The sequence below is a fragment of the Streptomyces sp. NBC_01707 genome (genome assembly GCF_041438805.1).
In the GTDB taxonomy this organism is placed as follows: Bacteria; Actinomycetota; Actinomycetes; order Streptomycetales; family Streptomycetaceae; genus Streptomyces.
This window is the reverse complement of the sequence record NZ_CP109190.1, coordinates 9,467,255-9,524,925: the sequence shown is the minus strand read 5'-3', so window position 1 is coordinate 9,524,925 and position 57,671 is coordinate 9,467,255. Positions and strand designations below refer to the sequence as shown.

The following is a 57,671-nucleotide window of genomic DNA, read 5'->3' as shown; positions in this document are numbered from 1 at the left end:
CGCGTTATTGTAGACCACATCGAGCCCGCCATAGGCCGCCACGGCGCCTTCGACGAGCCGCTGCGCCTGTTGCGGGTCGGTGAGGTCGATCGGCGCGATGCCCGTCATCTCACCACCTGCGCGACGGACGAGTTCGACAGTCTCCTCGTTGGCATCGACCTGGATGTCGCACCCGACGACCTTTGCGCCTTCTCTCGCAAAAATCAGCGAGGCGACACGGCCCATACCTCCTCCGGTGCCAGTGATCAGCACTACTTTCTGTTCGAGCGTTCCCATGGAAATTCTCCTATCAGTGAATTCTCCGGTGGCTCTGTCATTGCAATCCGCGGGCGGTTCTCCGGGCGCACCCTGTGCGCGGTGTGCCCGGAGGACCAGTCGACCACCGAGGCCTAGACCAGAGCCTCCCGCCAAGGCCCCGAGTGAGTCGCCGGGCAGCGCTACTCGAGGCTGGGGGTCTCGCCACGGAGCTCATCCAGGAACACACCGAAGTTCCCTTCCGACCAGTGCTCGACGGACTGTCCCTGCACCACGCGGTCGATGGAGATTCCGCTGAGGTGGACCTCCCGGCCTGACGCGGGGATCCCGAAGATCGTCCCTGTGTGAACGCCTCCGAAGCTCCAACGCGTGACGACCTTGTCGCCTTCGACGATCTGGTCCAGCACAGTCATCTTGAATCCGTTGAGCCCAGCCTTGATCTCGAGGTCTCCCTTGATCCAGTCCTCGCGGCTCTCCGGGCCGTTGAACCCGTGGAGCACCAGGTCCTTCGAGATGTACCGATCGAAGGCAGCGGCCAGGTCCCCGTTGTAGCTGTTGTAGTACGCCGAGGTGACCTGCAACGGCGACAGGTAGTGGTGCTGCGAGGACGAGTGTCCGGACGCCGCACCGTGCGATCCCTGACCCTGCGCCGCGGCCGGGACGGCCGCAGCGGCCAGGGTGGCGGCGACGGCAAGGCCGGTCATGGCGCCGTTCACCCTCTTGCGCCGTACAGGCGCGGAGCCCGGGGTGAGGACGGCCGCGGCCTCGCGGGCCTTCTTGGAGATCATGGGGCAACTCCTGTCGAACGCGGTCGGTGACTTCCGACCGGAATTTCCTTGACTCGTCAAGCATGCATCCGAGCCTGACAGGCGTCAAGCGCTTCATGATCGGTTCCGCGCAGCCACCTGCAGTCGTGTCCGGCATGACAGACTTCGGGTTCGTGACACGTCGCCGAGCGGCAGGCCGTGTGGCGGCGAGCGAAGACCCTGGGTGCCCGGATCGGCTCACCAGTCCATGCGCCGGTACGGCAGAGGCGGCGAGCTCGACAGAGAGCGCAAACGATCAAGACCAGGGCGACTGAGGCCGAACGGAGCGACGCCGGAGTGACCGACGGAACACAGGCAGAGGCGGGAACCTCGCCGGCGCGCGGGAAGTACGCCCCCGTGCAACTGGACGAGAGCGAGATTCTTCGGCGGGGTCTCGACACCTTCGCCGAACTCGGTTATGCCGCAACGACGGTGAGGGAGCTGGCGCGGCGGCTCGACGCCAGTCACAACTTCATCAACGATCGCTACGGGTCGAAGGAGAACTTCTGGCGCGCTGCGGTGGACTTCGCGCTGCGGGACGCCCAGCCCGCGCTCAACCAGTTGCTGGCGGAGTGCCACGACGATGACGAACGGCTGAGGAAGGTAGTCGTTCAGCTCTATCGTCTGGCCGCGAACGCCTCGGGATTGAATCGGTTGATGTCGGATGAGTCAACTCGCGACTCCAGCCGCTTGGACTATCTCCACCAACGGTTCGTCAAGCCGTTCTGGGACAGCATCGAGCCGACTGTCAACAGCCTCATGGCGGCCGGACGCATTCCACGTGTACCGGCGCACATCCTGTACTTCGCCGTCACCGGTCCCGCGCTGGCCCTGGCACAGGACCCGATCGCCGACCGGCTGAACCCCGCCGCCTCACCGACGGCGGAGCAGGACAGAAGCAGCATGGCCGACGCGCTCTCCGGTCTTGTTCTTCACGGCCTGCTGACAAGGCCGGGCTGAACCGTTCTATCGCTGATGCCGGGTGGGGGGTGTTCCTCGCGATCCTGAACGACAAGGCTGAGAGTGCCGGACGGGAAGTGATGGCCGTGGACCCCTGCAACACCTCCCGGCGGTGTCCCGAATGCGGGCACACCGCCAAGATGACCCTGCCGAACTGGCGGCGCTCCGGGTGGCGTTCGACGTCGATGGCGGAGAGGAGTCGGCTCTTGGCTGGGAGGCAGTCCATGCCTTCGAGGCAGAACACAAAGTCGTGCTGCCCGAGCCGTATCGGACCTTCGTCGCTGAGATAACGGACGGTTCGTACTCCGGGCCGCCCGAATACGGACTGCTGCCGGTTGCCGATTTGCCCAACGACTGGGCCGATGACGAGCAGGAACGCGACCTGAGCAACCCGTTCCCGCTGGCGGCATCATGGATGTGGGAGGAAGACTCGGACCAGTTCGAGGATGCCGACGAGATCCTTGAGCAGGTCTACAACCACGGCTCGATCGTGCTCGGCACCGACGGATGCGCGATGAACTGGCATCTCATCGTGACCGGACCTCACCGAGGACACATCTGGCTGATCACTGACGTCGGCGCTGCCCCCTTCGGCGAGCAGTTCGGGTACACCACCGCTGAACCTGGCTTTGCCGGCTGGGTCCGGCACTGGGCCGCGAACGAGCCCTGGCATGACGCTGCGTAACTCTCCGCGAGTCGTCGAGGCTGGCCCTGCGGCGTCCCCCAGTCGGTGCGGGCGGGTTCGGTGGCAGACTCCTTGAGGAAAGAAGGAGTTGCCATGGGGTTCGGCTTCCGGGTCGGTGTGCCGGGAATGAGTGTGCGGGTCTCGACACCAGGTGTACGTACGTCGGTCGGTCCCCGCGCGGCACGCATCAGCGTCGGCTGCGGCGGTACCCGCGTCTCGTCCGGCCTCGGCCCCTTCTACGCCTCCAGCTCGCTGCGCGGCGCAGGCAGCCGACGCGGTACGAGTACCCGCCGCACGGCCTCGCGCCCCAGGGCCGTGGCGCCTTCGGCGGCGCAGCTCGACCGGGAACGTCGGCAGGCGGACCGGGCACAGCAGGATGCTCAGCGGGATGCAGCTATTGCCCAGTTGACGGAGCTTCGCCGGCAGATGACCAGCGTGCATCTGCAGTCCTTCCCGATGGCGCGCCAGCCCGTCGTGCTTGGGCCTCCCCCGCTGGGCCTGCCCTGGGCGCAAGCTGAGGCTCAGGCGTTCCATCTGCAGCAAGTGGGCCGTTTCGCCCGCGCCGAACGCAGCGCGGCCAAGTCCCGTGCGGCTCTGGAGGCGCCCTCCTTCCTGTCCGCCGAACAGGCACGTCTGCATGCCGCGCACGCATCGCTGTGCGCCGAGGCGGAACACTGGTGGCAGGCGCTCGTAGCGAACGACGAGGAGACCGTCTGCGAGGCAGTGAACACCGCGTTCTCCGACGATCCGGTTTGCATGGCCCCGGACAGACGCCGCGTGCAGACAGCCGTGATTGGCCACGCCGAGTCTGAGGACCCCGTCGTTCTGCCGAGGGAAGCGACAGAACTCGACAGCTTCCGGGAGCGCCATTCCGGCCAGAGCTACTCGTCCGGGGGGTGGCTGGGCGGCTGCGGACACCAACTCACCACCAAGCTCTACACCGACCGCTCCTGTTCCCTGTCAAGTTCTGCGTGTTGAACTGCCGTTTGCCTGTGCCACTGGCCCAAGGTCCAGCTCCTCCCCTCCTGTCCACGGTCGCGCTGAGCTACTCGAGAATCCGAAGACGTGGTCTACAGCTGGCGAAGGCGAGCGAGGATGTACAGCCGCGACGGCGTCGCCAGCGCCTGGAGCGATGGCGCTTCGCGGCGGCTTGGGGAGCACCAGCCGGAGCAACGAGTTCGTCCCATCCGCGGGTGTTGACAGTGCTCGTGATGTCGGCCCGATGCTGGCCTCACGAGCAGTGGAGTGGTGCTGCGGCGCTCGGGGCTCAAGCGCGGGGCTGCATGTACTCGAAGACAGAGCCGTCCGGGTGGCGGGCGACGGTCCTGGTGCCGTTGGGTACTTCGTTGGGTGCTTCGAGGATCTCGGCGCCGGCTGGCGAGGGTGTCGAGAACGGGGGTCAGGGATTCGACGATGACGGTCGCGTTCTGCGAGACGTACTTCTCCAGCGGGCCGGAGTGGAGCAGGAAGGGGCCTACCAGTGCCAACTCCGTTCGCGGTAGGGGAATCGGCGGACTTCCGCGGCCCCGGGCAGGTCCTGGTGGAGAGGGACCGCGTCTTCGAGGTTCTCTACTTCCACGTTTGCGATCATTGCTCGGATGTTGCTGCTCACGGAGACCTTCCTTGCTCAGTTGCCGGTGAAGGCGGGTAGTCGGTGTAGCCCTCGGTGTGACCGGCGTAGTAGGTGTCCCGGTCGCCGTCGGCCAGCGGGTGGCCCTGCGCGAAGCGCTCGACCAGGTCGGGGTTGGCGATGAAGGGGGCGCCGAAGGAGACCGCGTTGACGATCCCGTGGTCGAGGATCTCGTTGCCGAGGGCCTGGGTGAAGCCGAGGTTGGCGACGATGTTGCCCTGGTAGTGGGCGCGGTACCGGGAGAAGAGGGCGATGCGCTCCTCGATGGTGCCGGGGGTGCCCAGGAGGTGCAGGTAGGCCAGGTTGCTGTCGTTGAGCTTCTTGAGCAGCTGGTCGTAGTCGGCGAGTGTCTCCTCGTCCGCGGTGAACGTGGTTCCGTTGGCCCAGCCCGGGGACATCTTCACGCTGATGCGGTCGCTGCCCCACACGTCACCGACGACGTCAAGGATGTCGAGGAGGAACTGGGCCCGCTTCTCGCTGCTGCCTCCGTAGGCGTCGGTGCGCTGGTTGAGACGTGGGTTGAGGAACTGCGGGATCAAGTGGGACTGATGGGCGTGGATTTCCACGCCGTCGAAGCCGGCGCGGCGGGCGTTCTCGGCCGCCTGACGGTAGTCGGCGATGGTGGCCGCGATCTCAGCGGCGGCGTAGGCGCGCGGGGTGACGGTGTCCTTCGGGCCGGAGGGGGTGAAGGACTTCTCGCCGGGGTTGATGGCCGAGGGTCCGGCGGGCAGGCGGCCGCCGAGGTGGTCGGGGTGCTAGGCCGCGCCGAGATGGCCGAACTGGGAGACGATCCGCCCGCCGGCCTCGTGGACGGCTTCGGTGACCTTCACCCAGCCGGCGGTCTGCGTGTCGCTGTAGATGCCGGGCGCGTGGATGAAACCGATCGCGTCGGCGTTGACCCAGGTTCCCTCGGTGACGATCAGGCCGGCGCCGGCGCGCTGTGCGTAGTAGGTCGCGTGCAGGTCGGTGGGGGCCAGCTCGGCGTTCTGGGCGCGGGCGCGGGTCATGGGAGCCATGACGACGCTGTTGGGGAGCTCCAGCGCGCCGAGACGGACGGGCTGCAGCAGGGGCTGGGTGGTGGTCATGAGCAACTTCCTTGTGCTGAGGGGGGTGGATGAGGAGGAGAGCGAGGAATGGGCGAGGGCCCGGCTCAGTCCTGTTCGAGGGCGTGGAGGCCGGAGAGTGGGCCGCCGAGCTGCATGAGGCGTCCGCCCTCGCGCAAGGAGCCGAGGTCGACGGGGGCGAAGCCGAAGGCGGCGGTGAGGCCCTTGACGGTGGTCTTGGCGTCGGCGTCGTCACCGGCGAGGAACAGCACCTGGCGTCCGGCCTGGTGGCGCGGGTCGGCTGCGATGTACTGGCCGTAGAGGGTGTTGAACGCCTTGACGACGCGAGCTCCGGGCAGCAGTGAGGCGACGTGTTCGCTCCCGGTCAGCTCGCCCAGGTCGGCGATCTTCGTGTGCGGGGGCGGGGAGGCGAAGGCTGTCCCTCCGCCTCCCTGGTCGCCGACGCCGGACGGCACAGCGAAGCCATGCAGAGCGCGTACGCCGAAGGCGTCGAGGGTTACCTCACCGGCTTCGCCGCCGAGTTCCTGCGCGAAGCCGAGGAGAAGGGCCACGAGTTCGACCCGGCCGAGGCCCGCCACAAGGCCATCCGCCTGCTCAGCGAAATGGTCGGCGCGCTGATGCTCGCCCGCGCCGTATGCCACGTCCAGCCCGAACTCTCCGACGAGATCCTGCACACCGGCCACCCGATTCCGCCAGCCCCTATGGCGTGTATCGAAAGTATTTTCTAGGAGATCGTCAGGCTGCCCGGCTACGGTGCGGGCATGGTGAATTTCGTGCTGGTTGCAGGTGCACGGCTCGGGGCGTGGGCGTGGGGCGAGGTGGTGCCGCATCTGCGCGCGGCTGGCCACGGCGTCTATCCGTTGACGCTGTCCGGTCTTGCTGACAAGCAGGGTGTACCGGCGGGGCAAGCGACGCACGTCCAGGACATCGTTGCCGAGGTAGAACGCCAGGGTCTGCGTGACGTAGTCCTGGTGGGTCACAGCTACTCGGGCATCCCGGTGGGTCAGGCCGCGGAGCGGATCGGTGACCGACTGGCCCGCGTGGTATTCGTCGACTCAAGTGTTCCAACTGACGGCGAGTCGTTTGTCTCCGCCTGGCCGGACGGCGGGGCGGCAGTGGAGGCATCGATCGCCGAGAACGGAGGGTTTTGGCCGCTCGCACCAGCCGCTCATTACGACGGCGAAGGTCTCACCCATGAGCAGATCGCACGCCTCGTGCGTGGCTCGACGCCTCACCCAGGTGCCACGCTGACCGAGCCCGCTGTGCTGGCGGGGCCGCTCGGTGAACTTCCGGCGACATACATCCTGTGCGTGATGCCGGGGACCGAGCCTGACGACGCCGAGCCCGACGAAGATGTGACCGAGCTGCTGAACAGCAAGCGCTGGCGGCTGGTCAAGATGGACACCGGCCATTGGCCGATGTTCTCCCAGCCGCGCGCGCTGGCGCAGATTCTCCTCAATGCTGCCGTGGAGTGAGAGCACCCGCCGTTGGTGGACGGTGTGACCGGCCGCTACTTCGAGGACAACCAGGAGGCACGGGCCGTCCAGGGCGACGAGGCGCCGTCCGGAGGCTTCGCGACCCACGCGCTCGATCCGGAGTCGGCGGACCGGCTCTGGGAGTACGCCACCGAGGCCTTCCGGCTCTGACTGTCCGCGAATGCTGCGCCCGCAGCGGGCTTCGGCGCAGCATTCGCGACTTCGACGGATCCACCCCCCGCAGTCGTTGAACGTTCACCGCATGCGCGGCCGGTGCCGCGTCAGTCGGGTTGCAGGACGAAGTCGTACTCGGCGTGTAGGTAGGGCTCTTCGAGAGTGCTTCCGTCGGGTGCGACTCCTGCCGGTCGCTCGGTGAACCGCACGACCAGCGCGTCCTTCGTACCGAAGACCACGTCGCTGTCGAGATACTCGCTGCCCTCCTGGAACAGGTGGGTGATCAGCCGCTGGTACCCCGGCTCCTCGATGAGGAAATGGACGTGAGCGGGACGGAAGTAGCTGATGTCGGTCCTGCGCATCAGGTCACCCACTGGGCCGTCCATCGGGATGGCGTACCCGCGTGGCGCGATGGTGCGGATGCAGTAGGTGCCGTCCTCCCGGGTCCGGTACTTCGCCCGCAGGCGGGCTTCGTCGATGTCGGGCATCTGGGACTCGTAGGTGCCGTCGGCATCGGCCTGCCATGCGTCGAGTACGGCGTGAGCAACGGGTTCGCCCTCAATGTCGGTGACCTTGCCGGTGAAGAACAGCGGTGTTCCCGGAATGCCGTCCGACATGTCGAAGCCGTACGACGCTGCGGGCGACCCGTCGATGTGGAACGGCCCCAGCACGGTGGCGGGGGTCGCCTGCGGCGAGTACCTGTTGTTCAGCTGCACCACGAGCATGCTCAGTCCGAGCACGTCGGAGGTAAGAATGAGTTCCTGACGCTTCTCACTGCTTATCCGGCCGGCCGCGGTCAGCCATTCGATCGCGGCCATCCATTCGTCTTCGGTCAGCTGCACGTCCCGGGCAAACGCGTGCAGGTGCCGGACCAACGCGGTCATCAACTCCGCCAGACGCGGCGAGTGGGCGGTGGCCCAGCGCTGAACGGCAAGGTCGGTGATGTTGTCCTCGTCGACAAACATGGTTGCTCCTCGGTATGCCTTGCGGATGTGGTGACGACCGTTGTGCTGCCGGTTGCCGCCGGGCGGCTGGTGGGCGTACCCGGCGGCCGAGCTCCATGCGCGCGCCCTCGTCGTCGATCGGGTCCGACCCGTGGTCGCAACGCTGATCAGCGAGCGCCGGGCAACGGGCCCGCGCGGCTGAGGCGGGCCGGGGTCGGCCTCACGGCCGAGCACCGCCTCTTCCTCGGCCTGACCCTCCGACGGCCGGACGTCGATGCCGTGTCGTGCGCGGTGCGGGGGCACGCTCTCGGCCTGCTGCCGGATGGAGGCGGCGTCAGCCGGTGCGGCCTTCTCCCAACGGATCGAGGGTGAAGGGGTCCGGCGCAACGGAGGTGTTGTTGAGGTCGACCGAGAGGAAGACGTCACGCGCGACCGGGTGGCGAAGTTCCTCGGCGAGCTGCCCGATCAGTCCGGCGGCGCGGGCCAGCAGCGCGAACCCGCGAAGCAGCGGCAGTGGCAGGCCGAGATCGGCGAGCGCGGCGCCGCAGACGCCCGCCCCGTTGAGCGGCAGCGTCTTGCCCAGCACGTCCGGATGGACCCGGCCGATGGCGGCGAACAGCGACAGGTGCGGACCGAACAGACCCTCCTCCGTCGCGATCTGCATCAGTCTCGGCGTCCGGGGATCGCCCGCCTTGTGGACGTGGTGTCCCAGCCCGGGCACGAATTTCGCGGCTGCGCGCTGCTCCTGCACCGTGCGCAATGCCACCTCGTCCCAGCCCGCTTCGTCGGACGGCACAGCGCCGCGGAGCGACTCCAGCACGTCGTGCAGGAATCGGCCGGTGTCCTCGGTGACGCCGAGGAATCGCGAGCCGCCGCCGAGCAGGCCGGCGGCGAGGGCGCCCTGGATGGAGTCCGGCGCGGACAGGTACGTCAGCCGGGTGACGATGGCAGTGGGGGTGAACCCGTGGTCGGCCAGCGCGGCGAGCACCGCCTCGAAGACCCGTGTCTCTCCGGGGCTCGGCCGCCGCTGCGTGGCCAGCCAGAACGCCAGTTCACCGAAGCCCACCGAACCCATGATGTCCTCGGCCAGGTCATGACCGAGCAGGGTGATGGTCTTCAGGTCGGACGCGCCCAGGGCAGTGCGATACACGGGGCGGGTGTGCGGCTCAGTCACGGTTTGCCTCCTCGGGCTCGGACAACCACTTGCGGAGCGCGTCGCCGTGTTCGTCGAGCTCCGGCGGCGGCAGCCGATAGGTGGCCGGCGTGGCGGAGAAGCGGATCGGGTGACGTGTCGTGGGTACCGCGCGCTCCCCCTCTCCGACGGTGACGATCGGTTCCAGCTCGAACCGCTCGGCCATGGCGAACCCACCGTCGATGGTGTTGATCGGCCCGCTCGGCACGCCGGCGTCGACCAGCAGCTCGAACCATTCGTTGGCACCGCGTGCGGCCAGCTGTTCGACCAGGAGCGGCCGGAGCTGCTCGCGGTTGGCCGTGCGGTCCGCATTGCGGGCGAAGCGCGAGTCGTCGGCGACCTCGGGGATGCCGAGTACCTCGCACAGCTTGCGGAACTGCCCGTCGTTGGCGGCGGTCACGATGAGGTCGTTGTCCGCGGTGGGCAGTGGTTCGTACGGGAACACGCTGGGGTGGGCGTTGCCCATCCGGTACGGCACGGTTCCGCCTGCGACGAAGGCCGAGCTGTGGTTTACCAGTCCGGTGAGCGCCGAGGACAGCAGGTTCACCTCGACGAGCTGGCCGTCGCCGGTCGCGTCGCGGTGGCGCAGCGCTGCCAGGATGCCGATCGTGGCGTGGTTGCCGGCCATCACGTCGAACACGGAGATCCCGGCCCGGAAGGGCGGCCCGTCCGGATCGCCCGTCAGGCTCATCAAGCCCGAGATGGCCTGCACCATGAGGTCGTAACCGGGCACGTGGCGACCCGAACCTGAGCCGAACCCCGTGATCGACGTGTAGATCACGCCAGGGTTGTCGCGGTGGACCGCCTCGAAGTCCAGCCCGTACTTCGCCAGCCCGCCGGGTTTGAAGTTCTCGATCACCACGTCCGCGCGGCGCGCCAGTTCACGCGCGATGGCGGCGTCGGCCTCGTCACGGAGGTCCAGTGCGATCGAGCGCTTCCCACGGTTGATCCCGAGGTAGTAGGTCGAGACCTCACCCCGTACAGGAGGCATCCAGGTCCGGGTGTCGTCACCGTGGCGCCCCTCGACCTTGACGACGTCGGCCCCCAGGTCCGCCAGCAGCATGGTGGCGTACGGCCCGGCAAGGATCCGCGAGAAATCCGCCACCAGCACTCCGGACAGTGGCCCCGCGACACCCGAGCGAGCGGAAGTGACGCTCTCTGACATCGACCTTGCCTCTTTCTGTCCGATCAACGGACAAGTGTCCGCTGATGTGATTCTGAGTCGCGGACAGCGTGGACGTCAAGGTTTCCGGACCGCGCCCGTCGGCCGGATCACGTGCGGCGCGGACTCGAGCCGTGCGAAGTCCACGCTGATTTCGCCCGCGGCCTGCAGGAGAAGCGGCAGATAGTCGTTGAGCAGGACCTCCACCGAGGTCTCGGCAGCATGCGCGTTCACATTGACACTCGCGATGACGCGCCCGGATCCGTCGCGCAGTGGCGCGGCCACCGATCGGATACCCCTCGCGAGCTGCTCGTCGGTCATCGCCCAGCCCCGCGCGCGGACCTCCCGCAGCCCCGCCTCCCATTCCGCACGGTCCGGCTGCCACACCGGGGCCAGGCCCGAGCGGCTCGGCTCGGCCAGGATCCGGGCCACCTCGTCCGACGGCAGCGCAGCCAGCAGGACCTTGCCCAAAGACGTCTGGAGCGCCGGGAATCTGGTCCCGATCTGCACAGCGAGCGCGACGATCTTCGGCACGGACACCCGGGAAACGTAAACGATGTCCGAGCCGTCGAGCTGCGCGATCGAACAGGACTCATTCGTACGCTCGACCAGCCACTCCAGGTGCGGCCGCGCCACGTCCCACAGCCCCATCGAGCGGACGTAGGCGACGCCGAGGTCGAGCACCCGGGGGGTGAGCGCAAACCCACCGGCCTGCTGCCGTACGTATCCCAGCTCGGCCAGGGTGAGCAGGATCCGGCGGGCGGTCGGCCTGGCCAGCCCCGTCGCGTTCGACATGTCGGTCAGCGACATCACCGGCTGCCGGGGCTGGAACGCGGTGATCACCTCCAGTCCTCGGGCCAGCGCCTCGATGAAATCGGGCCCTGTTCCTTCGCGGGGCATGGGGTCTCCTCTTGGTGTGCTGTGGTCGTGATGACCAGGAAGTGGCAACGATCGTCCGTTCTGCGGACAGCCTGAGGGTGGCACTTTACGCAGCAGATTGCGTCCTGGCACGCAGGAGCCCGCCGATCGGCGGCCTACCCCGACCGTGGTGCGGACATCTCGAACCAGATCTCGCCATGCCCGGATCGAGATCAGGGTATTGACATCCTGATTTGGCTAATTCATCATCACTCGGCAGCGATTGACCGTCATACGGACGTCGGTCCGAAAATGTGGATGGACTCCTGCAACGTAATCGTCGCCCGGCCCCTCCAGCACATCGGGAATCCGCACACGCCGGTTCCCGAGTGCCGGATCGGCTGACGGCGTCGTCCCTTAGGCATGGCGCAGAACGGCGATTCCTACCGGCTCCGCAGCAGGCACCTCATCCGGGCCGACGCGGCGAACAGCAAGGGATCACGCTCCACCCCGTGATCCGGCTCCGCCGGCCTCTCGCCGCCCCGAACCGACAGCACGAAGGAGATCAGTGATGAGTCGATCCACCGAATTCCCGCCGGGACGGTCCATCGTCTTCCGCAACGGCACGGTGCTGCCCATGGACCGTGTGCGTCGGGTGCTCACCGACACGGATGTCCTCGTGGTCGACGACCGGATCGCCGCAGTCGGTCCGCAGCTCGCGGTTCCGGACGGGACGGTCGCGATCGACGCCTCCGAGGGCATCGTGATGCCTGGCATGATCGACACGCACCGCCACATGTGGCAGACGGCGATGCGCGGCTACGGCGCCGACTGGACACTCACCCAGTACTTCGTCTGGTACTACCTCGAGCATGGCAGGGCTTTCCGGCCGGCGGACGTGCACGCCGGGAACCTCCTGGCCGCCGTGGAGGCACTCGACGCCGGGGTGACCACCGTCGTCGACTGGTCGCACGGGCTCCAGACCGTCGATCACGCGGACGCCGCGGTCGACGCGCTGCAGTCTGTGCCCGGACGGTTCGTCCTCGCCTACGGCAATATCCAACAGGCTCCGTCGGAGTGGACCGCGGCACCGGAGTTCCGCGATTTCGTGCGGCGCCGCATCACCGGCGACGACATGCTCGGCTTCCAGATCGCCTTCGACGTCACGGGCGACCCGGCGTTCCCCGAAAAGCCCGCCTTCGAGGTGGCGCGCGAACTGGGCGTCGCCGTCACCACGCACGCCGGGGTCTGGGGCGCCACCAACGACGACGGCATCCGGCTGATGCACGAGCACGGTTTCATGACACCGGAGACGGTCTACGTGCACGCCTCCACGCTGTCCGCCGACTCCTACCACCGCATCGCGGCGACAGGTGGTTCGATCTCGGTGTCCACGGAGAGCGAGCAGAGCGCCGGGCAGGGCTACCCGACGACCTGGGCGCTCCGGTCCCACGACATCCCCGTCTCACTCTCGATGGACACCAACGTCTGGTGGAGCGGGGACCTGTTCTCCGCCATGCGCACCACGCTGGGTGCCGACCGGGCGCGCGAGCATCTGGAGGCCCACACCAAGGGCGAGACCGTCACGCACTGCGCCCTGCGCGCCGATCAGGTGGTGGAATGGGCCACGCTCGGTGGCGCCAAGGCACTCGGCCGCGAGCACGACCTGGGCAGCATCGAGGCGGGCAAGAAGGCCGACCTCGTCCTGCTCAAGAATGACCACTCGCCGGTCTCGTTCCCGGTGCTCAACCCGTACGGCCACGTGGCGTTCCAGGCACAGCGCGGCGACGTGCACACCGTGGTGGTCAACGGACGGGTGGTCAAGCACGAGCATCGCCTGCTCGGCGTCGACCTGGCCGCGGTACGGCGCGAGGTCGAGCAGACCGTCGAACACCTGCGGTCGACCATGGGCGAGGAGGAGTGGCGCAAGGGCATGAATCCGGACGTCCCCGCGTCGAAGATCCTCGACAACCCTTACACCTATACCGACTACCGCAGCACCGCGACACACAGCGGGTGAGACCGAGCCCAGGAACGGGTGACGTCCAGGCGTACTTCGGCGGCAGGGACTCCGAGGACGCCGTGAAGTGGGAAGACCGCACATCCCCGTACAGCTCGGGCTGTTGTCGACATGGAAGGTCACTCCGATGAGCGTGGGACTTCTGCTGCTGCGGGTGTTGCTCGCCGCTCTGCTGTTCGGCCACGCGACACAGAAGCTGCTCGGCTGGTTCGGAGGAGCGGGTCTTTCCGGCACCGGCGCCGTCTTCGAGCAGTGGGGGTTCCGCCCCGGCCCGCGGATGGCGCTGGCAGCCGGCCTGGCGGAGCTCGCGGGCGCGCTTCTGATCGCCGCCGGGCTGCTGACGCCCGGCGGCTGCGCGGTCGTCGTCGGCACGATGACGGTGGCCACCGTCGCGACAGCGGGCAACGGCTTCTGGGCACAGCGAGGTGGCTGCGAGCTTCCGTTCTGGTACGGCGCCGTAGCCACGGTGCTCGGATTCACCGGACCGGGCCCCTGGTCGCTCGACGCCGCTCTCGGTCTGAACCGGCTGTCCGGCCATGCCTGGGGGTCGACCGCGCTTGCCCTCGGGCTGCTGGCCTCGGCCATTCCCCTCGCTTCCCGCGCTCGAGTGCTGCGCGAGGGGCGGAGGACCACAGCGCAGAGGGACGGCGGCACAGTGGCCTGATCGCTGTCGAAGTGGTCTGACAGATCCTTCACCTCTGAACGTCTCTCAACCGGATGGAACAGTCCCGACTCCGGCGACGTCGCCGCCCACACCACGCTCATCCTCCCCACGCAGCTCATTCGGGCGGCGAAGGTGCCGCTCGGCTCACTCGGCCTGATGCACGGGGCCGACCTGGACAGACCGGTCGGGGAACGGTCGGTGGGGCAGCGCCGTCGGCTGGCGCTGCCCCTGTTGGTGGCCCGCCCGCCCCACCTGCTGCTGCTGCTGCTCGACGAGCCCACGAACCACCTCTCTCCCCCCCCGCTTGTGTGACGAACTGGAGGAGGCACTCGGCACCGGACCAGGTGCCATCGTGATCGTCAGCCACGACCGCTGGCTGCGCCGACGGTGGCAGGGCCGCGAGGTTCGACTCGCCCCCGGGCCCGACCGGCTGACGAGCGACATCAAAACCCGCTGACCCGGCAGGCGCCGCAGGCGCTCTCCGGTTCTGGGCAGCCACCCATAGCCAGACGGCGGCATGCCGGCTTCCTGGATCCCGCATAGAGTCCTGCGAAAGATGCCGAAGGCACGGGAAACGTCGTCAGAAAGGCCGTCTGCGACGGCCCCCTCCCAGTGCCTCTCCCTCGGGTTCGGCGGCCGCGCGAGCTCGAACCACTCGCCACCCACATGCGCGGCGGCACGGCACCAGGAACAGGAACAGGACCAGATCTCCTCTTCCCACGCAGTCCGCGGCACCGGCCATCGCCACGTCGCGGTCCACACACAGTCCACGAACGGATCCTCACACGCCTGTGTCCGCGGCCACCGGCCCTCTGACCTCCCGCGAGTTACCAAACGCCCTTGCCAGGACAAAACGCTCTTTGAGAGTTGGTCATTGAGATCCTTTCTCGGAACGGTTCGTGCTCACCGACGAAACCTGGCCCGCCCGCATGATGCGCACCTTGTGCTCGCCGCAGTTCCGGCACGTCAGCCGGGACAGCGGCGACGGAACGTGCACCCCGTCGGCCTTGTAGATGATGAAGTCGTGTCCTGCGGCGTCCGTGTGGTGCTCAATCTCGTAGGCCTGCTCCCAGCCGTATCCGCAGCGCATACAGGCAAAGGCATAGGCCTCGTGTGCGATGCGGATCCCTGCTATCTCGCTCATGTGAGCTCCTCTGGGTGTGTTGAGCGCGGTGTGCGGAGGCTGGTCCGTCACGTTCACTAGACCCGACAGCTGAGGTGTTTGTGACAGCAGCCGTCCTGAGCCGAGGATTTGGCTGAGCTTCATATCGGTGCGAGGCCACCGAGATGTTCGCGCGGGGAGTCCGACCGCCGCAGGCGGCTGGGCGGCTGGAGGACGCCTCCGGGCCGAGGGGCGTGCCGGACAGGCGCGCCGGGGTGATCCAGGCTCCGGACGAGAAGCCGATGCCGGGCCGGTAACGCCGGAGCGGAAGGGCCGCAACAAGCCCCGTCGACAGAACCGGCAGTAGGCGTCGTCGTGGAGCCCACGGCAGATCACGAACCGGTTGCCCCCGGACTTCCGATGATGAGTCCATGCGCATCTCGCACGAGGCGATCCACCAGGCGCTTTACGTCCAGGGGCGCGACGTGCTCAAGCGTGAGCTGGTCGCCTGCCTCCGAACCGGGCCTGCGCTGCGCGTCCCACGTGCTCGAACGCGGCAACGTCCCGGTGGTCACGTCACACCCGAGGTGATGAACTGCGAACGGCCGGCGGCGGCCGCGGATCGCGCGGTGTGTGGATCTTGCACTGGCACGCCTCCCTCCATCACGGCCGACATCGTCCACCTGGCTGCGGGCCTCGCAGTACTCGCCGCCACCTGCACGGCCGTGCCCGTGCTGAGCACCGGAGTCATCGCGGCGCTCCTGATCACCAAACCCTTGTCGCTGCCTGGCGTGGTGCTGCCTGGCCGTCCTGACACCGGTCGGCTCCCGCGCCGCGCACCGGGGTGGCCGGCACGCAGCCTGAGGTGCGGCCGCTCCAACACCGACATCGGCCGCGTGGGGTATCCCGGTTTCACCGCTCCGACGAATCGACTCCCCGCTTCACCAGGTTTCAAAGCCTTGTTCGCGCAGCTGTTGGAAATCCCCTCAGTCGTCCATCGGCCAGAGCCCCGGAAAGGCCATGGTTGGCGAAGGTTTCGTTGCGCGGGCGCAGGCCCGATACAAGCTGTCTCGGCTGCGCGGTCGTCGTCACGCAGGTTCGTGGAGCAGGTGAGGGTGCCACAGAGCCAGTCGAGTTGGCTGCTTGACATAGGAGCATCAAGGAGACCCGGTGACGGTGCACCCGTTCATCGAGGCGGAGAAGCAGAGCGGCCACAACGCCAAGTGCGCGTGTGAACTGCTGAAGGTCTCCCGAACCGCCTTCCACGCCCGCCGAACCGGAAAACCCGGTCCACGGGCGGTCCGTGATGCCGAACTGACCGGCCATTTCGCCGCGGTCCACCAGCACTCGCGCGGCACCTACGGAGCCCCCCGCATCCATTTGCAGCGACTGCACAGCAGCCTCGGCTACCGCAGGCCCGCCGGCTACGAGACCGCACTCGCAGCCTGACCACCACACCAAGCGTGTCCGTCAAAGCGGAACAAGCGTCAGGTCGGTCGTGGCCCCTCGGCAGCTGTTCCTACCGGCACTCCACGCCGCAGAAGGGCGCGTGTGGACTCATCGATCACGTGTCCTCCCGTGTGATCCGGCATCAGGCTCAGTCGGGTCGGGAGCCTTCGTTGTTCTCCGCCGGGCCCCCTCGTCACCCTGGCGGGGACACAGACCCCCGGCGCAGAGCCGAGAGCCACTGCGAAGCGGAAGCGCGAATCCAGGAACGCGGCGATCTTGCTTGCGTTGAATACCCACATCACCTTGTGGATGCCTTCCTTCGAGGCGGCGATCGTCAGGAACGTGGTGGGCTCGCCATCGCGGTAGATCATCACGCCTGCACGTCCGTTGGCGTCGACAGGCCTGGCGTCCGCGCCCCGCCAGAAGCGCGGATAGGCGGTCGCCAGGTTGGCCACGCATGCACGGCCCAACACGGGTATACGAGCGACCCCCCGGATACCGTTGCCGTCGGACAGACTGACTACATCGGGGGTGAGGAGGGCTTCCAACGAGGCCACGTCCCCCGTTTGAGCTGCTGAGACGAAGGTGTTCAGCAGGTGTCGGTGTTCTTCCGCGTCCACGCTCTCCCGCTGCTCGGCCGACAGATGCTTGCGAGCGCGGCTCACGATCTTCCGCACGTTGACGAGGGTGAGTTGAAGGATTTCAGCGATCTCGGGATAGGTGTAATCGAACGCCTCGCGCAGTACGTATGCGGCACGTTCAGTGGGACTCAACTTCTCCAACACCAGCAGCAGAGCCAGCTCCAGAGCTTCTGCACGCTGCGCGCCCACCTCGGGGTCGGAGCTTGTGTCGATGGGCTCAGGCAGCCATGGTCCTATATAGGTTTCCCGACGCACCCGCGCAGACTGCGCAACGTTGATGGCCAAGCGGGTCGTCGTACTCGCGAGGAAGGCCACCGGACTGACCACCACGGAGCGGTCGGTCCTCTGCCAGCGCAGCCACGCTTCCTGGACGACGTCTTCAGCCTCGACCGCGCTGCCGAGCACGCGGTAGGCGATTCCGAGGAGACGTGTCCGGTGCTGCACAAAGACAGCAACAGCCTCTTCAAGGGAATTCGTTGTGGGGGATGGCTCGAAATGCATGATCGTGCGGTATCCGTTCCTCCGGTTGTGGCTGTTCAGGAGTGTGACCACGCAGCGACCGCGTGGTCGCGGACCGCTCCGGCAACTGGTGTCCCAGGTCGCGCTCCTGGCGACCGCGGTACCGCAGGGTGTTAGGCGCTGCTTGGCTTGTTTCGGAGCGGCAGGAGCTGTGATCACTGATGGTCATGGGGCTGCCCGGATCGAGTCCGCCCCACGAACGGGATTGACCCGTTCCTGTGACAGGACCGGGGCAGCGGGGTGCTGCCGGTCGTCGTCAAGGTGGCAGGTAGCAGGCACAACACAGTGCTTTCGTGTGCTTACGGCCCGACCAACGGATCAAATCACATCTCTGAGTACAAGGTTCATATGAGTAGCAGGCCGCGCATAGTCACCAGCCCAAGACCATGGAATCGCTCCCAACAATGCCATTAAAGCATTGACACAATGTTGATCAGTGGTGGGGTCACTCCGCGTCCCAACACGGGCCGAATGAGCCCCGCGGCAACGCCTTCCCGCCACCGACAGCCACTCACCCCCGGAGAGCGGACGCATCACAACAATGCGTGTCACCGCAACACGGATACGGGTGACACGGTGCAAGCAGACCGCGGCCTCCAGTCCACCGGAAGGGGGAACGGCACAGAGCCGGATGATCGTAGGGAACGGAGCGGCCACCGCTCGGCCTTCCGGGAGCTGTCGCCCGCGTCGAGGTAGACGTCGCGACAAGGCCGTGGCCCGAAAGACGGGCCACGAGCCAGGTCGTGGGGGGACTCAGTCCGGCCTTGCCGGCCAGGTCGCTGAGATAGAGCAGCTGCGCAGAAACGGATGCCTCTCCCTGAGGGCTGTCCCGTAATCCATGGCGGGCGCACGACGACAGCTACGGCACCTCGCCGCGTTGTCGGAACGCCCGAATACACCCAGTATGAGGATGTTCGTCCGCCTTACGATGCACCGCATCTGACGCCGCGCGCTGATCCACCAGGGATTACGGGACAGCCCTTAGAGGGCACCGAGGGCGTAGAACTCGCGGCCCTGCAGGCCCGGACGCTGTCGCTCGACACGGGTCTCGAACTGACTGTGGAGCCGATCGAGTGTGCTCCATCGTTTGATCAGCGGCATGTCCTCGCTCACCGGGAGCATACGGCGGACCGGCAGGGGCCCACTCCCCCGCCGGCCAAGAACCCGGCCGTCTGTAGCAGCCGTGCGGACAGTCTCTTCACGTCTGACTACGTGGTCTTCGCTCATCCTGGTGATTCCCTGTCCCAGGCCTGCCCGGCAGAGAAAAGTCATCTCTGCCCACTCGTTCATCATCGGGTTGGGTGGCTCCAAGCGCACGCGTCGGCACGTGCCTCCCCGTCAGTAGCTGTCGGGCTCTCGCCTGAGCGCTGCGGATTACCGCTCGTGATGAACGCGTCCCGTGGGTGCTGAACGGAGGCGAGCGAGACGAGGTCCCGGCCGAACAGAGCAGCGGTGAGCCAGACGGTGAGAACGCGGACTTTGCGCTCCCAGGTGGGAACGGCCAGGACGTGATACCCCCGGTGCATCAGCCAGGCGGGAAGTCCCCTGATGACGATGCTCTTGTACTGGAAGATGCCCCGCCCCAGCCCCAGCGTCGCCACTACTCCCAGACTGCTGTGGCGGTAGTTTCGGATTCTGCCACCGTGCAGGTCGGCTGCAATGTTCTTTGCCAGGCGCTTGCCCTGCCGTACGGCGTGCTGGGCATTCGGCACCGTGTGCGCCCCCATTACGGACGAAGCAAGGTCGGGAACGGCCGCATCGTCTCCGGCCGCCCACACACCCAGTACGGGCTCGCTGTCGGTGCCCACGCGAAGATCGGGACGGACCACGAGCAGGCCTCGCTCGTCGACCGGCAGATCCGTGTGGTTGTGCACGACAGGGTTCGAGGCGTTGCCGGCGGTCCAGACGATCAGCGCCGAATCGAACTCCTCTCCGCTGGAGAGCACAACGTGCCCGTCCTCGGCAGAGAGGAGCTGCGTGTTCAGGTGGATATGCGCACCACGGCGCTCCAAAGAGCGCACCACCCAGGCACCGGGCTTGTCTCCCACCTCGGGCAGGATGCGGCCCCGGGCCTCAACCAGGTGGAACGACAGGTCGCCGAAGCTCAGTTCCGGGTAGGACTTGAGCATCGCAGTCGCCAGCGACAGTAGCTCGCCGAAGCCCTCGACGCCTGAGAACCCGCCGCCCACGAACGTGACGGTGAGCAGCTTTCGCCGCTCGGCACCAGGCGGCAGCGACGTTGCCTGGTCGAATGCGGTCATCAGCCGGTCACGAATGGCCACCGCCTCCTCCACGTGCTTCAGGCCGATCGCCTGCTGCGCCAGACCAGGTATGGGGAAGGTGCGGGTCACGGCGCCGGCAGTGACTACGAGAGTGTCGTAACGGAGTTCGTAGTCGGCTCCGCTCACGGGTCGGACGGTCACGGTCCGACCCGCGTTGCTGATCTCGGTCACCCTCCCCGCGATCAGCCTGGTGCGGCGCAGGTGCCGCCGCATCGACACAGCGGCGTGACGTGCCTCGACCGATCCAGCCGTCACCTCCGGAAGGAAGGGCTGGTAGGTCATGTAAGGACGCGGGTCGACAACCGTGACCCGCGCCTCGCCCCTACGCAGCGTCTTCTCAAGGCCCCATGCAGTGTAGAAACCCGCGTAGCCGCCACCGACAATCACAATCTCACGCATGATTTCCTCTGTTCGTTGTTCGACACCACATAGACCGGGCGTGGCAGGACGGTGTGACATGCCATAGCGGCGGAGCGCCGCACTCGCGACACCCGCTCAGCCAACGGGCTACCGGCAACCGGGCGGCGCCAGGAGCACACACGCACACGCTGCGCCGCGCAGCCTGACGCCCGTTTCCTACCGGTTGCCGGGTGCGCGGCGATCGATTTACGGCAGGCGGTGGACCGACCGGTCGTAAACAGCATCCGTGGTCAGCGGATGAAATGACACTGTCACCCAACGTCTGTCCACCAGCGGACGTGCGCGTGTGTGACGAAGAAGAGCTTTGGTACGCTGATCACAGCGTTCCGGACGCCATCTGCACGATCCCCGTGAAGGCGTCCCAAAAGCGTTGACATCCACGGCCCGAATCAAGATCCGCTCCGCTCCCGGCCTTCCTGCCTGCAGGAATGCCCTTGACGTCGGCGGGTTCCCGCCGTGAAACCGCTTCGGCTTTGGCAGAATCCGGGAGAACCGGCGGAGCGATGGTCATCGTCACATGCACAGGCCGACTCGGGATATCAGTGATCTGCACGACTCCGGCATGCAATGAATGGAACATCATGAAGATCGTAGTTATCGGCGGGACCGGACTCATCGGCTCGAAGGTGATCGTCAAGCTCAAAGCGCACGGCCACGATGCGGTAGCCGCGTCTCCGAACACCGGCGTCAACACCATTACCGGCGAAGGCCTGTCCGAAGCGCTGCACGGCGCGGACGTGGTGGTCGACGTGACGAATTCACCGTCGTACGAAGACCAGGCAGTCATGGACTTCTTCACCACATCGACGGCGCACCTGATCGCCGCGGAGAAGGAAACGGGCGTCAACCATCACGTCGCCCTCTCCATCGTCGGTGTCGAGCGCCCTTCGGACGGAGGCTATTTCAAGGCCAAAGCCGCGCAGGAACAGCTGATCCGGGACTCGGGACTTCCGTACTCCATTGTCCATGCGACGCAATTTTTCGAGTTCCTCGGTGGCATCGCCGACACCGCGACCGACGGAGACACCGTCACGCTCCCGCCCGTGTCGTTCCAGCCGGTCGCTGCCGACGACGTCGCGGCCGCCGTCGCACGGGCGGCAGTCGGCGCTCCTGTGAACGGCATCGTCGACATCGCCGGACCCGAGATCGGCCGCTTCGACGAGATCATCGGCCGAGCCCTTCAGAGCCGCAACGACCACCGAAAGGTCGTCGCAGACCCGGCCGCTCCGTACTACGGAGCCCACGTGAGCGAGCGATCCCTCATCCCCGACGGGGACTCCCCCCGTGGCGAAATCACCCTCGCTGCCTGGCTCGAAGCCTCCGCCAAGTAGCCCGAGCCGCGATGTGAAGTTGCAGCACTTCCGTGATCGCCCGCCGTGAGTGCCGCACGCATGCGACCTCGGGTTCACCACTGGGTCGTTGAGCGCGCCGTCGCTCGGTTCCACCGATTCCGACGCATCCGCGTCCGCGTCCGCGTCCGACGGGACGACGCGACGCATCCGCCAGGTGTTCCTCGGCCTCGCCACCCGCCTCATCACCCACCGACACGTCCAACGCCTGTGTCAGGACATCCGGTCCAACGCCTGTGTCAGGACGTCCTATACGAGAGAGATCGGCTGACGAGAGATCGCCAAGTACCGATCTGTGAGGGCTGAGAGTCCCCGTTCCGATGACCCGGTGCTTCCACGGACCGGGCCAGCAGAAGTCCGGCGAGGCCGACGTAGACGGCCACGACCAGCGCAATGACGGCTACGACGGCGAGCGTCACCCGGCGTCGTGGACGTGACGCAAGCCCTGATCGTCGGGGCCGGTCCGGCGCGGAAAAATGAACATGCGCCGACAGGACGCCCTGGCCGCTGCAGAAGACCGGGGCCGCACTAGGGGAGAGCCGCACCAAGCGTTGCGGCGGACGCCCAGCCCAGCCCTCCTGTGTAGCTGGGGCTCAGCTGCTGCCGGTCGGAGGTGGGCAGACCGGCCGGCGGCGCCGCCGTGCGGCCGGCGTTGCGGCTCTTCTCGCCGGCGCCGTCGGCCCTCTTGACGTACACGTCCGCGATGCGTGCTGGGTCCAACCGGGGCTTCGGGCTCGGAGTTCGCGGATGGTGTGTGCGGCGGGGGCGTCGGGGCGTACCGGGGCCGGGCCGCCGTTGCGGCACCCGATCGGCGTGCGCACGGCGCCGACGACGTACGCGTTCGTCACTTCAGGCCCTTTGCGACGGTCAGCCCGGCGTCGGTCTTGGTGATGATCTCCTCGACGCCGACGCCCGGTGCGCACTCGACCAGCACCAGGCCCCCGTCGGTGATGTCGAGGACGCCGAGGTCGGTGATGATCCGGTTCACGCAACGCTTCCCGGTCAGCGGTAGCAAGCACTCGGTGAGGATCTTCGGTGAGCCGTCCTTGGCGGTGTGCGTCATCACGACGATAACCGTACGGGCGCCGTGCACCAGGTCCATGGCACCGCCGATCCCCGTGACCATCTTCCCGGGGATCGCCCAGTTCGCCAGGTCCCCCTGCTCGGAGACCTGCATCGCACCCAGCACCGCCACGTCGATGTGGTCGCCGCGGATCATCGAGAAGGAAAGCGCCGAGTCGAAGAACGAGGCGCCGGGCAGCACCGTCACGGTCTCCTTACCCGCGTTGATCAGGTCGGGGTCGACCTGATCCTCGGTGGGATACGGGCCGGTGCCCAGGATCCCGTTCTCCGACTCCAGGACCACTTCCACGTCCTCGGGCAGATGGTTGGGGATCAGTGTCGGCAGCCCGATGCCGAGATTGACGTACTGGCCGTCCTCCAGCTCCCGCGCTGCCCGGGCGGCCATCTCTGCACGACTCCAGGCCATCAGATGCTCACCGGTCCTCGCGCCGCAGGCACGGACACCGTGCGCTGCTCGATCTTCTTGTCCGCCGCCTGTTCCGGCGTGAGGGCCACCACCCGCTGCACGAAGATCCCCGGCAGATGCACCGCATCCGGATCGATCGCGCCCGGTTCCACCAGCTCCTCCACCTCAGCGACCGTCACCCTTCCCGCCATCGCGGCCAACGGGTTGAAGTTGCGGGCCGACTTACCGAACACCAAGTTGCCGTGCCGGTCCCCCTTCGCCGCCCTTACCAGCGCGAAGTCGGTCCGGATTGCGTACTCCAGCACATACGCGACCCCGTCGAAGGTCCGCACTTCCTTGGCCGGCGAGGCCAACGCCACCCCGCCCGAGCCGTCATACCGCCAAGGCAGCCCGCCTTCCGCGACCTGCGTGCCCACCCCGGCCGGGGTGTAGAAGGCGGGAATACCCGCACCGCCGGCCCGCAGCCGCTCGGCCAGCGTGCCCTGGGGGATCATCTCCACCTCCAGCTCCCCGGCCAGATACTGCCGCGCGAACTCCTTGTTCGCCCCGACATACGAGCCCGTCACCCGCCCGATCCGGCCCACCGCAAGCAGCACCGCCAGGCCCGACTCCATCGCCCCGCAGTTGTTCGAGACGACCGACAGCCCCGACACCCCCCGCTCGAACAGCGCCTGGATCAACACGTTCGGCACACCACTCAACCCGAACCCGCCCACCGCCAACGACGCACCCTCCGACACATCCGACACCGCCTCCAAGGCCGTGGCGACCACTTTGTCCATCTCTCTTTACTCTGCCTCTCACCCATGCGGACCCATCGGACGCTGTTTCCGTGACGCAATATCAAGAATTCGGCCTGACTCCGCAATGTTTTTGTGGGCGTTGCTGGAATTGCGGGAGCGGCTCCGCTGCCGACATGCCCGCCTCATCCGCTTGTCACCTGACGCATACCTGTCCCCACGGTCCAACGCCTGGGCATCCGGCGGCATCCCGCAGATGAGTGATATCGCACGCGATCCTCACGCCGCTCTGCCGGTGCGCGTCGCGCGGACAAGGTATTTCCACGCCGATTCCCGTTATCACTCACGGATTTTGTTGACGCACCTCATTCGAGTGCCGACGCTTTCCTCCATGAACAGAGGAGCTGCAGGACCGAGGAAATTCTCATGAAGACATTCGTGCACCGGGGACAGATCACCAAGGTGGTCTTCGGCAGCGGTACGCGCAGCCGTATCCCCGAAGAGGCCGAGGCTCTCGGAAGCCGTCGAGTGCTCCTCCTGTGCACACCTGGTCAAGCGGACCAGGCAGCAAAGATGCGCGACCTGCTGGGTGCGGCAGCCGTGGGAACGTTCGCCGAAGCGGCCCCGCACACCCCTGTCGACGTCACGCAGAAGGCGCTCGCGTACGCCAGATCCGTGGGAGCGGACTGCGTACTCGCCATCGGCGGTGGATCGACCATCGGCCTCGGCAAGGCGATCGCCGTGCGGACCGGTCTTCCGCAGCTGGCGCTGCCCACCACCTACGCCGGCTCGGAGATGACGCCGATTCTCGGAGAGACCGAAGGCCGCAGGAAGACGACCAGGCGGCTGCCCGAAGTGCTGCTCAAGACGGTGGTGTACGACGTCGACCTGACGCTCACGTTTCCGGCGGCGATATCGGTGGTCAGCGGCATCAACGCGATGGCGCACGCCGTGGAGGCCCTCTACGCACAGGACCGGGACCCGGTCGCCTTCCTGATGGCCGGTGAGGCGCTCGATTCCCTCACCCGGTCCCTTCCGGTCATCGCGCGGCGTCCGGACGACGGCGAGGCGCGGGCGGATGCGTTGTACGGTGCGTGGCTGGCGGGCACGTGTCTCGGCACGGTGGGCATGGCCCTGCACCACAAGGTGTGCCACGTGCTGGGCGGCACGTTCGGCCTTCCGCACGCCGAAACCCACGCGGTCGTCCTGCCGCACGTGGTCGCCTACAACGGGCCGGCGGCCCCCGAGGCGATGGCACGCATCGCGCAGGCGCTGCCGGGGGCCGACGCCGCGAGCGGTCTCTTCGACTTCGCAGGGCGGCTCGGCGCGCCCAGGGCACTGCGGGACCTCGGCATGCCGGAATCGGGGATCGATCAGGCAGCCGAACTCATCGTGAGGGACGGCTACTGGAATCCGCGACCAGTGGATCGGACCGCTGTCCGCGCCCTCCTGACCCGCGCCTGGGCCGGGGAAACGCAATAGATGTTCACGCGGCAACGAACATCCCCATTCCCACTCCATCATCGACCACGCAACCACCACAGGAGCGCACCATGCGTGATCTGACCATCGACACCATCACCGAGGCTGTGATCTCGACCATGCGGGACACCAAGGACTCCCGCGTCGCCGAGATCGCGGAATCGTTGGTGCGGCACGTCCATGCATTCGTCCGTGAGGTGCAACTGACGGAGGAGGAGTGGGCCCGGGGAGTGGACTTCCTGACTCGCACCGGGCAGACGTGCACGCCGACGCGCCAGGAATTCATCCTGCTGTCCGACGTGCTGGGCGTCACCATTCTGGTCGATGCCCTGAGCAATCAACGCCCCGCCGAAGCCACGCAGAACAGCGTCCTGGGCCCCTTCTTCAGGGGCGACAGGCCGCAGCACCTCGATGGCGCCGACATCTCCGGTGGTCTGCCCGGCACCTCGCTGTTCTTCGAGGGACGGGTCGTGAACCGTGAGGGAGCGCCGGTGGCCGGCGCGGCGGTGGACGTCTGGCACAGTGACGCGGAGGGCCATTACGACGTGGACGTACCCGACCGGGTCGACCCGGCCATGCGCGCGCTGTTTTGGACCGACGAGACGGGAAACTTCAGTTTCCGCTCCATTCGCCCGTCCAGCTACCCGATACCCGGTGACGGCCCGGTCGGCGAACTCATGAGCGCTACCAACAGGTCGCTCATGCGTCCCGCCCACGTGCACCTGCTGATCGAGGCTCCGGGATTCCAGCGTGTGACCACCATGCTGTTCCCGTCGGACGACCCGCACCTGGACGCGGATCCGGTGTTCGGGGTCAAGGATTCGCTCGTCGAGTCATTTGAAACGTTCGAGGCTGACGCCGGGCCCCGCCGTGGGCTGACAGACGAGCCGTACACCGTGCTGCGTCACACCTTCGTCCTCGAACCCCGGCCCGCGGACTGAACTCGACGGCCGGCGCACACACCGTCGGGAGGCGGTCATCCATGAGGAGCAGTGATCCCGGTGAAACGGGTGGTGTCGTGCCCTGGTTGCCCAGCCATGTCATACCCCGACCGAGACTGGTCCGCAGAATCCATCAGTCGCTGGACCAGTACCCGGTGCTCGTCGTGGCGGCTTCGGCGGGGTCGGGCAAGACGACCGCCGTAGTCCAGGCCGCTCAGGAGTTGCCCAGCCCCGTCGCCTGGGTATCGCTCACCGGGATGACCGGTGACGTCGATCCCGGTGCCGATGATTCCGGCACCGACTGGCCGACGCTGGCGCGCCTTCTCGGGGCAGCCGTACAGCCCCATGTGCCGGCCGCGGCGACCGCGCTGACCGACGCACTGGCGCGAGAGCTTCCGGCGTCGGAGGTCGGCGCCCTGCTCGCCAGGATGCTCGCCGGCACGGAACTGGTGCTGGTGCTCGACCGCGTGGAGACGATCGGCGGGGACGCCGGTTCGGCGGGGCTGCTGGCCGCACTGGTCGGGCGTCTGCCGGAAGGGTCGCGGCTGGTACTGGTCACCCGGGTGGATCTGCCCAAAGGCCTCGGAGGTCTCGGCGATGTCCATCACGTCGCCTTCCTCGAGGACAGGGACCTGGCCTTCGACGCGGCGGAGGCCGCCGAGGCGCTGCGGGGCATCGGCCGAGACGACGACCCGTGCCAACTGGTCGATGCGATGGGCGGTTGGGTCACCGGCATCTTGTACGACTGGTGGGCCGTCGACCCCGCCGCCTCCGCCGTACAGCACGAGCGCCTCGCGGCCGAACTGCTGGCCCAGCTCACTCCCGCGGAGGCGTCGCTGCTCGTCCGCACGAGCCTGCTCGATGACGGCGTGACAGCCGAGCGGGCGAATGCCCTCGGACTGGCATCGCCGGACCGGACGATGGCCGCCCTCCGCGGCCGACGGCTGCCGCTCGTCTGGTCCCCCGACGGCAACCGTATGGTCGCCCTGCCGCGATTCCGCCTCTGCCTCCTGCGCGAGATCGGACGCATGGACGACAACAGCCTGCGTACGTTGCGTGGGGCGTATGCCACGTTGCTCCAGGCCAGGGGGCGCCACGAGGACGCCGTGGCCGAGCTGCTCATGAGTGGCGACACCGACACCGCCCGGCACGCCGCAGAACGTGCCTTGCCCGATGTACTGGGCCGACTCGACCTGGCGACCGCCGAGAGCTGGCTCGACCGCCTGCGCCCGGCGCCCCGACCGCTCACACCGACCCTGGCCACGGCGGTGCTCCGAGTCGCCTTCGGGCTCGAACAGTGCTGGCGAGGCGTCCAGTTGGCCGACCACCACGGTCGTGCGTGGTGGAGCGCGGTCGCCGAACAACCGGGCGGCGCAGAGGACTTGGCCCTGCTGGTGTGGTGCTTCTGGCACGTGGGGAGGATCGACGGGGCGCGCGAGATCCTGCGCGTCATGTCTCCCGGGCGCCATCGCGACATCGCCGCGGCTCTACTGGCTCTGGCGGACAACGGCACACCCCAGCTCGCCCCCGACCTTCTCGACCGTGTCCCGGGACCTCTTGAGGCTGTGGTGATGCCCCTCGCATACAGGGCTGGGAGGCTGCGGGAACTGCAGGACGGCTCCTTCGGCCCATGGCGAAGAGCAACGGGCGTGTCATGGACGGTCGCCGCCCTCCGCGCCGAGGGACGCATATCCCAGGCCGAGCAGGCGTACGCGGCGGTCGGAGACGGAGCACGGCCGGTCTTGCTGGTGGCGATCGAGGCCGCGGAACTGATGGCGGAACTCGGACGCCGGGACGAGGCGTGGGCCGCGCTGCTGGCCGGGCGGGAGAGGATCGCATCGACCGGTTCCTGCGTCTACGAGATCCTCAGTCTGCTCCTTGAGGCAAAACTGGCCCTTCGCCTGGATCGCGACGTGCAGCGGGCGGCTCGAGCCCTCGCCGAGGCGGAGCGCAGAGGATGTGCGCGCTATGCGTTCACCTCGGAACTGGCGGGCGTCTGGCGAGGCCTGATGTTGCTGTTGGCCGGTCGCGACCATGACGCCGTGCCCCACCTCACCACCGCGGTCTCCGCAATGCGTACGAGCGGTAGATGTCTGGAACTTCCCACGGTGGCCGTGTACTTGAGCGAGTCGTTGTGGCGCACCGGCGATGAGGACGGCGCGGATGCCGCTGCCGACCTGGCTCTGGAGGTCGCGACAGCCCAGGGCCACCGCAATCTGCTGTTGCAGGCTCTGGAGGACGTGCCCTCCGTCGCCGCGCGCCGAGCCGACGCGGAACCCACGCACTCCTCACGCTGGCACGAGCTCTTGGCCGCGCTCTCGACCGCGAGACCGGTGACCGAGTGCGCCGTACCCCGACTGACGCTCGAGGACCTCGGCCCGGTGCGGCTGGTCGTCGACGGACGGGAGGTCCACCCGCGTCTGGCCAAGAGCGTCGAGTTGCTCGCCTACCTGCTGTCCCGGCCTGCGGCGAGCGCCAGGCGTCAGGCCCTTCTGAAGGCACTCTTCCCTGGACGGAGCGACGCCACGGGGCGCAGCTACCTTCGGCAGGCCGTCTACCGGCTGCGCGAGGTGCTCCCCGACGGGCTGGCGCTCCTTCAGGATGGTGACGTGTACACGCTGACGCCGCCGTCCGCGGTGGTGAGCGCGTCAGGGACCCTGCAGCGGCTGCTGGCGGAAGCCGCACGGCAGGACGGCGAGCGCCGGTGGGACACACTTCAGTGCGCCCTGGCCATCGCCGAACGCGGCTGCTACTTCGACTCCCTCTCGACATACTGGCTCGACACCAGGCGCGCCGAACTCGAGGCCGCCCTCCTGCAGGCCCGCGTGGACGCGGCGACCGTGGCGCTCCACCTCGGCCACGTCCGGGAGGCCCGTCGGCTCGCACGTGTCGTGCTGGACAGCGATCCCTACCGGGAACAGGCCTGGCGGCTCGCCCTGTGCGCTGCGGAAGCGGCCGGCTCGGACGATGAACTGCTCGACTTGTACCGAGGCTACCTGCGCGTCATGAAGGAGCTCGGAGTGCTGCCGTCCGCGGAGCTGAGACGCCTGGTCGACCGACTGCGTCGATGAGTTGACGACCGTGTGAACGCCCAGCGCCGTCCGGTGCAGGACAAGATTTCCCTCACATTAACAGCCGGAGTTGCACGCTTCACCCCAGGCACCAGGGCCCAGCCCCAATTTCACGGAGGTCCTCCGATGATTGGAACCGTTGATATGACAGTCGATTTCCGAGCCGCGATGAGCCGGCTCGCCACGGGTGTCAGCGTGATCACCACCCGCTCCGGAGGCACGCCAATCGGCATGACGGCGAGCGCCGTGTCCGCCCTGTCTCTGGATCCGCTCCAGCTGCTCGTGTGTATCGGCAACCACCTGTACACGCGGACCGCGATCGCGGAGCACGGTCGCTTCGCCGTCAATATCCTCGGCGAGGACAGCGAGCCCCTGGCGCGGAACTTCGCCGTTTCCAAACCGGACAAGTTCGCGGGCGTCGAGATCTGCGACGACCACGGTGTGCCGGTGTTGAAGGACGCTATAGCGGCCGTCGTGTGCGACGTCGCCGAGGCGCTCCCTGGCGGCGATCACACCATCTTCGTGGGTGATGTCCGCTATTGCGCACACAGCGGGGACGTCCGACCGCTGCTCTACTTCGCGGGAGGTTTCGGCTCGCTCAGGCCCTAGTCCTGGTGGCAGCGGTCCGGAGAAAACCGCTGCGCGAACCTGACCGGCCCACTACTCCCCCGATGTCCGGCTCCGGCTCTTGCGAGGCGAGCCCTGGCCATCGGGGGCTCCGCTCGTCCCGACGACTCCACGGAAGGTGCCGTGACCAACTCCGTGCCGACCTTCAAGTTGCACCCTCCGGCCCAGCCCCCGCATCTCCTGACACGCCTGCGTCTGCTGCGCCGGCTTGACGCGGCGTCCGAGCCCGTGGTGGTGGTCTCCGCGCCGGCCGGTGCCGGAAAAACGGTGCTCCTGGCCGAGTGGTCGCGAGGCCTGGCGGCTCGCGGAGAGTGCGCCTGGCTCAGCCTGGACGCGTACGACAACGCCCCGGGCCGGCTCTGGGCCGTCATCCTGCGGGCGTTGCGCCACGTACGACCGGAGTTGCCCGCACGCATCGAGGGCGACGAGTGGACGCTCGACGCATGGCGCGAGGAGATTCTGCCAAGCCTTTTGACCGGACTGGGCGGAGAGGGACCGCTCACGCTGATCCTCGACGGACTGGAAACCGTCACGGATGTCGATGCGGTCCGCAGCCTGATGGACTTCCTGACAAGGCTTCCCCAGGCTTTCCGCATCGTCCTGTCAACCCGGCACATGCCCGGAAGGCCGCTTCCAGCCCTGCGCGCCCGGGGTCTGGTCGCCGAACTCGACCGGCACGACCTGGCCTTCACCCTTGAGGAAGCACAGGCAGTGCTCACCGATCTGCTCGGGTCCCCTCCGACCGCGGACACGTCGAGCGCGCTGTACGGGGCCACCGAGGGATGGGCGGCGGGTCTGTGCATCATGGGGCGCGCACTCGCCCGCTCGGCGAGCGGGGCCGACATGGAAGGGAGCTTGGCCCGCGGCAGACAAGGGGTCGCCGAGTATCTGGCCACCGAGGTGCTCCACCGGCTCACCACCGAACAGCGCGAGTTCCTGCTGCGTACCAGTGTCCTCGACGAGCTGAGTGCCGGGCCGTGCCAGGCCCTCGCCGGGGACCGGGCAGGCGTGCTGCTACGCGAGCTCGCGCGGACCGTGCAACTGCTGGTGCCCGTCGCCGCCGATCCGTCGGCGTACCGGCATCACCGAGCGCTGTCTCCCCTGCTGTCCGACGCCTTGGTGTCCGAAGGGACAGACGCTCTCGTGTCCTTGCACCGGACGGCGGCTCAGTGGTACTCCCGGCAAGGGGAGACGACTGCGGCCGTACGGCACTGGGTGCTGGGCGGCGATGAGTCCGCAGCCGTCGCGTCGATTCTCGACGGCTGGGAGAAGGCGATCTCGGCGGGCCGTAGTGCCGAGATCTCGCACTGGCTGGGCCACTTGCCGCCCCGCACGGTCGCCGCCGACGCAAGACTGTGCGTCGTGGCGGCGATGGCGGCTCTCTCGGGTGGCGCCCCGGAAACGGCCCGGCGCTGGCTGGGTGTGGCCCAGCTCAGAGACACGGGACCGGAGACGGTCGGCGAAGGCAGCACGGTGTCCGATGCGGCTGCGGTCGCTCAAGCCGTGGCCTGCTGCCTGATGGGCGAGCTCCTGACTGCCGACCGTCTCGGCGAATCCGCCCTCGCGGGCACCATTCCGTTGACTTCCTGGCGTGCCCTGGCCTGTACGGCCCGCGGTACCGCACTGTTGTGGACCCGCCGGTACAAGGAGGCGGAGGCGCTGCTCGGCGAGGCGACCCGTGACGCGTATGCCGCCGGGCACAGTCTGGCGCTCGTCCGCGCGCTGGGTCTGCGGGCGGTGTGCGCGCTGCTGGCCGGACGGCACGATCAGGCGCGGATCCTGAGCGACGAGGCCCTCCAGGCAGTCGCGACGGCCGGTCTGGACCGGCACTTCGTCGCCCTGTCCGTCTACATCAGCCGGGCCGGCCTACTCCTCGAAGAGGGACAGGTCGAGGAGGCTGAACGGGTTCTGGCCGGCGCGGAAGCGGCGCTGGCGGGCTCGCCCCGGACCGGAGGCGAACCCCACCTTCGCGCCCTGTGCCACTTCACGCGGGCTCGACTGGAGAGTGCGCGGCACAACGCGGACGCGGCACGGGAGGCCCGCGAAGCAGCCGAGCGGGCAGCGGCCCGGTGCGAGTCGCCAGGGGTACTGACGGATCTGCTCGAACGAGTCGGCGAGGGCACGGCCGTTCCCGGCCCCCAGGACCTGTCGCTGGGCGAGCGCCGAGTACTCCGAGCCCTGTGCGGCCCACTGACCCTGCGTGAGATCGCCGCCGAGCTCTATGTGTCCCACAACACTGTCAAGACACAGGTACGGGCGATCTTCCGCAAACTCGACGCGCACAACAGGAGCGGAGCAGTCGCAAGGGCCCGGGAGTGCGGCGTCCTCTGACCCGGGCCCTTGCATCCTGCTACGAGGCGTCCTGACGTCGGGCGTAGTCCGCCTGAGCCGTGTACGCGGTGTCCTGCTGCTCGTCGTCCAGGCTCTCGATGCCGCAGACCTTGCGCGCGAGGTCTGCCATGCTGCCGCTCGGGGACAGCTCGGCGCGCTTCATGGTGAGGGTGCGGATGGCCAGCAGGGGCGTGCCGTTGAAGTTCTCGAAGGTGCTGATGCGGTTGCCCCAGTCGGACAGGAACAGGTCGCGGATCACGCGACTGATCTTCAGCCGGTCGTGCGGCCTCCCGACCGGTCCCGTCTGCAACGCCTCGAGCCAGGGCCGCAGTTCGGGCCGCTTCCACTGCCCCTCGGTCGGGAAGATGAGCGAGGCACGACCGGCCAGGTCGATGACCTCGTTCACCATGCCGGCGATGTTCTCGAGGTAATAGGCCCGCCCGAAGTCGAACATCAGGACGTTCGGCTTGTAGAGGCCGCCGGGCGTGGTGAACCCCTCGTCCTCCGAAGCGATCACATGCGCCTTGAGTGTCTGGTGGAAGCCGGCGAACCGCGCGATCCGGGTCTGGACCGGCGGCAGCTTGTAGGTGCCGATGTGCTCGGTGATCAGCAGGATCAGACCGAGCATCAGCTCGGCGCGCACCATCTGCCGGACCAGAGCCTGGTAATGCAGCCAGTCGAAGACACGCTGCGGGTACAACGACGCGTGCTGGGGGTTACCGATGTGGAACACCCGGTTCCAGGGGATGAACACGTCCTCGAACACGATGACGCTGTCCAGCTCGTCACCCTGGGAGGCGAGCGGGTGCTCGACGTCCTCGCCGTCCCGGACGTTGCTCTCCCGGCAGATGATGGTGACCCCGGGGGTGTTGGGCTTCACCGCCCCGAAGATGATCTGTTCCGGCAGAATGCCGGGGCGGTAGAAGACGCCGATGTGGATCCAGTCCCCGAAGGCCGCGCCGGTACCGATCGCCTTCACGCCCCGCACGGTGATGCCCTCGTCCGAGGTGCTCACCACTTGCAGAGCCGGGGAATCGGCCTGCGCGGACTCGCGTGAGCGGTCCGTCTGCGGGTCGACGAACGCCGGCGTCGTGTTGAGGTCGCCCTCCCGCACCACGTTCCAGAAGTCGATGATCCCCTCGGTCAGGTCCCTCCCGTCGGCGCCCACGGACTGGCTGCTCCAGGGCTCCGGGTCGTCGACGTAGGTCAGCAGGACGTAGTTGTTGACATCCGGTGTGCGGGGGGTCGCCCCGCCGCCGAGTTCCCGTAGCACCGTCTCCATGTAGCGGCGCTTGCGCTTCAGGTCCTCCTTTGTGCGGTGCTGGAACCACGTCATGGACCGCCTGACGCCCTCTTCGTCCACGAACGTCATGACGTCCTCGAGGTCCGGGCGGTGGTGCAGGTCGTAGAAGTCCGCGAGCCTGCGGGCATACGCCCGGGTCTTGGGGTGCGTGGCCACGTTCTCGACGAGCTCGTCACCCACCCACATCTTGCGGCCGTCGTTCAGCGCCGCCAGGTATTCCTTGCCTGTACGCACGTCGTGCTCCTCTCCGGGTCCAGAGATCTGGACAGCTCGGAGCATGCGTCGCGGCAGGGTGAGAGATCGGCGCGGATCCGACAATCACCCGGGTGAAAGCACCGATCGCGGGGGAACCGACGTTGAGGGCGGTGTGACCGTGCGGCATGCTTGCCCCATGCGCGGCACAGATCCCGCGGGCGGCCGGGCCCGGGGGCGCGAGAACCAGGCCATGCCCCGGCTGCGCCTCCGGGGACGAGGCCGCGAGATCGTGGCTGTCCGCGAGGCCTTGGATACGGTGCATGGCGGACGAGGCGCCTGCGTCGTGGTGGAGGGCGCGCCCGGCGTCGGCAAGAGCCGACTGCTCGCGGAGATGGACGAGATGGCGCGGCGGTTCGGGTTCGATGTGGTGTCCGTACGGGCCGACGAACTCGACCAGTTCGCAGCAGGAGCCGCCCTGCAGTCCGCCCTGCAGTCCTCCGATGGTTCCGACCGAACCGCCGCAGCCACCGACGACCAGCGACTCTGGCTGCTGGACAACATCACGGATGCCCTGGAGAACCGGGCCCAGCGCGCCCCGGTGGCCGTGCTCGTGGACGACGCGCAGTGGGCGGATCCGGCTACGCTCTTCGTGCTCCGTACCCTGCCCGGACGACTGGCCGCCTCGCGGATCCTGTGGGTGCTGGCAGTACGGTCGGAGACCGAGCGGCCGACCGTGGCCAGGGTGCGGGAGGACCTCGAACGCCTCGGAGCCCGATGGTTGCCCCTCGGCCCCCTGCCGCAGCAGGAGCTGCAGCGCATCGCGGCCGATCTGCTCGGGGCGAGGCCGTCACCCGGTCTGGCCGGACTGCTGCGAGGCGTCGCGGGCAATCCGTTCCTGGCGACTCAACTGGTGCGCGCATTCGTCGACACGGATGCCATCACAGTGGCTGCGGGCGTAGCGAACCTTCGGCAGCACGGCATCCCCGTCGGTTTTCGGCTGAGCGTCGCCGCGCGTCTGGACCGGCTCCCGGAGGATGCCGTGCGCCTGCTCCAGGTCGGGTCCGTCCTCGGCCGCGAATTCGACCTCGGCACGGCCGCCCGAATGCTCGGCAGGCAGGTCGGCAGCCTGCTGTCGGGCGTCGAGGCCGCCCTGAACGCCGGTCTGCTCTCGGCCGACGGCCCTCGACTCGCCTTCCGCCACGACCTCATTCGGCAGGCCGTCCACGACAACCTGCCTCTGGCCGTACGGACCGCTCTGCACCGGGAGGCGGCCGACAGTCTGCGCCGCACCGGGGCACGATCGGCGGAGATAGCCTGGCACGTCGTCATGTCGGGCGGCCCGGTCGACGACGAGGCCGTGACCACGCTGCACACCGCAGTACGGGAACTGTCGTCGACCGCCCCCGACGCGGCTGCGGACTTCGCTCAGCGGATCGCCGGCCTCCTGCCGCCGCACGACCGGCGTCGAATCACCCTGCTGACCGACGCAGCCGAGTACCTCGGCCGAACCCGCCGGGTTCACGAGGCGCTCGATCTGGTCGCCGCCACCCTGTCGCACGGTCCTGAGCCGCTGCAGGAGGCTTGCCTGCGCCTGGTGGCCGCCGAGATTCATCAGGCCGCGGGCGACGACGACGCCGCGATGACCCACCTCCAGCAGGCCCTGGACCTCGCCGCGCTACCGCCCTACCTGCGCGTCCGGCTGCTGAAGACCAAGGCGACGGGCCACGTGTACCTCGGGGACATCACCGCTGCCGAGCAGACCGACACCGGGCTGGTCGAGGCCGCCTACCGCAGCGGCGATCCGGCCCTCGTCGTCAGCGCCGAGGTTTTCCAGTCGCAGACGTTCTTCTACCGCGGGCGCCTTGCCCGCGCCCTCGAACTTGCCGAGGAGGCCACCCGACGCACCGGCACGGAGTCCGCCGCGCTCTACCTGCGCCCCCCGCGGATTCCGGCGCTGTGGCTGGCCACGGTGCTGACCGCCACCGACCGGCTCGCGGACACCGGGCGGATTCTGCGGGAGGGACAGCGCGAAGCGGAGGCGCTGGGCCTTGGCTGGTCACTTCCCCATTGGCATGCAGCCCGTGCCTGCGCACTACTCGAACAAGGAGCGCTGGACGACGCGGCCGTGGAGGCCGATGCCAGTCTGACGGTGGCGGACGAACTCGAGTTCACTCAACCGAATCCCCAGGCCCGCTCCATACTGGCACTGGTGGAGATCAGACGCGGTGACCTCGCCAAGGCCCGGGACCATCTCCGCGCCGCCGAAGCCGGTTCCGGCACGACCGCACAACGGTACGGCCTGTGGGTGTCGCTCGCGCGGGCCTGCCTGGCGGACGCGGAGGGCCGGCATGCCACAGCGGCAGAGGCACTCACGGGCAGCTTCGGGGAGCAGGAGCCGACGCGGCTGCTTGCACTGCCGCCGTCCCACTGGCCCGGAATCGTGCGCATCGCTCTGCGCGGCGAGGGCCCGTCCGTTGCGCAGGCAGTATTCGGCGCACTGCGCAGCCTGACCGCGCAGGACGACAGCCAGCAGATCATCGGTGCGGTCCGCGCCCACGTGGACGGCCTGCTCCACAGCGACCCCCGTGCACTGGCGTCCGCCATCACCGGTTACCGGGATACCGGCAGGCCGCTGGTCCTGGCCGCGGCCTGCGAGGACCTCGGCGAGCTCATGGCCACATCGGCCGATACGACGCCAGCGATCCGGTACTTCGAAGAAGCGGGTCAGCTGGCGTCGGCCTCAGGAGCCCTGCGCGATCACGAACGGATCAGGCAGCGCCTTCGGCAGCTCGGCGTGCGCACCAGCGCCCCACGTCACCACACGACCGGCCTCCCGGAGTGGAGGAACCTGACCGGATCCGAGCGGAAACTGATCCCGCTCGTCGTGGAAGGCCTCACCAACCGGGCCATCGCCGACCGGCTCTACGTGTCCGTGCACACCGTCAACACGCACATGAAGCACATCTTCACCAAGCTCGGTATCAACACACGAGTCGAACTGACCCGGCTGGCGATCGAACGGGGTGGTATCGCCGACAGGGCGGACTGAGCGGTGCCCCGACCCGGCAGGGCACGGCGGCAAGGATCCCTTGAATGGGCGATGCCTGGCTCCGGCCGTACGGGTGATGCTGGTCGCGACGGCGTGGCCACCGGCACGGCACCCGTCCTTCATCAGGAAGTGACCGCCTCATGAGAACCATGCGCGCAGTACGCGCACACCAACACAAAGGCCCTGAACGGCTGATCCGCCAGGCCGCTCCGCGCCCTGAGCCAGGGTCCGGCGATGTCGTCGGCATGGTACGGATCGCCTTCTCGTTCGCCGTACAGCTCGCCGCCTCGCCGGGCGAGGTGACGTCCATGTCAGCATCGCGGCACCGAACGACCTCGGCGCGACCCGGCAACACGCCCCACAACCGTAGTGTTCTCCGTCGTCGAACCTGCCCGCGACAGACTCGACTCCATCAGCGAGTTGACCACGAGCGGACGGCTGAGCCCGGAGACCGGCAGGGCCGTTCCCCTCGCACGGACCCGCGCCGCGGACGTGGCGCGGGAGATGCAACACCGGCATGGCAGGTCGTCATCCATGTCGCGGACGGATAGTCAACAGCGGCCCATGACGGTCCGGCCCGGTGCGCACACGGGCCCGGAACACCGATACCGCGGCCAACTCCGCGCCACCGTGGCCGTGAGCGCGGCCCCGCACGGATACACCCTGGCACTGTGGACCGCCACAGCGGTGACGTCGTCCGATCGGGGTGCCCCCGGGGCGGCCGAAGTCCTGGCGTTCCTCACCGGTGCGACACTCACCTTCGTCGCGTTGAGTGCCCTCGCCTACAGCGGCGCCCCCATGGCACCGGACAGGTCCGCCGCCAACACGCGGCCATGGGCCGCCTTCCATCTGCCCATGGCGGCTCTCGCCGCACTGGTCAGCCTGTTACTCGCACGATGTTGTTCAGGGCCGCTGCTGTGGGGGCTCGTCGGGACAACTACGACCGCCGTCTACCTGCTGGGTGTCAGCGCCCAGTTCCTCTGCTTTGCAGTTCGCCGAGTCACCGAGAAGCCACAGACACTTCCCCCTGAGAGGTTCACCATGTCTCCAGTGCTCGACCCCGCAGCCCAGGATCTTCTGTTCCGGGAGGCACGGACCGCCAACACCTTCACCGACGAGCCAGTGACGGATGACCAGATCGAGGCCATTTACGACCTGGTCAAATACGGCCCCACCTCGATGAACCAGCAGCCGCTGCGTATCGTTCTGGTCCGTTCCGCCGAGGCGCGCGAGCGCCTGCTCGAGCACATGTCCGAGGCCAACCGCAAAAAGACCGCCGCCGCCCCGCTCGTCGCCATCCTCGCCGCGGACAATGAGTTCCACGAGGAACTGCCCATCCAGTTCCCGCACTTCCCACAGGCCAAGGATCTCTTCGCCGAGCGTGCGGTCCGTGAGCGGTCCGCGAAACTCAACGCGCTCATCCAGGTCGGTTACTTCATCATCGGCGTCCGCGCCGCCGGCCTGGCCGCAGGCCCGATGACCGGCTTCGACGCCGAGGGCATCGACAAGGAGTTCTTCGGCGATGGCGAGCACGCGGTTCTCGCCGTCGTCAACATCGGCAGGCCGGGCGAGAATGCGTGGTTCACACGCTCCCCCCGTCTGGCGTACGAGCAAGTGGTCAGTACCGTCTGATCGAGGGGTGATGGCCGCCCGGCGGGCCACTCTCCGTCAGTGCCTCCTCGCCGACCGGCACGATCGACGCCCCGGAGCGGTGTCCATCGTGCCGGTCTCAGCCAGGCCGCTGTGTTCGAGGCGCAAGACGCCGAGGGGGCGCGTTCGGCGTAGGGCACGGTCTGCAGCGGCGACAGGTCGTTCAGATCGCTGTCCTCGTCGGGGAGCAAAGGGGGGAGCATTAGACGGCGAATGAGGTGACCTCTGGCCATGGCTGCCGAGAGTACGCGCAGAAGTTAGATGAGCGTACGGTGCAGATCCGGCGGATCCACGCCGAGCCTGTCGGGATCTACGGCTCCTCGCGGTGCACGCTGCTCTCAAGCGCGACGGGTGGCGGCGGGCCGCAAGCGGGTCGAGCAACGGATGCGCGAGGCCGAGCCGGTGGGGGTGAACCCGCGTCGCAAGGACTTCACGCGCCACGACCCGAAGGCCACCCTGGCCGGACCTGGCCCAGCGCGCCCCTGCGCCACCCGGGCCGAGGCGAACCTCGCGCCCTTCGAGCACATCGACGGCTTCTGAGGGCTGTCCCGCAATCCCTGGCGGGCGCACGACGACAGCTACGGCACCTCGCCGCATTGCCGGAACGCCCGAGAGGACGTCCCTCCGCCTTGCGATGCACCGAATCTGACGCCGCGCGCTGATCCACCAGGGATTACGGGACAGCCTTTGGCCGGCGCATCCGGCAACGGCTCGGCTGGCTCAGCCCATCGAATTCGAGGAGAAGCAGCCCTTTGATGAAACGGCTGAACGAGCGAACCTGACCCCCCTTCCAACACGTACTGACCAGGTGATCAGCATCCGTCGCACAGCAGGGGCTCTCACTTGGAGGTACGGCGATGGCATGGTCACGGAGACCCACATCACACAGCCCTTGGCGTCACACCTTGCCGGGCTGCCCGGTCTTCGCTGTGTACCTGCGACTGGGTTAGGAGTTCCCATGGAATCGCGTCTCGACTACTACAGCAGTCCCCTCGCGGCCAAGGTGCTGAAGCACCTCGTCTCGGCCAGCAAAGTGTTGGCGGACTCGACGCTGCCGGACACCATTCAACATCTGGTGGAGATCCGGGCCAGCCAGGTCAACGGCTGCGGCTTCTGCACCGACATGCACACCAAGGAGGCCACCCACGCCGGGGAGACCTCGGTGCGACTCAACCTGATCGCCGCCTGGCGCGAAGCAACGGTCTTCACCGAGGCCGAGCGCGCCGCACTGGAGCTGACCGAACAGGGCACCCGGATCGCTGACGCAGCCGGTGGGGTCACCGACACAGCCTGGGCGAACGCCGCCAAGCACTTCGATGAGGACCAGCTCGTCGCACTGATGTCTCTCATCGCCATCATCAACAGCTACAACCGCATCAACATCATCAACCAGCAGCCCGCCGGCAGCTACCGGGTCGGCCAGTTCGGCTGAGCCACGGCGTACGCGTCCGGCCGAACATGAACGGTTCGGCCGGACGCGTACGATCCCTCACCGCGTTCACCCTGGCCTATGGTGGCGAGGCTGATGTCGAACAGCCCACATGAATGGGGGGTCTACTCCGCACCCAACTTCGGTGGGGAGCAACACGGCGTCCCTGCACATTGTTATTCGGTGGTTCTTTTTAGTTGGCCCGTCAAGTCAGTGATCAATTAAGTGGAGTCATGATCGACTCGCCCACCTACCGCTGCGCTCTGGGCACTGTTTCGCGGATCATGTTCGGAGCCAGATGACGAGGGCTGCGGGTGTGACGATGCCGAGACAGATCTAGGCGCGTTTCTCGTAGCGGGTGGCGACGGCCCGGAAGACTTTGAGGCAGTTGATGGCGCGTTCGACGGTGTTGCATTTCTCGTAGCATTCGCTGTCGAAACCGGCGGGCCGGCCGCCTCGAGAACCTCGATTCTGCCAGTGTCTGCGCGGGTCGAGACGTTCTGGGATGGGTGTCGGATCCCGCATCTTCGCAGGTAAAGGCGGTACATACGGGATGTATAGGCGTGTCTGCCAGGACAACATCAGGCCGGTAGCGAGGCCGTAGCCGTGTCACAAACGGGGAGGGCGGCTGGTCAATCCTGTGAAAGATCTATGTACGGAGAAACATATGAGCTCAGAGTACGCACACCTACCTCCTGGCGTTGAGTTGATCACGATCCGGCCGGACGCGGCGGCACTGATCCCAGCTGGCGCCGAGGCCAGGCGCATCCGAGTCGCCCTTCCACCCGGTGAACCCGGCACGCCTCCGCACCGCTACCCTGGGCCGATCTTCGGTTTCGTGGCCGAGGGCGAGATCCTCTTCGAGCTGGAGGGGCAACCGCCCCGGGTAGTCAAGGTCGGCGACGCTCTTTTCGAGCCCAGGGCGACGTAATTCACTACCAGGGCCCCAACAACCTTCCGGACGCGCAGTCCCAGCTGATATTGACCATGCTCGCGCCTCCGGGTGCCCCGGTTCTGACCCTGGTCAGCCCGGAGGAGCTGGCCGAACGACGGCATCTACAGGTTTCTCAGCCATAAGGCTGGTCATGGCAACGTGACCCGGCAGCCAGGCCACACCACTGACAGCCCGCGGGACCTGCGTGAAGTGGTCACTACCCGCGCGCGCCTATTTTCGCCGTTGTGCTCGGGGAGCGGACATTGCTTCCTGAGCCCGGGCGCACCTGACCCACGAAACCGTCGCTCAGTGGCTCGCGCGGCGGTAACTCATTGGGTGACATCCGACGCCCCGCGCATTTCCTACCGGCCGCCAACAGCACGTCGCTCGCGCCTGGCAGCCGCCCCAGATCATGACAGAAAGGCCGCCATGAGTAATCCGGCACAACCCACTGAGTCCAGTGCGACGAGTGAGCTCGATCAGCTATACGACCGTGACACCGAGGAGACGGCCGAATGGCAGGCGTCTCTCGACGCTGTCGTGAGGAACGCCGGGCCTGAGCGGGCGGTATACCTGATGCGACGTGTGCACGAGCACGCCGCGAGGTCGGGGGTGAGCCTGCCCGGGCTGCTGTCGTCGGACTACATCAACTCGATTCCGTCGTCGTCACAGCCCGCCTTCGACGGTGACGTGGCCATGGAGTCCCGGATCACGGCTCTGAACAGGTGGAACGCAGCCGCGATGGTGACGCGCGGTTCGCACGACGGTCTCGGTGGCCACATCTCCACCTATGCTTCCGCGGCATGGCTCTATGAGATCGGATTCAACCACTTTTTCAAGGGCAAGGAGGGCGACGGCTCGGGCGACCAGCTGTACGTCCAGGGGCATGCTTCGCCTGGCATCTATGCCCGTGTCTTTCTCGAAGGACGCCTCAGTGAGGCGCAGTTGGATGCCTTTCGGCGGGAGGCTACCGGTCACGGTCTGCCGTCATACCCCCATCCGCGGCGTCTGCCGTGGCTTTGGGAGTTCCCGACTGTGTCCATGGGGCTGGGGCCGCTCGGCGCCATCTACCAGGCGCGCTTCAACCGCTACCTGCATGCGCGAGGCATCAAGGACACCTCCGCGTCGCGGGTGTGGGCATTCCTCGGGGACGGGGAGATGGACGAGCCTGAGTCGATGGCCGCCCTGGCGCTCGCTGCCCGCGAGGGCCTCGACAACCTGACCTTTGTCGTCAACTGCAACCTGCAGCGTCTGGACGGCCCCGTACGGTCGAACTCCAAGATCGTGCAGGAGCTTGAGACCCGGTTCCGCGGTGCTGGCTGGAATGTTGTGAAGACGCTCTGGGGCGAGGCTTGGGACCCGGTGCTACGGCAGGACACCACCGGCGCACTCGTCCATCGCCTCGGGGAAGTTCCCGACGCCCAGATGCAGACGCTCGCCGCGCGGGACGCCGCCTACATCCGCAAAAGCTTCTTCACCGGCGACGCTCTCTCCGGCATCGCGGCCGGGCTGAGCGATGTTCAGCTCACTGACCTGTTCGAGAACTCCCGTGGCGGGCACGAACCTCTCAAGGTCTACGCCGCCTACCGGGCTGCCACAGAGCACCGGGGCTCGCCCACCGTAATCCTCGCCCAAACGGTCAAGGGCCACACTCTGGGGCCGGACTTCGAGTCGCGCAACGCAAACCATCAGATGAAGAAGCTGAGCATGGAGCAGTTCCGCCAGATGCGGGACCTGCTGGAACTCCCCATCCCCGACAGCTCGTTGAGCGGCGACCTCGTGCCGTTCTGGCACCCCGGTGAGAGCTCGCCAGAGGTGCAATACATGCGCAATCGCCGGGCGGCTCTGGGAGGCCCCGCCCCGGTGCGCAAGGTGGTAGCAAAGCCGTTGAATAAGCCTCCTGCCCGCCCCTTCGAGGCGCTGGAGAAGGGCTTCGGCAACCAGGAGGTGGCCACCACCACGGCTCTCGTCCGCCTGGTCAAGGACCTGATACGCGACAAGGAGACGGGTCAGCGTTGGGTGCCGATCATTCCCGACGAAGCCCGGACTTTCGGTCTGGAGTCTCTCTTCCCAACAGCCGGGATCTACTCCCCGGACGGACAGAACTACGACCCGGTCGACGCGGACCAGCTACTGCACTACAAGGAGTCCAAGAGCGGTCAGCTCATCGACGAAGGCATCACCGAAGCCGGTTCGATGGCCGAATTCACCGCTGCGGCAACGTCATACGCCACACATGGCGAGCCCATGATCCCGTTCTACATCTTCTACGCGATGTTCGGATTCCAGCGGACCGGTGACCAGTTCTGGGCGCTTGCGGACCAGATGGGACGAGGATTCGTCATCGGGGCTACGGCCGGCCGAACGACGATGACCGGCGAGGGCTTGCAGCACGCCGATGGGCACTCTCACCTACTGGCTTCCACAAATCCGGCAGCGATCAGCTACGACCCGGCCTTCGCCTACGAGATCGCGGTCATCGTCCGGGATGGGCTACGGCGCATGTACGGCGACCAGCCTGAGAACGTGTTCTACTACCTGACGGTCTACAACGAGCCGAAGCTGCAGCCCCGCATGCCTTCCGGACCCTTCATCGAGGAGGGAATCAGGCGGGGCATCTATCGGTTCCGGCAGGCGGACGCCAGCGCTGCCGGACCGCGGATCCAACTGCTGAGTTCCGGCACCGCGATCCACTGGGCGCTCGAGGCCCAGGAGCTACTGCGGACACATTGGAATGTGCACGCTGACGTCTGGTCGGTGACGTCGTGGACCGAGCTGCGCCGTGACGCGCTGGAAGCAGACCGGGAACGGCTTCGCGGCGAGGAGCGCATCCCGTACGTGACCAGCGCGCTGGCGGAGGCGCAGGGGCCGGTCCTCGCGGTCAGCGACTGGATGCGGCAGGTACCCGACCAGATCAGCCAGTGGGTCGAGCAGGATTACTCCTCGCTGGGAACGGATGGATTCGGTCTGTCGGACGCCCGAGATGCTGTACGCCGCTACTTCCGCGTGGACGCCGAGTCCATCGTGGTGGCCGCCCTGGACCAGCTGGCCCGTGCCGGCGAGGTCGCCCCGGAGAGGGTGGCGCAGGCCCGCGTCCGTTACCACTGGCAGGGATGAACCAAGCCTGCGGCAATCACGCCCACCCGGAACCGGGAGTTTGCCGACACCCTGCGGAGTTTTAAGGAGTGACCGATACTTATGGCTGTTGATGTAACCCTGCCTCCCCTCGGCGAGAGCGTGACCGAGGGAACCGTCACCCGGTGGCTCAAGCAAGTGGGCGAGGCGGTCGAGGCCGATGAGCCCCTGCTCGAGGTATCCACCGACAAGGTGGATACCGAGATTCCCTCTCCCGTTTCAGGCGTATTGATGTCCATCATGGTGGCCGAGGACGACACCGCAGAGATCGGAGCGACACTCGCCGTCATCGGCGCCCCGGATGCTGTGCCGGTGGAGACAACTCCCCCGGGAGCGGAACCGCCTGCAGCAGTTGCACCTGTCGCCGAGCAGCCTGTGGCTCCGGCTGCCCCGGTAGCGCCTGTTCCGGCTGCGCCCGCTCCGGAAGCCGCACCAGCGCCTGCACCGACTCCCGCTCCCGCGCCGGAGTCCAAACCTTCCGCCCTTTCTCCCGCCGTGCCCCCTGCCTCCGTCCCGGCCGAGCTGTCGACGCTGCGAGGCCAGACGGTCGCGATGACGCGAATCCGCAAGTTCATTGGCGAGAGTCTGAGGATGGCACTGCTCGAACAGGCTCAACTCACCAGCGTGGTGGAGGTCGATGTCACCAACCTCAGCCGGCTGCTGGACCGGTCCAGTGAGGACTTCGTGGCGAGGGAAGGCATCAAGCTCTCCCCCATGCCCTTCTTCGTCAAAGCGGCCACCCAGGCGTTGAAGGCCCACCCTGTCATCAATGCTCGAATCAACGAGGGCGAAGGCACCATCACCTACTTCGACGAAAGGAACGTCGGTATCGCGGTTGACACCGAAAGGGGACTGACGACACCAGTCATCAAGGCCGCGGGGGACTTGAACATCGCCGGTATCGCGCGGGCGACTTTCGAACTGGCCGACAAGGCCCGGCGCGGCGGCCTCAGTCCGGACGAGGTGTCAGGCGCGACGTTCACCATCTCCGACACCGGTTCACGCGGCGCCCTGTTCGACACGGTCATCGTGCCGCCCGGCCACGCTGCCATCTTGGGCGTCGGTGCCACGGTCAAGCGGCCGGCAGTCGTCGAAGCTGACGGGGGCAGCGTCGTCGGCATTCGCGACGTGGTGCATTTGACGCTGTCCTACGACCACCGCCTGGTGGATGGAGCAGACGCCGCCAGGTATCTGACCGCCGTCAAGGCGATCCTGGAGACCGCTGCATTCGCCGGCGATCTGTCCCCGGGTGCAAATTCCTGAGCTGGCGAGTTCGAAGGCTGCGGTAGCTCCTCATCAGTATCGGATGTCCGACTGTGTCGGCCCGCCATCCACGCGGAGGGCGGGCCGAAAATCTCGTCTGCGTGGCAGCCGGACACGAACGCTGTACAGACAGCCGACGGGTCCGCACCATGCCAGTGACTCCGCGTCCTGGCCGACGACGATCGCAACTCGTCAGAACTTCGCGTCGTCACGCCCGTTGCACCCAGTCAGTCGCTGAGAGCGGAGACCGAGCGCCGACGAGTCCGAGCCTCTATCGGCAAGCAGTGGTGCTCGGTCCCGGGAGTCGCCACGGCTCTATGCCGGCATGCGAAGGGGCATCGCGAGCCAGAAGCGCCGTCGCGGTGTCGGCCGACATCGTGGAGGCACCAGCCTCGCCATCAAGAAACTGCTGAAGATCTCCCGAACCGCCTTCTACGCCCGCCGAACCGGAGAGCCCGGTCCGCGGGCGGTCCGTGATGCCGAACTGACCAATCAGATCGCCACGGTCCACCAGCACTCGCGCGGCACCTACGGAGCCCCGCGCATCCACGCAGCCCAGCAACACAAAGGTTCCGGCTGCGGCCGCCGCAGGGTCGCCAAGCTGATGCGGGCGGCCGGCCTGCAAGGCCGCCATCGCAGAGGCGGCACCTGAGCACGATCCGCGAGCCGCCTACCGACCCGACCTTGTCCTTCGGGACTTCACCCCCGATATCACGGCGACCGACACCAACTGGTGCGGCGACAACACATACATTCCGACCGCAGAGGGCTGGCCTACCTGGCCACCGTCATCGACATCGCCTCCCGCCGCGTGGTCAGCTGGGCGACCGCCGATCACCCGCGGACACCGCGTCCTGCTGGGCGCGGGCCAGGACCGCGATGGCTTGGGCCAGTTCGGAATCACGCTGCAACTGCCGATGGGCCGAGGCGCCGGTCCGCAACACGTTGGCCAGGACCATGGCGTCCAGGTGGCCAGATTTACGGCGGGCGACCGCCCAGCGGTCGCGGTAGCGGGCGGCGGATGCAATGCATCGCAAAGCGGAGGGCAGCACGGAGCTGAGTGCCAGCTCTCAATCTTCATGCGACACACCGAGGTCGTGACGCATACCGGTTCTCATGGTGCGGAGCATGTCCCGGACCTCGTACTGGGCCTGAGCCGCGGTCTCCGTCGTTTCGCCTGGTCCGGGGGCACCGCCTTCGGGGCACTTGACCTGGCCGTAGACCTTGTTCAGGGCTTGGTTGACGACACTCGCTCGCATGAGTACTTCTTCGGGGGCGATCATCTGTGCTTCGGAGTATCGATCACGGTGCGCGTTCTTGCTTCGTCGAGTGCGTCGCTGTCGGTGTCCTCCGCGCCGCGTTCCCTCATGACGTGCAGGTGGCGGTTGTCGACGTTCTGCTCCCAGGTCCGCATCAAGCTCAGGGAATGCGACCTCATAGTCATCAAGGGAATCCGTACTCGTTGTGCTGCGGCGCGCCTGACGCCGTCCGCTCCCCATGCGGGCCGGCCCAACATCACGACGCCGTGGCGCGTCGCCACGCCACGGCGTCTCAAAGTCTTGGCGAATCGGCCGCACCCAGGTGAGGTGTCACCTGGGTGCGGCCGAGCCGAATCAGCAGGTGGCGTTCAGACCGGCCCAGTCGGCGCGGTCGTTGTAGCCGCCGTCGCCGCCGTCGCCGACCACCAGGTCGAGCACGCGGACGCCGGTCAGGTCGATGTCGGCCTGGCGGGTGTCGTCGCGGGTCAGCACACCGCTGTCGAACAGCACCCGGCCGTCACCGATCACCTGGAAGGTCGACGTGCCGCCGTCCGGGCCGACGTTGCGCACCGCATCGTCGATGCCGACGGTCGCGGTCAGCCGGCTGCACTTGTCGCCGAGGTAGTAGCGGACCTCGGAGGGCGAGGCGACCCCGATACCGGTCGGGTGGACCTGGCCGAGCATGCTGATCGGTGACGAGCCACCGACGCTCAGGTCGACCGTCGGGCTCATCCACCCGCTGGTGGCACTGATCCACTTGTGGTGCGACAGTACGACCTCGCCGTCCGGCGCTGCCGGTGCGACGACTACCGCCGTGGCCGTCTCCTGCCGCAGGCGTCCCTTGCCGATCACCTTGTACGACGTCTTGCCGGTCAGCGCGGTGCTGCCCGGCGCGGCCGTGGCCGGCAGGGTCACCGTGAAGGCGAAGGTCGTGGAATGGTTGGAGCGCAGCAGCTTCGGCGCTTTGCCGAGCGGACGGGCCGTCCAGCCGGCGGGCACCGTCAGCTCGACCTGCGGCGCGAAGACCGGCTGCGCACCGTCGTTACGGACGGCGACCTCGACCCGGGCCTGGTCGCCGCCGGCGACCAGCGGGGCGGCCCCGGCCGGCACCGCGTCGCCACCGACCTGCGTCACCTGCGGCAGGCCGGCGACGACGTGCGGAACACCGGGCTTGCCCGTGGCCGGGCGGACCCGGAACAGCGCCGCGCCGTGGGCCGGGACAGCGGCACTGATGGTGCCGGCGCTCTCGGTGACCTGGTTGGTCCAGGCGTTCTTCAGGGTGAACCGATCCCCGGACAGCCCGACCGACGACGCCTTCGTGGTCAGGGTCGCCGGGCTGTCGCCCCGGTTCAGCAGCATCACGGCACGGTCACCGTTGGCCAGCCGCTTCACCCAGGTCTCCGTCGTACCGGCGGGGCCGACGCGGACGGCCTGGATGCCGGCGGTGTCCTGGTTGATCGCGAGTACATCGGGGTCCGCGAGAATGCTGAGCGAGGTCTGGCTGAGCTTACGGACGTCGCTGCCGATCAGCAGCGGCGCGGCCGCCACCGACCAGAGCGTCATCTGGGTACGGAACTCCTCGTCGGTCATCCCCAGCTCAGGTCCCAGGTAGTCCGGGTCGTTGAAGTGCCCCGGCCCGGCGGCCTCTGGGTGCCGCGCGTTCGCGTCGTAGTTCCGCAACACGTCCTTGAACTTGATCTCGCCGACGAAACCCACATCCGTGTACGTCCGCCAGGACTGCGCGATGGCCGGCGCGTAGGTCCAGGAGTGCGTCGACTGCTGCTCATCCGGGTAGTTGCCCCAGTCCGGGGAGGTCACCGGGTTGCAGAGGTTGAAGATCATGGGTCGCCCGCTGGCGTTGTTCCGCAACGCCTGCGCGAACTCGGTGTAGACGGTCTTCGGGTCGAGGTCCGCGGCGATCCCGCAGAGGTAGTCCACCTTGACCGCGTCGAACTCCCAGGCGGCGAACTGGTCCGCGTCGCGCTGATAGTAGCCGTGGCTGCCGAGTCCGCACTTGCCCGGGATGTACGGGCCGGCGTCGGTGTAGATGCCGGCCTTCAGGCCCTTGGCATGGATGTAGTCGACCAGCGGCTTCAGCCCGTTCGGAAATTGGTCGGGGTTGGCCACCAGGTCGCCGGCCGAGCTGCGTGGGGTCGGCGCCGCCCAATTGCCGTCGATCCAGACGTACTGGTAGCCGGCGTCACGCAGACCGCTGCTGACCAGGAAGTCGGCTACTGACTTGACCTCTGCCTCGGTCGGATCGCCACCCAGCGCGTAGTAGGTGTTCCAGCCCATGTACGGCGTCGGGCTCAGCACCTGCTGAGGTGCTGGCGCCGCGACGGCGACAGTGCCGGCCGCCGGCCCGGCGTGGGCGGGTGCTGCCACGACCAGCAAGCCGGTCAGGAGGGCGAGGAGGACGGTGATATGTCGTTTCACATCGGATCCTTCGATCAGGCGTGCCGACCCGTCCTGGTCGTGTGTCTGAGGTACCGCACCCTCGTGGAGGGTGCGGCGGTCGGCCTTCGGACCAGTCAATGCCCGCGCGCCTGCGGTCGGTTTCCAGGATCTTGCAGCGGTTACCGGCGCGTGTCAATAATAATTCCTAAATTACGAGTTACTAGTAGAGCTTCGTCAGGTACCCAAACTGCCGCCAGCCGGGTAGCGCGTGAACTTGTATCAGATGTGACACCTGAGGAGATGAGCGAGATCCGTCCTCGCTGCCGACGACTCCGCCACCGCCGTGATGGACCATGGCAGCGCACGGCACGGCGACCACCTCTACGATGCGGCCTGGCTCCTCTACCGGTGGCCGTGGTAGCCGAGTCCGTGTGACGTGGCTGGGTCCGGACAGGTTCAACGGTTGCGGCAGCTGGATGGAGCGGCGCCGTCAGTAGACGTGAAGCCCGCGTTCGTCCAGCACGGTCTGCACCTTCGTAAAGTAGTTTCGGTAGGTGCCACTGGAGGAGGAGTCGCACACGGTCTCGCTGGTGCCGCCAGAGAGAAGGCCCAGGGCTGTTGTTCCGTTGAGCGCCGGGCCTCCGCTGTCGCCGCCCAGAGCGCAGACGTTCGACCCGAACATGCCGTACAGAGTCTTGCCTTCGATACTGACGGTCACACTCGCTTTGGTGATGTTGCCCGTCGTGTCCTGACCGTTGACCCCGATCCGGTCGATGCTTTCCTGCTCCATCGGGTAGCGGGAATTATCGATCTGGTGGTACTCACCACCCCAATAACGGAGGGTCCCGAGCGGGTTGATGTCGGAGCCGTCTGCTGCCTGATGTGTCGTCACCTGATGCCGTGGCGTTGGGTAGACACTCCCATGCCGGTCGCACCGAGCCCGCCATCGCCGCCGCCAGCGATCGCCCGGCCGCGAACACCATGGCTCCCTGACCTGGACGATGAACCTTGCCGCGCGGTCCTGTCGGTTCAGGAGGGGCGCACTTTCTACGTGCAGGCTATCGGGACCGACGCTACCGACTGGAGCTGCGCAGACGACAGTTACTTCTGCCGGACCGACAACGGCACGTGGGCCACAGGAGTTCGTAGTTGCTCAAGTCAAGACTCACCGCGTCATGGTCACCCACCGGCGCCCCGCTCCCTGCCTGTTATTGGACCTGGAACCGCGTGTATGAACTTCAGCCCCCGGGGACACCTCGGGGAGGCCCGAACCGTCGCGGCTCAGGCCTCCCTGCTGTTCGGGGACTTGCAGGTCAAACGTGTTGCGCGGCCTGGGGTGTTGGTCCGCTGACGTGGAGTGTCAGATTGTTGGGCCAGCCGGCCCGGTTGGGTGAAGAGGTCCTCGAGGTCGGTGGGTGCGAACTTGATGCAGCCGTTGGAGCTGTAGTCGCCGGCGTGTGCCCTCAGCCTCTGCCCTTTTGCATCGCTCAATCGCCGTGCCCTGACCGGCCGCTGCCATCGTCACCCTCACCCTCAACAGCGATCACGGCGACATCGAAGATGAGGCCTACACAACGAGCACCGCGAGCATCGATCGGCGGATCGCCGGCGCCCGGAAACGTTCGCGGTCAACACTCCCGCGGCTTCTCTCCGTCGTAACACCAAGGCGCACTCCGTGAGCTTCTCGCACGCAAGTGAGCGGTGATGGGCGTCTCGGCAGAAACGGCACCTGTGGCGGTGGGTTGTCCCGTCCGACGGTCAATGCCGTTGAGGTGGGGGCCTGTCGGTGAGATCGGCTGCTCGGCCAAGGCCCCATGAGGCGGCACGTTACAGCGAGGTTAGGTATTAGTTCAAGTACTTTACATTTTCTCTTCAGAGATGGTCGGATTCGATCAATCGTCGACTCTGGAGGCAATGTGCGACTTCCCACTACCCGAAGATCCGCAGCGTCAGTTGCCGCTGTTCTTGTCGCTACCCTTATCACCCCCGCGACCGCCCACGGTGCCGCCCCTGCCCCCGGAACCCATGCGGCTCATGAGGGACACGGCGGCCCTCAGAGTGCGCCGCTCACGGTGACGCTGATCACGGGTGACAAGGTGACGGTGACTCAGGGCAATGGTCGTAGCCCTCTGGTGGACGTGGAGCGCGCACCGGGAGCCAAGGGGTCGGTTCGCGTCGCCACCGAGGGCGGTGACACCTTTGTGTACCCCGATGAGGCCATGCCCTACATCGCCTCCGGCCGACTCGACAAGCAACTCTTCAACGTCACACAGTTGGTGGCCCAGGACTACGACGACGCCCACACAGGCGCGCTCCCTCTGATCATCACCCGGTCCGATGGTGTGTCCGCCCACAAGAGCGGCGCGTCCGACGACGGACTGCCGTCCGCGGCCGCGCTGCCGGGGGCGAAGGCCACCCTGGGCCTTCCGTCCGTCCGCGGAGCGGCCGTCGAAGCCCAACGCTCGAAGGCCGCAGCCTTTTGGTCGGCCCTCACCGGCCTCAGCGGGCAGGACACCTCGCGGTCGACGGCGCGCACCGGTCCAGGCCCGGACAACGGCGCGGCCGCGCCGTCCTTCACCGCCGGTGTCGACAAGGTGTGGCTCGACGGCAAGGCGGAGGCGGCACTGGCCGACACCACGGCGCAGATCGGTGCCCCGCAGGCATGGGGGGCAGGGGGCACGGGTGCCGGGGTACGGGTCGCAGTACTGGACTCCGGGGCGGACACCACCCACCCGGACCTCGCCAAGCGCATCGTGGCGTCCCGCAGTTTCGTCGCCGGCGAGGACGTCATCGACCGGAACGGCCACGGAACGCACACCGCGTCCACCGTCGCCGGAACCGGCGCTGCCTCCGACGGCACGGAACGGGGTGTAGCTCCTGGCGCGGATCTGCTGGTGGGCAAGGTCCTCGGCGACAACGGATCAGGGCCCATCTCGGGGATCATCGCCGGCATGGAGTGGGCGGCGCGGACCGAGCACGCCAAGGTGATCAACATGAGTCTGGGCACGCCGGCGTGGCACACCCAAGACGATCCCCTGAGCCGGGCGGTCAACCAACTGAGTGCCGAGACGGGTGCGCTCTTCGTCATCGCCGCGGGCAACTCCGGGAACAGCTCCCACAGCGTGAGCGCGCCGGGAACCGCGGACGCCGCACTCACCGTTGGCGCGGTCGACTCGTCCGACCAACTCGCCCCGTTCTCCAGCGCCGGGCCACGCCTCATGGACGACGCCCTCAAGCCCGATCTGACAGCCCCCGGTGTGGACGTGCTGGCGGCGCGGTCGCAGTACATGGACGGCGGGGGTGAAGGCTACTACCGCACGGAGAGCGGCACCTCCATGGCGGCTCCCCATGTCGCCGGGGCGGCGGCCCTGCTGGCTCAGAAGCACCCGAAGTGGAGCGGACAGCAAATCAAGGACGCTCTGATGAGCACCAGCGCGCCGACCCCCGCCTATACCCCTTACCAGGCCGGCACCGGTCGCTTGGACGTCGCCGCCGCCTACCTGAAGGACCGGGTGATCGCGAGCGGATCGGTGGACGCGGGACTTGTGCGGTGGTCGGCGGACCAGAAGCGGAAGCCGGTCAAGCGGAAGATCACCTACACCAACACCACCGACCGCCCCATCACGTTGCAGCTCTCGGTGGACCGCGGAGACTCGCCCGCAGGGGTGTTCACGTCGGCCGCCGACCGCGTCACGGTACCCGCGCGCGGAACCTCGACGGTCGACCTCGTGGCGGACCCGAAGGACCTCGCGCCGGGCCAGTACGCGGCCCAGGTCACCGCACGCTCCGAGGCCGGTGCCGTGCACACGGCCGTGGGACTCTCCGTCGAGTCCGAGAAGTATGACCTGACCGTCCACCTGAAGGACCGATCCGGCAAGCCCGTCAGCGGCGACGTCGAGATCACAGGTGCCGACGGGAATACCACCATCATGTGGGCCCCGGACGGTACGCTCACCAGCCGCTGGGCCCCCGGCTCCTACACCGTCGTCTCCACACTGGACGTGGAAGGCCGCCACGGTCCGCACTCCCTCGGATACGCGGTACTGACCGTTCCCGAACTCGACCTGAGGTCCGACCGGCAGGTGGAACTCGACGCGTCGCGCATCCGCCGGATCAAGGTGGCCACCTCCAAGCCCACGGCCGTCACCACCAGCAGGATCGACCTCTTCCGCTCCTTCACCTCAAGTGAGCCCACACCCAGCGATGGGCAGGCTCTGCACCAGATCCTCCTGCCATCCGCCGAGTACGACAGCCTGTGGGCGCTTCCGTCCAAGGGCAAGGTGAAGAACGGCAGCTTCGTCTTCACCACCCGCATCCGTGCCAAGCAGACCCCACTGAAAATCACCTACGGCGGCCACAGCCTCGACGACACCCTGCTGGTGCAGCCGGGATCCGCTCAGTTCCGCGACGGCACCGCGCACGTCAACGCCGTCTTCGCCGGTACCGGCAAGCCCGCCGACTACGCCGGTCTGTCCGCCCGCGGCAAGGCGGTAGTCGTTCGCAGCGGCGGCGCCGTGGTCCCGACGGGCCAGGCAGCCGCGGCGCGCGCCGCGGGTGCGGCGATGCTCCTGGTGGTCAACGACGGCGACGGCCGCAGCAGCGACTGGTACGGCGACGCGGACGGAACGACGACCGGCCGGATCCCGGTCGCCTCGCTCACCATGGATGAGGGCGAGGATCTGATCAAGAGGATCGGGTCCGCAGGAAATTCCGGGACCAAGCTGGCAGTCGAAGCTCATCCCACACCGCAGTACTTGTACGACCTGGCCGATTACCACCGTGGCGGCGTGCCGGACGACCCCTCCGCGGCAACGGATCCCGGCAGCCTCGCCCGCATCGACAACGACTTCGCCCCGCCCCCCGGCAAGCAGGTCAAGGAGAGCCGGGAGGACAGCCCCTCGTACGAGTACTGGCCGGCCGCCTATCCCTATGCCGGCTACGGGATGACGCGCGTCCCGCCGTTCCCGAGGGAGCCGGTCGCCGCGGGGCACCGTACCGACTGGGTCTCCGCCGGAAACGGCGTCAAGTGGCAGCAGTACGCATCCATCGACGGCTGGTCCACCTTCACCGACGTCGTGAGCTACCGTCCGCGCAGCGTGCAGAGCGAACACTGGTTCGGGCCCATCACCCGGCCGCGCATGGTCAGCTTCGAGGTCCCGCACCGTTTCGACAACGCCATGGGCGGAATGATCGCCGGATTCGGCGACGGAGGATCCGCCCACAGTGGTGACACCGGCGTGATGTCGCGGAGCTTCTCGCTCCACCAGGGAGACAAACTCCTGATGCAGAACGGGGCACGGCCCGAGTTCGGAGTGGGCGACCTGGAACCGAAGAAACTCCCGTACCGGCTCGTCGTCGACACGAAGGGGAACACCGACTTCATTCCTTACTCCACCACCACGCACACCGAGTGGAGCTTCCTCTCCGGCACCGCCGACAACCAGGCCATCCCGCTGGCCCAACTCGACTACGGAACGGACCTGGACCTCGCGGGGCGCGCGAAGCGCAAGTCGGCCTTCTCCATCACGCCCGTCGTCCTCGGCAGTGACGCCGCGAAGGACGCGATCTCCTCCCTCGAGCTCGAGGTCTCCTACGACGATGGGGCGTCCTGGCGGCCGCAGGACCTGAAGGAGAACAAGGGCACCTGGCAGACGACCGTCAACGCGCCCTCCCGGGCTGGTTACGTGTCCATCCGGGTCACCGCCAAGCAGCGCAACGGCGGCGGCATCACCCAGACCATCACCCGGGCCTTCGGCCTCAAGTGACCGTCGAGAGCAGCCGGCGCCCCACGCCTTCGATGGCACCGGGCACCGGCTGCTCTGCCGGATCCCCTTGGTGTCTCACGTGGCAAGTTTCGCGAGCTTCTTGTAGCAGGTCAGGGCAGTGGCCATGGCCAGGCCTCGGCTCTGCCGGTCGTTGCGGACCGCGTACGGGATCTTGAGACCACGAGCAACCCATGGCAGGCTCGTGCCGCATGATCGATGAATTCGCGAAAGACAACCTGCACGGGAGACTGCGGCGGGACCGCAAGGCGCTGCTCTGGAAACTCGACGGCCTGTCCGAATACGACGCCCGCCGACCTTTGACAGCGACCGGGACCAACCTCCTCGGCCTGGTCAAACACGTGGCCACCGTCGAGGCCAGGTACTTCGGCGAGATCTTCGACCGCCCTTCCCCGGAACCGCTGCCCCGGTGGCAGGACTCCGACGGCAGCGATCAGTGGGCGACCGAGGACGAGACCCGCGATCAGATCATCGGGTTCTACCGGCGCACGTGGGAACACTCGGACGCGACGATCAACGAGCTTCCCCTCGACGCCCCCGGCCACGTGCCATGGTGGCCGGAGCCTTATCCCTACACGAACCTGTTCGCCGTCATGGTCCATGTCCTCGGCGAGTCCATCAGGCATGCCGGGCACGCCGATATCCTCCGCGAGGGCCTCGACGGCCGGACCGGGCTGCGCGCCGAACACGAGAAACAGATCGACGAGGAAGCCCGTGCAGCCTACTGCGCGAAGATCGAGCAGGCAGCCAGGTCGGCCGCACCAATCAAGGCTTAGGGGTTGCCTCACGTGACTTGATGTTCGTGCGGCATGATGCCGGTCGTGGGTGCTGATCTATCGAAGCGTCTGGTTCCTGATGAACTCTGGGAGCCGGCCGCCCCGTTGCTGCCGTCCTTCGCTACGAGTCCCGTGCCGGGATAGCCGCCGTCGGCGATTGTGAGTGCCCTGCCGATGGCGGCCTTGGCGCCGGATTCCTTCCACGTCTTGCAGTCATTGCGGTTCCCGAGCAGCGGTTGGCCGACCATGACGACGAGCCGGTGTCGGCGTCGATGACGACCTGGTGGTTGGTGGAGTTCCGGTAGTTCTTGGACTGCTTGGCGATGGTGTGGCGGGTGGGCACCAGGGTGCCGTCCACGATGAGCACGGTGTCCTTGGCGAACCGCTTGCGGGGCTGAAGCGCGAGCATCGGTCCGAGATGGTAGATCACGCGGGCCACCGCGGATTTCGACAGCCCGAGCAACGGCGCGAGCTGGCGCATCGTCAGGTTGGTGCGCCAGTACGCCGCGACCAGTAGCGCCCGGTCCTCCAGGGGCAGGCCCCACGGCCGCCCCTTGCGGACCGCGTCCGCACCCTCGCGCCACAGCACGGGCCTCTCACCGGGCCCGGTCGCAGCTCGACCACCGGCACCCCGCATCGGCGCTGGGTGGATCCTCCGTCGGCCGGAGACCCTCACCGAGATCGAGCACCTTCGGCTCAAGGCCGTTCGGGTCCACTGCCGCGAACTCGATGCTCTCACCGGCCACGTCCGGTCTTTCGGTCAGATGCTCGCCGAGCGCCAGGGCGAACGGCTGCCGCAGTGGCTCGACGCCGTCCGGTGAGACGACCTCCCCCGCCTCCACACCCTTGCGGCGGGCATCGACCGTGACCTCGATGCGGTCATTGCCGGCCTCACGCTGCCCTGGAGCTCCGGCGTCGTCGAAGGGCACGTCAATCGGATCAAGATGCTCAAGCGCCAGATATTCGGCCGGGCAGGCTTCGCTCTACTGCGGAAGAGGGTTCTTCTGGCCAGCCGACTACAGCCACCCATAGGGTGACGGAAACGAGAGCAGATCCCCCATGGATCCCCGCATACCCCGCCTGCGTCGCAAGCTGGCCACGATCCCTTTCCAACCACTGTGCAGCCACTCGTGGCGGAAGGAGATCTTGGCGCTGGAGATCGTCCAAGACGATGACGATTCAGTCCCCGAAGATGAGGCTGGACGGTGCTGCGAGCGATTCGTCGAGTTCGCAGATCTGGTTGAAGAGTGGCCGAAGCTGCAGAGTTGGTGGCATCGCTGAATGCCGTGCACTACTTCGGGGGCGCATCAAGCTGTCGACGGTGCGGTTGAACGGTTCCCCGAGTTCGACCTGGCATGGGGAACGGCAGATGCCGCACCCCGATACTTCCGTCAAGTGCTACAGACCGACCAGCAGTGCGGCCAATTCGCCTCGCCCGCTCGACTGGTGCAGATCACTGACTTGGCCGTCACCGACTTCGACGACCCGCCACACCCCGTCCGAGCGAAGGGCCACATCGGTTGTGACGAACCGGCACCCCAGGCGCTGCACTGCAGGCTCGATGTGATCAAGGTTGGGCACCAGCCCGCGCCCAAACGGGCTGTCCGGATGGGGCGTCAGCAGCCTGGGTTCACCATCCACCCACCACACGCGCACTTCAGCCGCGACGGACTCAAGCTTCGAGAACACCTCGAAGGCGCGGAGAACGACTCCGCCGGCCAGGAACTCCTCCTGCAGCTCTACAAAGCGCTGCACGACCCGTGTCAGCTCCACGACGTCGGCGAGATCGGGAATGAAGCACGCCTGCTCCCACTCGTGCTTGCGGGATTTGACGTAGTCCTTCACGATTCCCGAGCCTGGAAGCAGAGGCTCGGCAAGAGCAGCCAGCTCGTCGGCGGTCAACATCTCACCGGGTTCGGTGCGGCGCCACACGCTCTCGGGCGTGATGTCGACGAACATCGGATACCAGCCCGGCAGTTCGTGAGCGGTCCGGTATTGCTCCGGTGTGACCAGCAACTCGGTGCCGCGTCGGCTCAGCGCCTCAGCCAACGCGGCATATCGATCGCTGGGAAGCATCCAGCCTCGGTACCAGGCGTTTCCAAGCCCAGCCGGTACTTGTGCAACAGCCTGCTGCGCGTCGCCCTGCAACAGCGCGTCGTGGTCGAT

The 57,671-nt window shown here is 67.4% G+C and carries 44 protein-coding genes and 9 pseudogenes (2 of these 53 running past the window's edge); 28 read left to right on the top strand and 25 right to left on the bottom strand.

The features are described from left to right. Together OG963_RS42590 and OG963_RS42585 are read right to left on the bottom strand one after the other, a co-directional pair. Nucleotides 1-276, bottom strand: partial view of an SDR family NAD(P)-dependent oxidoreductase gene (locus tag OG963_RS42590; protein ID WP_319741194.1) — the start only. It extends 489 nt beyond the left edge of the window; the window shows 276 of its 765 coding nt (coding positions 1-276); the start codon lies at nucleotides 274-276; the stop codon falls past the left edge of the window. A gap of 161 nt (nucleotides 277-437) precedes the next feature. After that, complete coding sequence (locus OG963_RS42585; protein ID WP_371800218.1) at nucleotides 438-1,043, bottom strand: ester cyclase; 606 nt, start codon at nucleotides 1,041-1,043, stop codon at nucleotides 438-440. A gap of 177 nt (nucleotides 1,044-1,220) precedes the next feature. Between OG963_RS42585 and OG963_RS42580 the strand changes: the two genes are divergently transcribed. The 4 genes and pseudogenes from OG963_RS42580 to OG963_RS42565 all read left to right on the top strand — a co-directional run bounded on the left by OG963_RS42580 (nucleotide 1,221) and on the right by OG963_RS42565 (nucleotide 3,684). Then, a complete protein-coding gene (locus OG963_RS42580) occupies nucleotides 1,221-2,021 on the top strand; it encodes a TetR/AcrR family transcriptional regulator (RefSeq protein WP_371800217.1) in 801 nt (266 codons plus the stop codon). Next, a pseudogene (locus OG963_RS42575) lies at nucleotides 2,003-2,161 on the top strand (zinc ribbon domain-containing protein); the annotation flags it as partial. The gene OG963_RS42580 and the pseudogene OG963_RS42575, both read left to right, overlap by 19 nt. Beyond that, complete coding sequence (locus OG963_RS42570) at nucleotides 2,143-2,706, top strand: SMI1/KNR4 family protein (RefSeq protein ID WP_371800216.1); 564 nt, start codon at nucleotides 2,143-2,145, stop codon at nucleotides 2,704-2,706. The pseudogene OG963_RS42575 and the gene OG963_RS42570, both read left to right, overlap by 19 nt. Before the next feature lie 93 nt (nucleotides 2,707-2,799). Then, a complete protein-coding gene (locus OG963_RS42565; protein ID WP_371800215.1) occupies nucleotides 2,800-3,684 on the top strand; it encodes a hypothetical protein in 885 nt (294 codons plus the stop codon). A gap of 630 nt (nucleotides 3,685-4,314) precedes the next feature. Here the strand turns inward: OG963_RS42565 and OG963_RS42560 are convergent. Next, nucleotides 4,315-5,421: pseudogene (locus OG963_RS42560) on the bottom strand (alkene reductase). A gap of 65 nt (nucleotides 5,422-5,486) precedes the next feature. Beyond that, nucleotides 5,487-5,813, bottom strand: a pseudogene (locus OG963_RS42555) (NADPH-dependent F420 reductase); the annotation flags it as partial. A 51-nt stretch (nucleotides 5,814-5,864) separates the two neighbouring features. Here OG963_RS42555 and OG963_RS42550 point away from each other — a divergent pair. From OG963_RS42550 to OG963_RS42540, 3 genes are read left to right on the top strand one after another with little or no spacing between them, the layout of a single operon-like run. Then, nucleotides 5,865-6,128 carry a hypothetical protein gene (locus OG963_RS42550; RefSeq protein WP_371800214.1) on the top strand — a complete coding sequence of 88 codons (264 nt, stop codon included), beginning with the start codon at nucleotides 5,865-5,867 and terminating at the stop codon, nucleotides 6,126-6,128. 33 nt (nucleotides 6,129-6,161) lie between these two features. Beyond that, nucleotides 6,162-6,875 (top strand): alpha/beta fold hydrolase, encoded by a 714-nt coding sequence (locus OG963_RS42545; protein ID WP_371800213.1) that lies wholly within the window; start codon nucleotides 6,162-6,164, stop codon nucleotides 6,873-6,875. Nucleotides 6,876-6,890: 15 nt separating this feature from the next. Next, nucleotides 6,891-7,046: a hypothetical protein gene (locus OG963_RS42540; protein WP_319741198.1), complete on the top strand. Its 156-nt coding sequence runs from the start codon at nucleotides 6,891-6,893 to the stop codon at nucleotides 7,044-7,046. A 110-nt stretch (nucleotides 7,047-7,156) separates the two neighbouring features. Here the strand turns inward: OG963_RS42540 and OG963_RS42535 are convergent, their stop codons facing one another. The 4 genes from OG963_RS42535 to OG963_RS42520 all read right to left on the bottom strand — a co-directional run bounded on the left by OG963_RS42535 (nucleotide 7,157) and on the right by OG963_RS42520 (nucleotide 11,247). Further along, nucleotides 7,157-8,014 carry a dioxygenase gene (locus OG963_RS42535; protein WP_319741199.1) on the bottom strand — a complete coding sequence of 286 codons (858 nt, stop codon included), beginning with the start codon at nucleotides 8,012-8,014 and terminating at the stop codon, nucleotides 7,157-7,159. 313 nt (nucleotides 8,015-8,327) lie between these two features. Further along, on the bottom strand, nucleotides 8,328-9,167 hold the full coding sequence (locus tag OG963_RS42530; RefSeq protein ID WP_319741200.1) for a citryl-CoA lyase: 840 nt from the start codon (nucleotides 9,165-9,167) through the stop codon (nucleotides 8,328-8,330). Next, complete coding sequence (locus OG963_RS42525; RefSeq protein ID WP_319741201.1) at nucleotides 9,160-10,350, bottom strand: CaiB/BaiF CoA-transferase family protein; 1,191 nt, start codon at nucleotides 10,348-10,350, stop codon at nucleotides 9,160-9,162. The genes OG963_RS42530 and OG963_RS42525 overlap by 8 nt, the downstream gene beginning before the upstream one ends. A gap of 75 nt (nucleotides 10,351-10,425) precedes the next feature. Beyond that, complete coding sequence (locus OG963_RS42520; protein ID WP_371800212.1) at nucleotides 10,426-11,247, bottom strand: IclR family transcriptional regulator C-terminal domain-containing protein; 822 nt, start codon at nucleotides 11,245-11,247, stop codon at nucleotides 10,426-10,428. 529 nt (nucleotides 11,248-11,776) lie between these two features. On the opposite strand from OG963_RS42520, the gene OG963_RS42515 reads away from it, so the two are divergent. The 3 genes and pseudogenes from OG963_RS42515 to OG963_RS42505 form a co-directional block, all read left to right on the top strand. Beyond that, a complete protein-coding gene (locus tag OG963_RS42515; protein ID WP_371800211.1) occupies nucleotides 11,777-13,225 on the top strand; it encodes an amidohydrolase family protein in 1,449 nt (482 codons plus the stop codon). Nucleotides 13,226-13,352: 127 nt separating this feature from the next. After that, nucleotides 13,353-13,889, top strand: a complete 537-nt coding sequence (locus tag OG963_RS42510; RefSeq protein ID WP_371800210.1) for a DoxX family protein — start codon at nucleotides 13,353-13,355, stop codon at nucleotides 13,887-13,889. A gap of 120 nt (nucleotides 13,890-14,009) precedes the next feature. Then, nucleotides 14,010-14,346, top strand: a pseudogene (locus OG963_RS42505) (ABC transporter ATP-binding protein); the annotation flags it as partial. Nucleotides 14,347-14,793: 447 nt separating this feature from the next. Here the strand turns inward: OG963_RS42505 and OG963_RS42500 are convergent. Beyond that, nucleotides 14,794-15,033, bottom strand: a pseudogene (locus tag OG963_RS42500) (hypothetical protein); the annotation flags it as partial. A 212-nt stretch (nucleotides 15,034-15,245) separates the two neighbouring features. Between OG963_RS42500 and OG963_RS42495 the strand changes: the two are divergent. Beyond that, nucleotides 15,246-15,641 (top strand): annotated as a pseudogene (locus OG963_RS42495) (IS30 family transposase); the annotation flags it as partial. Nucleotides 15,642-16,161: 520 nt separating this feature from the next. Then, entirely contained in the window at nucleotides 16,162-16,440 is a 279-nt protein-coding gene (locus OG963_RS42490) for a hypothetical protein (protein ID WP_371800209.1), read from the top strand. A 245-nt stretch (nucleotides 16,441-16,685) separates the two neighbouring features. On the opposite strand, the pseudogene OG963_RS42485 reads toward OG963_RS42490, so the two are convergent. The 4 genes and pseudogenes from OG963_RS42485 to OG963_RS42470 form a co-directional block, all read right to left on the bottom strand. Continuing rightward, a pseudogene (locus OG963_RS42485) lies at nucleotides 16,686-17,582 on the bottom strand (sigma-70 family RNA polymerase sigma factor); the annotation flags it as partial. A gap of 999 nt (nucleotides 17,583-18,581) precedes the next feature. Next, complete coding sequence (locus OG963_RS42480) at nucleotides 18,582-18,713, bottom strand: hypothetical protein (protein ID WP_319741581.1); 132 nt, start codon at nucleotides 18,711-18,713, stop codon at nucleotides 18,582-18,584. 176 nt (nucleotides 18,714-18,889) lie between these two features. Then, nucleotides 18,890-20,281 carry an NAD(P)/FAD-dependent oxidoreductase gene (locus OG963_RS42475; RefSeq protein ID WP_319741582.1) on the bottom strand — a complete coding sequence of 464 codons (1,392 nt, stop codon included), beginning with the start codon at nucleotides 20,279-20,281 and terminating at the stop codon, nucleotides 18,890-18,892. 337 nt (nucleotides 20,282-20,618) lie between these two features. Then, on the bottom strand, nucleotides 20,619-20,885 hold the full coding sequence (locus tag OG963_RS42470; protein ID WP_371800208.1) for a hypothetical protein: 267 nt from the start codon (nucleotides 20,883-20,885) through the stop codon (nucleotides 20,619-20,621). On the opposite strand from OG963_RS42470, the gene OG963_RS42465 reads away from it, so the two are divergent. Next, nucleotides 20,884-21,633 carry an SDR family oxidoreductase gene (locus OG963_RS42465; RefSeq protein WP_371800207.1) on the top strand — a complete coding sequence of 250 codons (750 nt, stop codon included), beginning with the start codon at nucleotides 20,884-20,886 and terminating at the stop codon, nucleotides 21,631-21,633. The two genes, OG963_RS42470 and OG963_RS42465, sit on opposite strands and share 2 nt — an antisense overlap. 546 nt (nucleotides 21,634-22,179) lie before the next feature. On the opposite strand, the gene OG963_RS42460 is transcribed toward OG963_RS42465, so the two are convergent. The 3 genes from OG963_RS42460 to OG963_RS42450 form a co-directional block, all read right to left on the bottom strand. Next, nucleotides 22,180-22,371 carry a hypothetical protein gene (locus OG963_RS42460; RefSeq protein ID WP_371800206.1) on the bottom strand — a complete coding sequence of 64 codons (192 nt, stop codon included), beginning with the start codon at nucleotides 22,369-22,371 and terminating at the stop codon, nucleotides 22,180-22,182. A gap of 124 nt (nucleotides 22,372-22,495) precedes the next feature. Next, nucleotides 22,496-23,140 carry a 3-oxoacid CoA-transferase subunit B gene (locus tag OG963_RS42455; protein WP_319740574.1) on the bottom strand — a complete coding sequence of 215 codons (645 nt, stop codon included), beginning with the start codon at nucleotides 23,138-23,140 and terminating at the stop codon, nucleotides 22,496-22,498. Next, nucleotides 23,140-23,922: a CoA transferase subunit A gene (locus tag OG963_RS42450; protein ID WP_319740573.1), complete on the bottom strand. Its 783-nt coding sequence runs from the start codon at nucleotides 23,920-23,922 to the stop codon at nucleotides 23,140-23,142. The genes OG963_RS42455 and OG963_RS42450 overlap by 1 nt, the downstream gene beginning before the upstream one ends. A gap of 384 nt (nucleotides 23,923-24,306) precedes the next feature. Between OG963_RS42450 and OG963_RS42445 the strand changes: the two genes are divergently transcribed. From OG963_RS42445 to OG963_RS42425, 5 genes are all read left to right on the top strand, one after another. Continuing rightward, nucleotides 24,307-25,362 carry a maleylacetate reductase gene (locus OG963_RS42445; protein WP_371800205.1) on the top strand — a complete coding sequence of 352 codons (1,056 nt, stop codon included), beginning with the start codon at nucleotides 24,307-24,309 and terminating at the stop codon, nucleotides 25,360-25,362. Between the two features lie 71 nt (nucleotides 25,363-25,433). Then, entirely contained in the window at nucleotides 25,434-26,303 is an 870-nt protein-coding gene (locus tag OG963_RS42440) for a dioxygenase (protein WP_319740571.1), read from the top strand. Nucleotides 26,304-26,344: 41 nt separating this feature from the next. Continuing rightward, nucleotides 26,345-29,374, top strand: coding sequence for a BTAD domain-containing putative transcriptional regulator (locus OG963_RS42435; protein WP_319740570.1), 3,030 nt, complete (start codon nucleotides 26,345-26,347; stop codon nucleotides 29,372-29,374). Between the two features lie 126 nt (nucleotides 29,375-29,500). Further along, nucleotides 29,501-29,983 carry a flavin reductase family protein gene (locus OG963_RS42430; protein WP_319740579.1) on the top strand — a complete coding sequence of 161 codons (483 nt, stop codon included), beginning with the start codon at nucleotides 29,501-29,503 and terminating at the stop codon, nucleotides 29,981-29,983. Between the two features lie 141 nt (nucleotides 29,984-30,124). After that, complete coding sequence (locus OG963_RS42425) at nucleotides 30,125-32,332, top strand: LuxR C-terminal-related transcriptional regulator (protein WP_319740569.1); 2,208 nt, start codon at nucleotides 30,125-30,127, stop codon at nucleotides 32,330-32,332. A 19-nt stretch (nucleotides 32,333-32,351) separates the two neighbouring features. Here OG963_RS42425 and OG963_RS42420 read toward each other — a convergent pair whose 3' ends face one another. Further along, entirely contained in the window at nucleotides 32,352-33,869 is a 1,518-nt protein-coding gene (locus tag OG963_RS42420) for a 4-hydroxyphenylacetate 3-hydroxylase N-terminal domain-containing protein (protein ID WP_319740568.1), read from the bottom strand. Between the two features lie 157 nt (nucleotides 33,870-34,026). On the opposite strand from OG963_RS42420, the gene OG963_RS42415 reads away from it, so the two are divergent. The 8 genes from OG963_RS42415 (at nucleotide 34,027) to OG963_RS42380 (ending at nucleotide 45,942) form a co-directional block, all read left to right on the top strand. Beyond that, nucleotides 34,027-36,879: a helix-turn-helix transcriptional regulator gene (locus tag OG963_RS42415; protein WP_371800204.1), complete on the top strand. Its 2,853-nt coding sequence runs from the start codon at nucleotides 34,027-34,029 to the stop codon at nucleotides 36,877-36,879. A 1,041-nt stretch (nucleotides 36,880-37,920) separates the two neighbouring features. After that, nucleotides 37,921-38,511: a malonic semialdehyde reductase gene (locus OG963_RS42410; RefSeq protein WP_319740578.1), complete on the top strand. Its 591-nt coding sequence runs from the start codon at nucleotides 37,921-37,923 to the stop codon at nucleotides 38,509-38,511. A gap of 402 nt (nucleotides 38,512-38,913) precedes the next feature. After that, nucleotides 38,914-39,069, top strand: coding sequence for a hypothetical protein (locus OG963_RS42405; RefSeq protein WP_319740566.1), 156 nt, complete (start codon nucleotides 38,914-38,916; stop codon nucleotides 39,067-39,069). Nucleotides 39,070-39,487: 418 nt separating this feature from the next. Then, nucleotides 39,488-39,961: a carboxymuconolactone decarboxylase family protein gene (locus tag OG963_RS42400; protein ID WP_319740488.1), complete on the top strand. Its 474-nt coding sequence runs from the start codon at nucleotides 39,488-39,490 to the stop codon at nucleotides 39,959-39,961. Nucleotides 39,962-40,625: 664 nt separating this feature from the next. Further along, nucleotides 40,626-40,889, top strand: a complete 264-nt coding sequence (locus OG963_RS42395) for a cupin domain-containing protein (protein ID WP_371800203.1) — start codon at nucleotides 40,626-40,628, stop codon at nucleotides 40,887-40,889. Nucleotides 40,890-41,321: 432 nt separating this feature from the next. Beyond that, complete coding sequence (aceE, locus tag OG963_RS42390; protein ID WP_319740577.1) at nucleotides 41,322-44,009, top strand: pyruvate dehydrogenase (acetyl-transferring), homodimeric type; 2,688 nt, start codon at nucleotides 41,322-41,324, stop codon at nucleotides 44,007-44,009. Nucleotides 44,010-44,090: 81 nt separating this feature from the next. Then, nucleotides 44,091-45,290: a 2-oxo acid dehydrogenase subunit E2 gene (locus OG963_RS42385; protein WP_371800202.1), complete on the top strand. Its 1,200-nt coding sequence runs from the start codon at nucleotides 44,091-44,093 to the stop codon at nucleotides 45,288-45,290. A 325-nt stretch (nucleotides 45,291-45,615) separates the two neighbouring features. Beyond that, complete coding sequence (locus OG963_RS42380; protein WP_319740563.1) at nucleotides 45,616-45,942, top strand: IS3 family transposase; 327 nt, start codon at nucleotides 45,616-45,618, stop codon at nucleotides 45,940-45,942. 193 nt (nucleotides 45,943-46,135) lie between these two features. Here the strand turns inward: OG963_RS42380 and OG963_RS42375 are convergent. From OG963_RS42375 to OG963_RS42355, 5 genes and pseudogenes are all read right to left on the bottom strand, one after another. After that, a pseudogene (locus OG963_RS42375) lies at nucleotides 46,136-46,312 on the bottom strand (IS110 family transposase); the annotation flags it as partial. Nucleotides 46,313-46,360: 48 nt separating this feature from the next. Further along, nucleotides 46,361-46,549: a hypothetical protein gene (locus tag OG963_RS42370; RefSeq protein WP_319740562.1), complete on the bottom strand. Its 189-nt coding sequence runs from the start codon at nucleotides 46,547-46,549 to the stop codon at nucleotides 46,361-46,363. 20 nt (nucleotides 46,550-46,569) lie between these two features. Then, complete coding sequence (locus tag OG963_RS42365) at nucleotides 46,570-46,704, bottom strand: hypothetical protein (RefSeq protein ID WP_319740561.1); 135 nt, start codon at nucleotides 46,702-46,704, stop codon at nucleotides 46,570-46,572. A 199-nt stretch (nucleotides 46,705-46,903) separates the two neighbouring features. Then, a complete protein-coding gene (locus OG963_RS42360) occupies nucleotides 46,904-48,985 on the bottom strand; it encodes an NPCBM/NEW2 domain-containing protein (protein WP_371800201.1) in 2,082 nt (693 codons plus the stop codon). 451 nt (nucleotides 48,986-49,436) lie between these two features. Then, nucleotides 49,437-49,838 (bottom strand): S1 family peptidase, encoded by a 402-nt coding sequence (locus OG963_RS42355; protein WP_371800200.1) that lies wholly within the window; start codon nucleotides 49,836-49,838, stop codon nucleotides 49,437-49,439. A gap of 1,180 nt (nucleotides 49,839-51,018) precedes the next feature. On the opposite strand from OG963_RS42355, the gene OG963_RS42350 reads away from it, so the two are divergent. Next, entirely contained in the window at nucleotides 51,019-54,711 is a 3,693-nt protein-coding gene (locus OG963_RS42350; RefSeq protein WP_371800199.1) for a S8 family serine peptidase, read from the top strand. Nucleotides 54,712-54,920: 209 nt separating this feature from the next. Further along, nucleotides 54,921-55,505 (top strand): DinB family protein, encoded by a 585-nt coding sequence (locus OG963_RS42345; protein ID WP_371800198.1) that lies wholly within the window; start codon nucleotides 54,921-54,923, stop codon nucleotides 55,503-55,505. A gap of 122 nt (nucleotides 55,506-55,627) precedes the next feature. Here OG963_RS42345 and OG963_RS42340 read toward each other — a convergent pair. The 3 genes and pseudogenes from OG963_RS42340 to OG963_RS42330 form a co-directional block, all read right to left on the bottom strand. Further along, nucleotides 55,628-56,142 (bottom strand): annotated as a pseudogene (locus OG963_RS42340) (transposase family protein); the annotation flags it as partial. Then, nucleotides 56,102-56,434, bottom strand: a complete 333-nt coding sequence (locus tag OG963_RS42335) for a hypothetical protein (RefSeq protein WP_371800197.1) — start codon at nucleotides 56,432-56,434, stop codon at nucleotides 56,102-56,104. The pseudogene OG963_RS42340 and the gene OG963_RS42335, both read right to left, overlap by 41 nt. Nucleotides 56,435-56,903: 469 nt before the next feature. Then, nucleotides 56,904-57,671, bottom strand: partial view of an ATP-grasp domain-containing protein gene (locus OG963_RS42330; protein ID WP_371800196.1) — the 3' portion only. The gene runs 111 nt beyond the window's last position; the window shows 768 of its 879 coding nt (coding positions 112-879); its start codon lies off the right edge, out of view; the stop codon is at nucleotides 56,904-56,906.

What these genes read in the sequence shown, in the direction of transcription:
- OG963_RS42380 (WP_319740563.1), top strand. Translation starts at nt 45,616, where the DNA reads ATGCGAAGGGGCATCGCGAGCCAGAAGCGCCGTCGCGGTGTCGGCCGA.
- OG963_RS42410 (WP_319740578.1), top strand. Translation starts at nt 37,921, where the DNA reads ATGTCTCCAGTGCTCGACCCCGCAGCCCAGGATCTTCTGTTCCGGGAG.
- OG963_RS42440 (WP_319740571.1), top strand. Translation starts at nt 25,434, where the DNA reads ATGCGTGATCTGACCATCGACACCATCACCGAGGCTGTGATCTCGACC.
- OG963_RS42565 (WP_371800215.1), top strand. Translation starts at nt 2,800, where the DNA reads ATGGGGTTCGGCTTCCGGGTCGGTGTGCCGGGAATGAGTGTGCGGGTC.
- OG963_RS42475 (WP_319741582.1), bottom strand. Translation starts at nt 20,281, where the DNA reads ATGCGTGAGATTGTGATTGTCGGTGGCGGCTACGCGGGTTTCTACACT.
- OG963_RS42365 (WP_319740561.1), bottom strand. Translation starts at nt 46,704, where the DNA reads ATGCGGACCTGGGAGCAGAACGTCGACAACCGCCACCTGCACGTCATG.
- OG963_RS42430 (WP_319740579.1), top strand. Translation starts at nt 29,501, where the DNA reads ATGATTGGAACCGTTGATATGACAGTCGATTTCCGAGCCGCGATGAGC.
- OG963_RS42515 (WP_371800211.1), top strand. Translation starts at nt 11,777, where the DNA reads ATGAGTCGATCCACCGAATTCCCGCCGGGACGGTCCATCGTCTTCCGC.
- OG963_RS42545 (WP_371800213.1), top strand. Translation starts at nt 6,162, where the DNA reads ATGGTGAATTTCGTGCTGGTTGCAGGTGCACGGCTCGGGGCGTGGGCG.
- OG963_RS42405 (WP_319740566.1), top strand. Translation starts at nt 38,914, where the DNA reads ATGCGCGAGGCCGAGCCGGTGGGGGTGAACCCGCGTCGCAAGGACTTC.
- OG963_RS42370 (WP_319740562.1), bottom strand. Translation starts at nt 46,549, where the DNA reads ATGCGAGCGAGTGTCGTCAACCAAGCCCTGAACAAGGTCTACGGCCAG.
- OG963_RS42510 (WP_371800210.1), top strand. Translation starts at nt 13,353, where the DNA reads ATGAGCGTGGGACTTCTGCTGCTGCGGGTGTTGCTCGCCGCTCTGCTG.
- OG963_RS42445 (WP_371800205.1), top strand. Translation starts at nt 24,307, where the DNA reads ATGAAGACATTCGTGCACCGGGGACAGATCACCAAGGTGGTCTTCGGC.
- OG963_RS42450 (WP_319740573.1), bottom strand. Translation starts at nt 23,922, where the DNA reads ATGGACAAAGTGGTCGCCACGGCCTTGGAGGCGGTGTCGGATGTGTCG.
- OG963_RS42470 (WP_371800208.1), bottom strand. Translation starts at nt 20,885, where the DNA reads ATGATGTTCCATTCATTGCATGCCGGAGTCGTGCAGATCACTGATATC.
- OG963_RS42400 (WP_319740488.1), top strand. Translation starts at nt 39,488, where the DNA reads ATGGAATCGCGTCTCGACTACTACAGCAGTCCCCTCGCGGCCAAGGTG.
- OG963_RS42570 (WP_371800216.1), top strand. Translation starts at nt 2,143, where the DNA reads ATGCGGGCACACCGCCAAGATGACCCTGCCGAACTGGCGGCGCTCCGG.
- OG963_RS42525 (WP_319741201.1), bottom strand. Translation starts at nt 10,350, where the DNA reads ATGTCAGAGAGCGTCACTTCCGCTCGCTCGGGTGTCGCGGGGCCACTG.
- OG963_RS42435 (WP_319740570.1), top strand. Translation starts at nt 26,345, where the DNA reads ATGAGGAGCAGTGATCCCGGTGAAACGGGTGGTGTCGTGCCCTGGTTG.
- OG963_RS42415 (WP_371800204.1), top strand. Translation starts at nt 34,027, where the DNA reads ATGCGCGGCACAGATCCCGCGGGCGGCCGGGCCCGGGGGCGCGAGAAC.
- OG963_RS42455 (WP_319740574.1), bottom strand. Translation starts at nt 23,140, where the DNA reads ATGGCCTGGAGTCGTGCAGAGATGGCCGCCCGGGCAGCGCGGGAGCTG.
- OG963_RS42345 (WP_371800198.1), top strand. Translation starts at nt 54,921, where the DNA reads ATGATCGATGAATTCGCGAAAGACAACCTGCACGGGAGACTGCGGCGG.
- OG963_RS42550 (WP_371800214.1), top strand. Translation starts at nt 5,865, where the DNA reads ATGCAGAGCGCGTACGCCGAAGGCGTCGAGGGTTACCTCACCGGCTTC.
- OG963_RS42385 (WP_371800202.1), top strand. Translation starts at nt 44,091, where the DNA reads ATGGCTGTTGATGTAACCCTGCCTCCCCTCGGCGAGAGCGTGACCGAG.
- OG963_RS42520 (WP_371800212.1), bottom strand. Translation starts at nt 11,247, where the DNA reads ATGCCCCGCGAAGGAACAGGGCCCGATTTCATCGAGGCGCTGGCCCGA.
- OG963_RS42465 (WP_371800207.1), top strand. Translation starts at nt 20,884, where the DNA reads ATGAAGATCGTAGTTATCGGCGGGACCGGACTCATCGGCTCGAAGGTG.
- OG963_RS42585 (WP_371800218.1), bottom strand. Translation starts at nt 1,043, where the DNA reads ATGATCTCCAAGAAGGCCCGCGAGGCCGCGGCCGTCCTCACCCCGGGC.
- OG963_RS42395 (WP_371800203.1), top strand. Translation starts at nt 40,626, where the DNA reads ATGAGCTCAGAGTACGCACACCTACCTCCTGGCGTTGAGTTGATCACG.
- OG963_RS42535 (WP_319741199.1), bottom strand. Translation starts at nt 8,014, where the DNA reads ATGTTTGTCGACGAGGACAACATCACCGACCTTGCCGTTCAGCGCTGG.
- aceE (WP_319740577.1), top strand. Translation starts at nt 41,322, where the DNA reads ATGAGTAATCCGGCACAACCCACTGAGTCCAGTGCGACGAGTGAGCTC.